The organism is Kitasatospora sp. NPDC057542 (assembly GCF_042801945.1).
GTDB lineage: Bacteria > Actinomycetota > Actinomycetes > Streptomycetales > Streptomycetaceae > Kitasatospora.
This window is the reverse complement of record NZ_JBHVFE010000006.1, coordinates 1-56401: the sequence shown is the minus strand read 5'-3', so window position 1 is coordinate 56401 and position 56401 is coordinate 1. Positions and strand designations below refer to the sequence as shown.

The 56401-nt window shown below is 72.0% G+C and carries 50 protein-coding genes, 1 pseudogene and 1 riboswitch (1 of these 52 cut by a window edge); of the genes and pseudogenes, 29 read left to right on the top strand and 22 right to left on the bottom strand.

Annotation, left to right across the window (positions count from 1 at the left end; all coding sequences use genetic code 11):
- Window positions 1-403: the final stretch of an aspartate aminotransferase family protein gene (locus ACFU7Y_RS01895; RefSeq protein ID WP_380766036.1), read on the top strand. Its footprint begins 998 nt before the window's first position; 403 of the gene's 1401 nt are visible here — the last part of the coding sequence; its start codon lies off the left edge, out of view; it ends in the stop codon at window positions 401-403.
- A gap of 71 nt (window positions 404-474) precedes the next feature.
- Here ACFU7Y_RS01895 and ACFU7Y_RS01890 read toward each other — a convergent pair whose 3' ends face one another.
- Window positions 475-747 carry a DUF6343 family protein gene (locus ACFU7Y_RS01890; protein ID WP_224278922.1) on the bottom strand — a complete coding sequence of 91 codons (273 nt, stop codon included), beginning with the start codon at window positions 745-747 and terminating at the stop codon, window positions 475-477.
- Window positions 748-822: 75 nt separating this feature from the next.
- Between ACFU7Y_RS01890 and ACFU7Y_RS01885 the strand changes: the two genes are divergently transcribed.
- A complete protein-coding gene (locus ACFU7Y_RS01885) occupies window positions 823-1074 on the top strand; it encodes an I78 family peptidase inhibitor (RefSeq protein WP_224278924.1) in 252 nt (83 codons plus the stop codon).
- Between the two features lie 68 nt (window positions 1075-1142).
- On the opposite strand, the gene ACFU7Y_RS01880 is transcribed toward ACFU7Y_RS01885, so the two are convergent.
- Together ACFU7Y_RS01880 and fabG are read right to left on the bottom strand one after the other, a co-directional pair.
- Window positions 1143-1805 carry a phosphatase PAP2 family protein gene (locus ACFU7Y_RS01880; RefSeq protein ID WP_308020185.1) on the bottom strand — a complete coding sequence of 221 codons (663 nt, stop codon included), beginning with the start codon at window positions 1803-1805 and terminating at the stop codon, window positions 1143-1145.
- A 378-nt stretch (window positions 1806-2183) separates the two neighbouring features.
- Complete coding sequence (fabG, locus tag ACFU7Y_RS01875) at window positions 2184-2951, bottom strand: 3-oxoacyl-ACP reductase FabG (protein WP_380766033.1); 768 nt, start codon at window positions 2949-2951, stop codon at window positions 2184-2186.
- Window positions 2952-3325: 374 nt separating this feature from the next.
- Between fabG and ACFU7Y_RS01870 the strand changes: the two genes are divergently transcribed.
- Window positions 3326-4222: a MarR family winged helix-turn-helix transcriptional regulator gene (locus tag ACFU7Y_RS01870; RefSeq protein ID WP_224278928.1), complete on the top strand. Its 897-nt coding sequence runs from the start codon at window positions 3326-3328 to the stop codon at window positions 4220-4222.
- A gap of 179 nt (window positions 4223-4401) precedes the next feature.
- On the opposite strand, the gene ACFU7Y_RS01865 is transcribed toward ACFU7Y_RS01870, so the two are convergent.
- A complete protein-coding gene (locus tag ACFU7Y_RS01865) occupies window positions 4402-5265 on the bottom strand; it encodes an aldo/keto reductase (RefSeq protein ID WP_380766031.1) in 864 nt (287 codons plus the stop codon).
- A 563-nt stretch (window positions 5266-5828) separates the two neighbouring features.
- Between ACFU7Y_RS01865 and ACFU7Y_RS01860 the strand changes: the two genes are divergently transcribed.
- From ACFU7Y_RS01860 to ACFU7Y_RS01805, 12 genes are all read left to right on the top strand, one after another.
- Window positions 5829-7604, top strand: coding sequence for an ABC transporter transmembrane domain-containing protein (locus ACFU7Y_RS01860; protein WP_380766029.1), 1776 nt, complete (start codon window positions 5829-5831; stop codon window positions 7602-7604).
- Between the two features lie 43 nt (window positions 7605-7647).
- Window positions 7648-9420 carry an ABC transporter ATP-binding protein gene (locus ACFU7Y_RS01855; RefSeq protein ID WP_380766026.1) on the top strand — a complete coding sequence of 591 codons (1773 nt, stop codon included), beginning with the start codon at window positions 7648-7650 and terminating at the stop codon, window positions 9418-9420.
- A 165-nt stretch (window positions 9421-9585) separates the two neighbouring features.
- On the top strand, window positions 9586-9831 hold the full coding sequence (locus ACFU7Y_RS01850) for a LapA family protein (RefSeq protein WP_224278936.1): 246 nt from the start codon (window positions 9586-9588) through the stop codon (window positions 9829-9831).
- Window positions 9832-9875: 44 nt separating this feature from the next.
- Entirely contained in the window at window positions 9876-10604 is a 729-nt protein-coding gene (locus tag ACFU7Y_RS01845; RefSeq protein ID WP_224278952.1) for an amino acid ABC transporter ATP-binding protein, read from the top strand.
- Between the two features lie 159 nt (window positions 10605-10763).
- Window positions 10764-11645 (top strand): glutamate ABC transporter substrate-binding protein, encoded by an 882-nt coding sequence (locus tag ACFU7Y_RS01840; RefSeq protein ID WP_224278938.1) that lies wholly within the window; start codon window positions 10764-10766, stop codon window positions 11643-11645.
- 12 nt (window positions 11646-11657) lie between these two features.
- Window positions 11658-12302: an amino acid ABC transporter permease gene (locus ACFU7Y_RS01835; protein WP_380766024.1), complete on the top strand. Its 645-nt coding sequence runs from the start codon at window positions 11658-11660 to the stop codon at window positions 12300-12302.
- Window positions 12299-13168 carry an amino acid ABC transporter permease gene (locus ACFU7Y_RS01830; RefSeq protein WP_224278942.1) on the top strand — a complete coding sequence of 290 codons (870 nt, stop codon included), beginning with the start codon at window positions 12299-12301 and terminating at the stop codon, window positions 13166-13168. Before ACFU7Y_RS01835 ends, ACFU7Y_RS01830 begins: the two co-directional genes overlap by 4 nt.
- Before the next feature lie 175 nt (window positions 13169-13343).
- Entirely contained in the window at window positions 13344-14249 is a 906-nt protein-coding gene (locus tag ACFU7Y_RS01825; RefSeq protein WP_224278944.1) for a LysR family transcriptional regulator, read from the top strand.
- Window positions 14250-14375: 126 nt separating this feature from the next.
- Window positions 14376-14957, top strand: a complete 582-nt coding sequence (locus ACFU7Y_RS01820; protein ID WP_224278946.1) for a cysteine dioxygenase family protein — start codon at window positions 14376-14378, stop codon at window positions 14955-14957.
- 58 nt (window positions 14958-15015) lie between these two features.
- On the top strand, window positions 15016-16152 hold the full coding sequence (locus ACFU7Y_RS01815; RefSeq protein WP_224278954.1) for a YeiH family protein: 1137 nt from the start codon (window positions 15016-15018) through the stop codon (window positions 16150-16152).
- A gap of 102 nt (window positions 16153-16254) precedes the next feature.
- Complete coding sequence (locus tag ACFU7Y_RS01810) at window positions 16255-16965, top strand: spermidine synthase (RefSeq protein WP_224278948.1); 711 nt, start codon at window positions 16255-16257, stop codon at window positions 16963-16965.
- A gap of 175 nt (window positions 16966-17140) precedes the next feature.
- Window positions 17141-18172, top strand: coding sequence for a TetR/AcrR family transcriptional regulator C-terminal domain-containing protein (locus ACFU7Y_RS01805; protein ID WP_380766020.1), 1032 nt, complete (start codon window positions 17141-17143; stop codon window positions 18170-18172).
- Between the two features lie 116 nt (window positions 18173-18288).
- On the opposite strand, the gene ACFU7Y_RS01800 is transcribed toward ACFU7Y_RS01805, so the two are convergent.
- The 3 genes from ACFU7Y_RS01800 to ACFU7Y_RS01790 all read right to left on the bottom strand — a co-directional run bounded on the left by ACFU7Y_RS01800 (window position 18289) and on the right by ACFU7Y_RS01790 (window position 21783).
- Complete coding sequence (locus ACFU7Y_RS01800) at window positions 18289-20127, bottom strand: hypothetical protein (protein WP_380766018.1); 1839 nt, start codon at window positions 20125-20127, stop codon at window positions 18289-18291.
- 207 nt (window positions 20128-20334) lie between these two features.
- A complete protein-coding gene (locus ACFU7Y_RS01795; protein ID WP_224278276.1) occupies window positions 20335-21177 on the bottom strand; it encodes a TetR/AcrR family transcriptional regulator in 843 nt (280 codons plus the stop codon).
- Window positions 21178-21273: 96 nt separating this feature from the next.
- The gene (locus ACFU7Y_RS01790) at window positions 21274-21783 is read right to left on the bottom strand and encodes an NUDIX hydrolase (RefSeq protein WP_224278278.1); all 510 of its coding nucleotides are present in this window, start codon (window positions 21781-21783) and stop codon (window positions 21274-21276) included.
- A 111-nt stretch (window positions 21784-21894) separates the two neighbouring features.
- Here ACFU7Y_RS01790 and ACFU7Y_RS01785 point away from each other — a divergent pair, with 111 nt between their 5' ends.
- Window positions 21895-23115, top strand: coding sequence for a serine hydrolase domain-containing protein (locus ACFU7Y_RS01785; RefSeq protein WP_380766016.1), 1221 nt, complete (start codon window positions 21895-21897; stop codon window positions 23113-23115).
- 97 nt (window positions 23116-23212) lie between these two features.
- Here ACFU7Y_RS01785 and ACFU7Y_RS01780 read toward each other — a convergent pair whose 3' ends face one another.
- The 3 genes from ACFU7Y_RS01780 to ACFU7Y_RS01770 all read right to left on the bottom strand — a co-directional run bounded on the left by ACFU7Y_RS01780 (window position 23213) and on the right by ACFU7Y_RS01770 (window position 26802).
- Window positions 23213-23536 (bottom strand): nuclear transport factor 2 family protein, encoded by a 324-nt coding sequence (locus ACFU7Y_RS01780; protein ID WP_224278282.1) that lies wholly within the window; start codon window positions 23534-23536, stop codon window positions 23213-23215.
- Window positions 23537-23822: 286 nt separating this feature from the next.
- Window positions 23823-25346 carry an aldehyde dehydrogenase family protein gene (locus tag ACFU7Y_RS01775; RefSeq protein WP_380766014.1) on the bottom strand — a complete coding sequence of 508 codons (1524 nt, stop codon included), beginning with the start codon at window positions 25344-25346 and terminating at the stop codon, window positions 23823-23825.
- Between the two features lie 508 nt (window positions 25347-25854).
- Window positions 25855-26802, bottom strand: a complete 948-nt coding sequence (locus ACFU7Y_RS01770) for a terpene cyclase (RefSeq protein ID WP_380766012.1) — start codon at window positions 26800-26802, stop codon at window positions 25855-25857.
- A 310-nt stretch (window positions 26803-27112) separates the two neighbouring features.
- Between ACFU7Y_RS01770 and ACFU7Y_RS01765 the strand changes: the two genes are divergently transcribed.
- The gene (locus ACFU7Y_RS01765) at window positions 27113-30124 is read left to right on the top strand and encodes an ATP-binding protein (protein ID WP_380766011.1); all 3012 of its coding nucleotides are present in this window, start codon (window positions 27113-27115) and stop codon (window positions 30122-30124) included.
- 261 nt (window positions 30125-30385) lie between these two features.
- Window positions 30386-31453 (top strand): aldose epimerase family protein, encoded by a 1068-nt coding sequence (locus ACFU7Y_RS01760; protein WP_380766009.1) that lies wholly within the window; start codon window positions 30386-30388, stop codon window positions 31451-31453.
- A 36-nt stretch (window positions 31454-31489) separates the two neighbouring features.
- On the opposite strand, the gene ACFU7Y_RS01755 is transcribed toward ACFU7Y_RS01760, so the two are convergent.
- Entirely contained in the window at window positions 31490-31993 is a 504-nt protein-coding gene (locus tag ACFU7Y_RS01755; RefSeq protein ID WP_224278290.1) for a GNAT family N-acetyltransferase, read from the bottom strand.
- Window positions 31994-32303: 310 nt separating this feature from the next.
- On the opposite strand from ACFU7Y_RS01755, the gene ACFU7Y_RS01750 reads away from it, so the two are divergent.
- The 5 genes from ACFU7Y_RS01750 to ACFU7Y_RS01730 all read left to right on the top strand — a co-directional run bounded on the left by ACFU7Y_RS01750 (window position 32304) and on the right by ACFU7Y_RS01730 (window position 38553).
- Window positions 32304-33581 carry an extracellular solute-binding protein gene (locus ACFU7Y_RS01750; protein WP_380766006.1) on the top strand — a complete coding sequence of 426 codons (1278 nt, stop codon included), beginning with the start codon at window positions 32304-32306 and terminating at the stop codon, window positions 33579-33581.
- A gap of 208 nt (window positions 33582-33789) precedes the next feature.
- A complete protein-coding gene (locus ACFU7Y_RS01745) occupies window positions 33790-34791 on the top strand; it encodes a carbohydrate ABC transporter permease (protein ID WP_224278293.1) in 1002 nt (333 codons plus the stop codon).
- Window positions 34792-34831: 40 nt separating this feature from the next.
- On the top strand, window positions 34832-35737 hold the full coding sequence (locus ACFU7Y_RS01740) for a sugar ABC transporter permease (protein WP_380766004.1): 906 nt from the start codon (window positions 34832-34834) through the stop codon (window positions 35735-35737).
- A 73-nt stretch (window positions 35738-35810) separates the two neighbouring features.
- The gene (locus tag ACFU7Y_RS01735) at window positions 35811-37508 is read left to right on the top strand and encodes an alpha-amylase family glycosyl hydrolase (protein ID WP_224278297.1); all 1698 of its coding nucleotides are present in this window, start codon (window positions 35811-35813) and stop codon (window positions 37506-37508) included.
- Window positions 37509-37533: 25 nt separating this feature from the next.
- Window positions 37534-38553: a LacI family DNA-binding transcriptional regulator gene (locus ACFU7Y_RS01730; RefSeq protein WP_224278299.1), complete on the top strand. Its 1020-nt coding sequence runs from the start codon at window positions 37534-37536 to the stop codon at window positions 38551-38553.
- 100 nt (window positions 38554-38653) lie between these two features.
- On the opposite strand, the gene ACFU7Y_RS01725 is transcribed toward ACFU7Y_RS01730, so the two are convergent.
- From ACFU7Y_RS01725 to ACFU7Y_RS01715, 3 genes are all read right to left on the bottom strand, one after another.
- Entirely contained in the window at window positions 38654-38854 is a 201-nt protein-coding gene (locus ACFU7Y_RS01725; protein WP_360338684.1) for a hypothetical protein, read from the bottom strand.
- Between the two features lie 277 nt (window positions 38855-39131).
- Window positions 39132-40409 (bottom strand): transglycosylase family protein, encoded by a 1278-nt coding sequence (locus ACFU7Y_RS01720; protein WP_380766003.1) that lies wholly within the window; start codon window positions 40407-40409, stop codon window positions 39132-39134.
- A riboswitch (cyclic di-AMP (ydaO/yuaA leader) is annotated at window positions 40396-40597 on the bottom strand. Its footprint overlaps the gene before it by 14 nt.
- Window positions 40598-41018: 421 nt before the next feature.
- Entirely contained in the window at window positions 41019-41978 is a 960-nt protein-coding gene (locus tag ACFU7Y_RS01715; RefSeq protein ID WP_380766002.1) for a hypothetical protein, read from the bottom strand.
- A gap of 560 nt (window positions 41979-42538) precedes the next feature.
- On the opposite strand from ACFU7Y_RS01715, the gene ACFU7Y_RS01710 reads away from it, so the two are divergent.
- Complete coding sequence (locus tag ACFU7Y_RS01710) at window positions 42539-42802, top strand: DUF397 domain-containing protein (protein WP_097235176.1); 264 nt, start codon at window positions 42539-42541, stop codon at window positions 42800-42802.
- 439 nt (window positions 42803-43241) lie between these two features.
- Here the strand turns inward: ACFU7Y_RS01710 and ACFU7Y_RS01705 are convergent.
- A pseudogene (locus ACFU7Y_RS01705) lies at window positions 43242-43706 on the bottom strand (ATP-binding protein); the annotation flags it as partial.
- Between the two features lie 418 nt (window positions 43707-44124).
- On the opposite strand from ACFU7Y_RS01705, the gene ACFU7Y_RS01700 reads away from it, so the two are divergent.
- The gene (locus ACFU7Y_RS01700) at window positions 44125-44991 is read left to right on the top strand and encodes a helix-turn-helix transcriptional regulator (RefSeq protein WP_224280835.1); all 867 of its coding nucleotides are present in this window, start codon (window positions 44125-44127) and stop codon (window positions 44989-44991) included.
- Between the two features lie 79 nt (window positions 44992-45070).
- On the opposite strand, the gene ACFU7Y_RS01695 is transcribed toward ACFU7Y_RS01700, so the two are convergent.
- Together ACFU7Y_RS01695 and ACFU7Y_RS01690 are read right to left on the bottom strand one after the other, a co-directional pair.
- Entirely contained in the window at window positions 45071-45676 is a 606-nt protein-coding gene (locus tag ACFU7Y_RS01695; RefSeq protein ID WP_224280834.1) for a TetR/AcrR family transcriptional regulator, read from the bottom strand.
- A 227-nt stretch (window positions 45677-45903) separates the two neighbouring features.
- On the bottom strand, window positions 45904-47418 hold the full coding sequence (locus ACFU7Y_RS01690) for an MFS transporter (RefSeq protein WP_380766001.1): 1515 nt from the start codon (window positions 47416-47418) through the stop codon (window positions 45904-45906).
- Window positions 47419-47505: 87 nt separating this feature from the next.
- Here ACFU7Y_RS01690 and ACFU7Y_RS01685 point away from each other — a divergent pair, with 87 nt between their 5' ends.
- Window positions 47506-47940 carry a MarR family winged helix-turn-helix transcriptional regulator gene (locus tag ACFU7Y_RS01685; protein WP_380765999.1) on the top strand — a complete coding sequence of 145 codons (435 nt, stop codon included), beginning with the start codon at window positions 47506-47508 and terminating at the stop codon, window positions 47938-47940.
- Window positions 47941-47981: 41 nt separating this feature from the next.
- Here ACFU7Y_RS01685 and ACFU7Y_RS01680 read toward each other — a convergent pair whose 3' ends face one another.
- From ACFU7Y_RS01680 to ACFU7Y_RS01660, 5 genes are all read right to left on the bottom strand, one after another.
- A complete protein-coding gene (locus ACFU7Y_RS01680; protein WP_380765996.1) occupies window positions 47982-48929 on the bottom strand; it encodes a M56 family metallopeptidase in 948 nt (315 codons plus the stop codon).
- A 175-nt stretch (window positions 48930-49104) separates the two neighbouring features.
- The gene (locus ACFU7Y_RS01675; RefSeq protein ID WP_224280830.1) at window positions 49105-49659 is read right to left on the bottom strand and encodes a DUF5134 domain-containing protein; all 555 of its coding nucleotides are present in this window, start codon (window positions 49657-49659) and stop codon (window positions 49105-49107) included.
- A gap of 298 nt (window positions 49660-49957) precedes the next feature.
- A complete protein-coding gene (locus ACFU7Y_RS01670; RefSeq protein WP_308020219.1) occupies window positions 49958-50716 on the bottom strand; it encodes an amino acid ABC transporter ATP-binding protein in 759 nt (252 codons plus the stop codon).
- Window positions 50713-51588: an amino acid ABC transporter permease gene (locus ACFU7Y_RS01665; protein WP_380766039.1), complete on the bottom strand. Its 876-nt coding sequence runs from the start codon at window positions 51586-51588 to the stop codon at window positions 50713-50715. The genes ACFU7Y_RS01670 and ACFU7Y_RS01665 overlap by 4 nt, the downstream gene beginning before the upstream one ends.
- Window positions 51589-51662: 74 nt before the next feature.
- Window positions 51663-52550 carry an ABC transporter substrate-binding protein gene (locus ACFU7Y_RS01660; RefSeq protein WP_224280829.1) on the bottom strand — a complete coding sequence of 296 codons (888 nt, stop codon included), beginning with the start codon at window positions 52548-52550 and terminating at the stop codon, window positions 51663-51665.
- Between the two features lie 528 nt (window positions 52551-53078).
- Between ACFU7Y_RS01660 and ACFU7Y_RS01655 the strand changes: the two genes are divergently transcribed.
- From ACFU7Y_RS01655 to ACFU7Y_RS01645, 3 genes are read left to right on the top strand one after another with little or no spacing between them, the layout of a single operon-like run.
- On the top strand, window positions 53079-54479 hold the full coding sequence (locus ACFU7Y_RS01655) for a DUF6421 family protein (RefSeq protein ID WP_224280828.1): 1401 nt from the start codon (window positions 53079-53081) through the stop codon (window positions 54477-54479).
- On the top strand, window positions 54476-55234 hold the full coding sequence (locus tag ACFU7Y_RS01650; RefSeq protein WP_224280827.1) for an SDR family NAD(P)-dependent oxidoreductase: 759 nt from the start codon (window positions 54476-54478) through the stop codon (window positions 55232-55234). Before ACFU7Y_RS01655 ends, ACFU7Y_RS01650 begins: the two co-directional genes overlap by 4 nt.
- On the top strand, window positions 55231-56307 hold the full coding sequence (locus ACFU7Y_RS01645) for a low specificity L-threonine aldolase (RefSeq protein WP_224280837.1): 1077 nt from the start codon (window positions 55231-55233) through the stop codon (window positions 56305-56307). The genes ACFU7Y_RS01650 and ACFU7Y_RS01645 overlap by 4 nt, the downstream gene beginning before the upstream one ends.
- The last annotated feature ends 94 nt before the right edge of the window (window positions 56308-56401 follow it).

Below are 56401 nucleotides of genomic sequence, written 5' to 3'. Positions count from 1 at the left end.
CCGCAAGGTGGGCGACCACTTCCGCGAGCGGCTGGCCGCACTGGTGGACAAGTACGAGCTGCTCGCCGAGGTGCGCGGCCGCGGACTGATGATCGGGATCGAGTTCGGCCGGCCCAAGTCGCTCAAGCTGCGCACCGGTTGGACCGCGCTCCAGGCGGCGCGCAAGGGGCTCTTCGCGCAGATGGTGGTGGTGCCGCTGCTGCAACGGCACCGCATCCTGACCCAGGTGTCCGGGGACCACCTGGAAGTGATCAAGCTGATCCCGCCACTGATCATCACCGAGCGCGATGTGGACCGGTTCGTGAACGCCTTCACCGACATCATGGACGAGGCCCACCGGGGGAGCGGACTGATGTGGGACTTCGGGCGGACGCTGGTCAAGCAGGCGGTCGGCGGCCGCTGATGCCCGGGAGGCCGGTGGCACGGAGTGGGAGGTCGACCGGGCCGACTTCCCACTCCATGGGAGACACCGCGTCAGAGCTCGGTCCGGCGACGCCGGATGACCACCATGAGATCGACGGCGGCGAACAGGGTGAGCAGGCCGCAGGCCACGGCGAAGCCGGTGAGGGTGCCCCGGCTGGGTGCGCCGTAGGCGGGCGAGGCGGCCGCCCAGACGGCGAAGCCCACCGTCGCCAGCGCGAACAGCGGTGTGAAGACGAGTGAGAGCAGGTAGCGGAGCTTGAGGTCGCTGCGGGCGGTGGCCGGCTCGGTGCCGCTGCGCCATCGTCGCGGGGTGGTGGTGCGCATGCCGTTCACCTCCGGACCGCGTGGGTCGGGCTACGATTCCAGCGTACGTCCGGGGAGGCGAGCCGGGGAGGCGCGATGTCGGGTTCGGACGCGGTGGGGGCGGGGTCCGGTGGGGCGGGCTCGGACTCGGGCACGGGCGCACAGGGCCAGGACGGCGAGGGGTACGCGGGGCTGCGGATCGAGCGGGCCCGGGAACTGGCCCGGCGGCACGGCTGGGCGTCGGTCCGGGTGCTGGAGCCGGGGGACCTGATGACCATGGAGTACCGGCAGGGGCGGCTCAACCTCGCGGTGCGCAACGGTGTGGTCGAGCGCAGCTGGGAGGGGTAGGTCCAGCGCGCCCGCGGCGCGGACTCGGCTCGCCCGGTCCAGCTCGTCGGAACCGGTGCGGCTCGGGTTCAGCAGGGCAGGTGCCGGCGGGCGAACCGTCGGCGCAGCCGCTGTTCGGCGGTGGCGACCAGCGGTTCCAGCAGCGGCAGGGAGAGCAGGACGAGCAGCCCGGCGGCCCAGCCGGCCAGGACGTCGGTGACCCAGTGGGTGCCCAGGTAGACCGTGGTCAGGCCGATCGAGCAGGCGGTGGCGGCAGCGATCAGCGCGCCGGTGCGCCGCCAGCGGACGGCGAGGTAGGCGAGCACGCCCCAGGTGACCACCGCGTTGGCGGTGTGGCCGGAGGGGAAGATGGTGCCGCCGGAGAAGAGCTCGGGCGAGCCGACGTACTGGGCGTAGTGCGGGCCGAGCCGGCCGGTGACGATCTTGACCGCCCCGACGGTGACGTTGAGCAACAACAGCGCGATGCCCATGACCAGCAGCGGACGCAGCCGGCCGAGGCGGTGGGCCCGCCAGCCGAGCCAGGCGAAGGCGGCGATCGCCGAGGGGCCGCGCTGCCCGGCGACCACCCAGGTGTCGAGCAGCGGCTCCAGCCGGGGCCACCGCTCGTAGGGGCGCAGCAGGCGGACCGACCAGTCGAGGTCGACCAGTGCGGTGTTGAGCAGGACCCCGGCCAGCACCAGCAGGTAGCCGGCGAGGGTGACGGCGAGCAGGGCGGCCCGCCGTCGGCTCATCGGTGGCCAGCCGGGCTCGCGGTGGTCGGACGCGACCGAGGCGAGGGGGCGCCCGGGGGCGAGGGGGCGTTCCCGGAGACCGGTTTCGGTGCTCCGGCGATCCGGCTCCTGGCGCGGAAGGGGAGCGGGGGTACTTCTGGATTGCACGGGGTGACCTTACCCAGCCGGACAGGGCTATTCCGGTGGTAATTGTCATTTACCCGGGAAATCGACAATTGGGCCGACCCGGGATGGTCCGGGGGGTGATTTCCGCTATTCCGGCATCGAAAGTCAGTGTGGTCGTCGAATGATTCTGCAAAAGCCCCGGTAAAGGGATCGGAGCGGGAGGCCGGTGTGCCCGGCTTCCCACTCCGTGGTAACCCTGTGTAGGTTCCGTGCTCAGTCGAGGGGGCCGCCCGCGACGTAGATCACCTGGCCGGAGACGAAGCCGGCACCCTCGCTCGCGAGGAAGGAGATGGTGTGGGCGACGTCCTCAGGCTGCCCGACCCGCTGGACCGGGATCTGAGAGGCTGCGGCCCGCTTGAAGTCTTCGAAGTCCATGCCGACCCGGGCGGCGGTGGCGGCTGTCATGTCCGTGGCGATGAAGCCGGGGGCGACGGCGTTGGCCGTGATGCCGAACTTGCCCAGCTCGATGGCCAAAGTCTTGGTGAAGCCCTGGAGACCGGCCTTGGCGGCCGAGTAGTTGGCCTGGCCGCGGTTGCCCTGGGCCGAGGACGAGGACAGGTTGACGATGCGGCCGAAACCGGCGTCGACCATGTGCTTCTGCACTGCGCGGGTCATCAGGAAGGCGCCGCGGAGGTGAACGTTCATGACCGTGTCCCAGTCGGACTCGGACATCTTGAAGATCAGGTTGTCGCGGAGTACGCCCGCGTTGTTCACCAGGACGACCGGGGCGCCGAGCTCGGCGGCCACGCGGTCGACGGCGGCCTGGACCTGCTGGGCGTCCGAGACGTCGGCGCCGACGGCCAGCGACTTGCCGCCGGCGGCGGTGATCCGGTCGACGGTCTCCTTGCCGGCCGCCTCGTCCAGGTCCAGGACGGCGACCGCGTAGCCGTCGGCGGCCAGTCGGACGGCGGTGGCGGCGCCCAGGCCGCGGGCGCCGCCGGTGACGACGGCGACCCGGGGGGCGGTGCTCTGCTCGGTCATGCTCGCTCTCGTCTCTCTCGGGGGTTGCCCTCCGGGGAGAGCCCCCGGAGAGGGTGGCCACACCCTACCGGCGGGTAGGGAGGGCGGCCAGGGTGGAGAGACGCAGGTGACGGTGGGTAAGGACCGACCGGTCGGCTTTCTGCTGAGAACGGGTTACTGCAAGGCCTTCGCAGCGCATAAATATGCCAATGTTGCCGAACCTGCGTCTACTATCCGCCCCTGCCTGCCAGCAACGGCCCGCCGTTTGTATAGTGTCCGCCAGCAGCCACCGGCTGCACGGCTGGAGCGCCCTCCCTCATAGCTGGACGCCCACTCGCCGTTACTGCCCCACCCGGGTGTCCCACACACGCCGGGTGTGACATCGGGACGGATACATGGTGCTGGGGGAGATCCCGACAACCCGCGTGTCTGCGCGACTGCAGCAGTCGCCCGGACACCTCATTCGCGTGGCACAGCAGGTTCACACCCGCTTGTGGTCCGAACACGTCGGAGCCGATCTCACGGCTCCGCAGTTTGCCGTGCTGCTGGTCCTGGCCCTGGAGCCGGGTGCGGACCAGCGGACGGTCGGCGAGCGGGCCTCGCTCGACAAGGCCACGATGGCCGAGATGGTCGCGCGGCTGGTCCGCCGCGGCCTGGTGCTGCGCAGGCGCGACCCGGCCGACGGCCGGCGAAAGCTGTTGGCCCTCTCGCAGAGCGGTGCCCAGGCGGTGCGCGAGGCCACCGGTGGTGTGGTCCGTGTGCAGCGCGTCCTGTTCGAGCCGCTCTCGGCGGAGGAACAGGTCGAGATCGTCCGGGTGATGGCCAAGATAGCCAGGCTGGAGCCCGCGGCGGTCGCCGTCATCGCCGACGCGCGGCCGATACTGGACGCCCAGCGGGCGATCGGCTACCTGATCAGGGTGAGCCAGCAGGTGCACACCAAGCTCTGGTCGGAGCACGTGGGGGCCGAGCTGACGGCTCCGCAGTACGCGGTGCTGGACGCACTGGAGCTGGAACCGGGCGCCGACCAGCGTACGGTCGGCGAGCTGGCCTCGCTGGACAAGGCCACGATGGCCGAGATGGTCAGCCGGCTGGTGCGCCGCGGTCTGGTGCAGCGCCGGCGCGACCCCTCGGACGGACGGCGCAACCTGCTCTCGCTCTCACCGGCGGGACAGGACCTGCTGCACCGCTCGGCCGCTGGGGTGGCCGAGGTCCAGCGGCTGCTGCTGGCCCCGCTGGAGGAGGGCGAGCACGAGGCCGCGCTCGCGCTCATCGCGAAGGCGGGCAGGCTCTAGGTCAAGATTTCGCCGCAGTAGCCAAAACGATTCGCCAAAACGCTGAGGGTCCATGGACGTGGGCTTTGGCGGATCGGGGTATGCCGAAGGCCGCCCGCTCCCATGGGGTGCGGGCGGTCTTCGTGTGACCGGCCGTCAGGCGGTTCGGTGGCTCGGGGGCCGGGCCCCCGGGCCGGGCGTCAGTTCCAGTCGAAGTCCTGCGGGTCCGGGCCGATCCGCTTGCCGGTGGCCACGGCGGCGATCGCCGCGAGGTCCTCGGCGTCCAGCTCGAAGCCGGTGACGTCCAGGTTCTCGCGGATCCGGGACGGGGTGACCGACTTCGGGATGGCGATCACACCACTCTGGAGGTGCCAGCGCAGCACCACCTGGGCGACCGTGCGGCCGTGCTTCTCGGCGATCTTCACCAGTGCGGGCTCGGCGAGCAGTTCCTTGCCCTGGCCCAGCGGGCTCCACGCCTCGGTGGCGATGCCGTGCTCGGCGTGGAAGGCGCGCAGCTCCGTCTGGGGGAAGTACGGGTGCAGCTCGACCTGGTTCAGGGCCGGAGCGACGGAGGCCTCGTCCAGCAGGCGGGTCAGCTGCTCGGTGCCGAAGTTGGAGACGCCGATGGACCTGACCCGGCCGTCCGCCTTCAGCTGCTCGAAGGCCTTCCAGATGTTCAGGAAGCTGCCGTGCATCGGGCGCGGCCAGTGGATCAGGTACAGGTCGAGGTGGTCGAGGCCGAGCTTGGCCAGCGAGGCGTCGAACTCGCGAAGCACCGCGTCGCGGCCCTGCTCGCCGGACCAGTCGCGGGTGCCCGAGTTCCACAGCTTGGTGGTGATGTAGAGGTCCTCACGGGCCACGCCGCCCGCCAGCGCCTCGGTGATCGCCGCGCCGGTGCCGGCCTCGTTCTCGTAGATGGCCGCGGTGTCGATGGAGCGGTAGCCCGCCTCGATCGCGGTGCGGACGGCCGGGGTGGCCTCGGCGTCCGGGACCTGCCACACGCCGAAGCCGAGCTGCGGGATCTGTGCGCCGTCGTTGAGGGGGACGGTGGGGATGGTGCTCACGGGAAGGGGTGCCCTCCTGATTGTCCTGTGGTTCCAGTGGGGCAACTGGTGTCCGGGTGTGATTGTTCCCGCCGAACGGGCGAATCTTGGGTGAAGCTTTGTGGGGGTTTGCCCGGGGTGGCGGCCGGCTGACGGTGGGGCGGGACCGCCCTGCCGGCGGACGTACGGGGGCGCGGGGAGCGTGCGGGCCCGGCGTGCAGGGGGGCGTGTAGGGCCAGTGCGCTCGACGGCGGTGAAAAACCTGTTGCGCGGATCACAGGGAGGTTGGCAGGCTCGCGGCCATGACCTCCTGACTTTCGGGGCCCTTCGTGCCCATCCCGTCTCCGTCCGGTGCCTCCTCCGGACGCATCGTCGACGTCGCGCCGCCGCCGTGCTGCCGCGCCGCGCGTCCTCCGCCCGCCGGTTCGGGCCGTCCTGCCGTTCGGCCGTCGTTCGTCCGCTGCCCGTGCCGTGCGTGCGTCACCGAGGCGTCTCGTGCGCCCCGCTCCCGTACTCCCGCGCCTCCCCCCGTACCCCTGTGCCCCCGTGCCTCCGCACCTGCGCACCGCCCGTATCGGAGTGTCATGCTGCTCACCCCCCTGCCGCTGGCCGACCCCGGCAGTCCCGATCTCTCCTCACCCCTGGCCTTCCTGCGCTGGCTGCAGCGCAGCCAGCGGCGCGGGCAGCTGCTCGCCACCTGCTGGACGCTGATCGAGATGGGGTGCCAGGCCGCCCTGCCGATACCGCTCGGGTACGGCGTGCAGGCCGCCGTGGACGGCGACGCCGGCGGGATCTGGCGGGCCGGCGGGTTCCTGCTCCTGCTGGGCGCGGGCGCCGCGCTCGGCACCGTTCTGACACATCGTCAGGCAGTCTGGAACTGGATTCACGCGGCCACCCACGTACGGCAGTTGGTGGCCCGGCAGGCCTCGCACCTCGGGGCCGGCCTGTCGCGTCGGATCGCCACCGGCGAGGTCGTCGCGGTCGGCAGCGGGGACGTCGAGCGGATCGGCTGGTACGTCGAGCTGATCGCCCGGGTCCGGTCCGCGGTGGTCGTCTGGCTGGCCGTCAGCGCGGTGGTGTTCACGGTCGATCCGGTGCTCGGGATCGGCGTACTGCTCGGCGTCCCGGTGCTGGCGGCCTCCGTCTGGCCGCTGATCGGGCCCTTCGAGCGGCGCTACGAGCAGCAGCGCGCCCTCGGCGGCAAGGCCACCGAGCTGGCCGCCGACACGGTCGCGGGGCTGCGGGTGCTGCGCGGCATCGGCGGCGAGGAGCTGTTCCTGGAGCGGTACCGGGCGGCTTCCCAGGAGGTCCGGGCGGCGGCCGTCCGTTCGGCCCGGATCTGGTCGCTGATGCAGGCGCAGCAGGTGTTGCTGCCCGGTCTGTTCGTGGTCGGCGTCACCTGGTACGGCGCCCGGCTGGTGGCCTCCGGCGAGCTCGCCGTCGGCACCCTGATCGCGGTGTACGGCGCGACGGCCTTCCTGGCCGCTCCGCTGCGCATCCTGGGCGAGGCGGCGCACGCCTGGAGCGTGGCCCGGGTCTCCGCCGGGCGGGCCGTTCGGGTGCTCTCGCTCAGCCGCACCGGCGGCACCGCCGAGGCCTCGCTGGCCCGGCCGGACAAGGCCGACCTGCACGACCCGGCGAGCGGGCTGACCGCGCGGGCCGGCGAGCTGACCGCGGTGGTCTGTGGAGACGCGGACTTCGCCGGCGCGCTGGCCGAGCGGCTCGGCGGTCACGTCCCGACGGCCGAGGGCGAACGGGCACAGGCCTCGGTGCGGCTCGGCGGCACCGAGCTGGACGCGGTGCCGCTGTCCGAGGCCAGGGCGGCGGTGCTGGTCCACGACAAGGAGCCGGTGCTGCTCTCCGGCACGCTGGCCGAGTTGTTCGACATCCCGTCCTCGGGGCGGGTCCCGGCTCCCGCGGCCCTGGCGGCGGCCCGGTCCGACGACGTGCTGGAGGCCCTGGTGGAGGGCTCGCCGGAGTGCGGGGGAGACCCGATGCGTGCCCGGATCACCGAGCGCGGACGCTCGCTCTCCGGCGGGCAGCGCCAACGGCTCGCCCTGGCCCGCGCACTGCTGGCCGACCCGCCGGTGCTGGTGCTGGACGAGCCCACCAGCGCGGTGGACGCCCACACCGAGTCGAGGATCGCGTCCGGGCTGCGGGACACCCGGGCGGGGCGCACCACGGTGGTGTTCGCGACCAGTCCGCTGCTGCTCGATCAGGCGGACCGGGTGGTGCTGCTGCAGGAGGGCCGGGTCGTCGCGGCCGGGCGGCACCGCGAGCTGATGCGGACCGAGCCGGCCTACCGGGCCGTGGTCACCCGCGACGAGGAAGCGGCCCGTCCGGTGGGTGAGGCCGTATGAGGACCGCCGTCAACTTCCCTGCCACGCACGCGAGGAGTACGTCATGAAGCCCCCCGTCCAGGAGGAACAGGGGCCGGCCGCCACCCTGCCGGTCGGCTCCCCGGCCGCCGTGCGCGGGTACCTGCTGCTGCTCGCGCGGCGGCACCGCGCCGGGTTCTCCGCGGTGGTGACGCTGCACTCGGTGGCCACGGTGGCCGGGCTGGTCGGGCCCTGGGTGCTGGGGCGTCTGGTCGAGTCGCTGGCCACCGGCACCGCCGGGTCCACCGTCGCGGTGGTGGTCGCCTGGTACCTGCTGGCGCTGGTGGCGCAGGCGGCGTTCACCGGCTGGTCGCGGATGCGCGGTGCGGTGCTCGGCGAGCGGGTGCTGGCGGACCTGCGGGAGGACTTCCTGGTCCGCTCGGTGGCCCTGCCGACAGGTGTGCTGGAGCGGGCCGGCACCGGGGACCTGGTCTCCCGGGGCACCACCGACATCGACCGGCTGGACAAGTCGGTACGCGAGGCGGTGCCCGAACTCGCGGTCGCCGTGGTGTCGTTGCTTCTGGTGGTCGGCGCGCTGCTGGTCACCTCGCCGCCGCTCGCGCTGACCTCGTTGGTCGGGCTGCCGCTGCTGCTGGTCAGCTCCCGCTGGTACTTCCGGCGGGCGCCGCAGTCCTACCGCAGCGAGTCGGCCGGGTACGCGGCGGTGAGCAACGTGCTGGCCGAGACGGTGGACGCGGGGCGGACGGTCGAGGCGCTGCGGCTGGGCGACCAGAGGGTCCGGCTGACCGACCGCAAGCTGAGCGAGTGGCTGGCCTGGGAGCGGTACACCCTGTGGCTGCGCTCGGTCTGGTTCCCGACCATCGACGCGGTCTACACCTCGGCGGTGCTCGCCACGATGGTGCTCGGCGGGCTGTTCACCCTCCAGGGCTGGATCACCGTGGGCCAGTTGACCACCGGCGTGCTCTACGCGCAGATGCTGACCGGCCCGGTGGACCTGATCCTGCGCTGGTACGACGAGCTCCAGATCGGCCAGGCCTCGCTGGCCCGGCTGGTCGGCGTGCGCGAGGTGCCCGAGCACGAGGGGGACGAGTCCGCCCGGCCGGACGGCCGTCGGGTCGAGGCGAAGGACGTCCGGTTCGGCTACCACGAGGGAGCCGACGTCCTGCACGGGATCAGCCTGGACGTCGCCCCGGGCAGCCGGGTCGCGCTGGTCGGGCCGTCCGGCGCGGGCAAGTCCACCCTCGGCCGGCTGCTGGCCGGGATCTACGCCCCCGGCCGCGGTAGCGTGACCCTCGGCGGGGCGGCGCTGGCGCGGATGCCGGCCGAGCGGGTGCGCGCGGAGGTCGCCCTGGTGAACCAGGAGCACCACGTCTTCGTCGGCACCCTGCGGGACAACCTGCGGCTGGCCGCGCCCGACGCTGACGACACCGAGCTGCGGGCCGCGCTGGACGCGGTGGACGCCGGGTCCTGGGTGGACGCCCTGCCGGAGGGCCTGGACACCGAGGTCGGCTCCGGTGGCACCTCGCTGACCCCGCCGCAGGCCCAGCAACTGGCGTTGGCCCGGCTGGTGCTGGCCGATCCGCACACCCTGGTGCTGGACGAGGCCACCTCCCTGCTGGACCCCAGGGCCGCCCGCCACCTGGAGCGCTCGCTCTCCCGGGTGCTGGAGGGCCGGACGGTCATCGCCATCGCCCACCGGCTGCACACCGCGCACGACGCGGACGTGATCGCCGTGGTCGAGGGCGGGCGGATCAGCGAGTACGGCAGCCACCCGGACCTGGTCGCGGCGGGCGGTCCGTACGCGGCGCTCTGGCGGTCCTGGCGGGACGAGCGGTAGCGGCCGTGGCCTCGGCCGCTCCCGCGGCCGTCCGGACCGATGGTCCGGAATTGGGTCGGAGCGTTTCAAACCCGTACGGGGCCGCGTTGCCCCGTACGGGTTACTCCCTGGCCCGGAAGGGCGCGTAACCGGGCAAATCAGCCGTCCGGCCCGCAGACTGCTCCGGTGACCAAGACTTCAGGCGGCTCGTCCCGTTCTTCGCGCGGTGAGATCGGCGGGATTCCCACGCGCTACATCGGGATCGCCGTCATCGTCATCCTCGCCGTGTGGTTCCTGTTCGCCAACCTCGACAAGGTGAAGATCCAGTTCTGGGTCTTCACCGTCACCGCGCCGCTCTGGATCGCGCTGCTGGCCACGCTGATCGCGGGCAGCGTGCTGGGCTGGCTGCTGAAGGGACGGCGCAACAGGTGACCACAGCCCCCGGGTCGGCCCCGATCGCCTCGTCCTTCACCCCGCTGATCGAGATGCGCGGGGTCAACAAGTACTTCGGGGACCTGCACGTGTTGCAGGACATCGAGCTGACGGTCGGGCGCGGCGAGGTCGTCGTGATCATCGGCCCGTCCGGTTCGGGCAAGTCCACGCTCTGCCGGGCGATCAACCGGCTGGAGCCGATCGAGGACGGCACCATCCTGATCGACGGCCAACCGTTGCCCGAGGAGGGCAAGGGCCTGGCCAGGCTGCGTGCCGAGGTCGGCATGGTGTTCCAGTCCTTCAACCTGTTCGCGCACAAGACCGTGCTGCAGAACGTCTCGCTCGCGCAGGTCAAGGTCCGCGGCCGGCCCAAGGCGGAGGCGGACACCAAGTCCCGCGCGCTGCTGGAGCGGGTGGGCCTCGCCGGACAGGCCGGCAAGTACCCGGCGCAGCTCTCCGGCGGGCAGCAGCAGCGGGTCGCGATCGCCCGGGCGCTGGCGATGGATCCCAAGGCCTTGCTGTTCGACGAGCCCACCTCGGCGCTCGACCCCGAGATGATCAACGAGGTGCTGGACGTCATGCGCCAGCTCGCGAGCGAGGGCATGACGATGGTCGTGGTCACCCACGAAATGGGCTTCGCCCGGGCCTCCGCGAACCGGGTGGTGTTCATGGCCGACGGCCGGATCGTCGAGGACCGTGCCCCGGAGGCCTTCTTCAGCGCTCCTGAGAGCGATCGCGCCCGGGACTTCCTGTCCAAGATCCTGAAGCACTGAGGCGGCGCCGTGAACCGTGAGACGACGCCCGAGGCGAGGCCCGCGACGACGTCCGTGACGAGGTCTGAGGCGACGTCCGTGACGCCGCCCGGGACGCCGCCCGTGGCGAGGCTTGAGACGAGGCCTGCGGCGAGGCCCGTCGCGCGGGCGGGGAAGCGCGTGCTCGCCGCCGCCCTGCTGTTCACCGCTCTGGTCGCGGGCTGCGGCAAGCCCGGCACCCCGCCGCCCAAGGGCCCGCAGCCCAGCGCCCTGCCCAGCTACCAGGTGCAGGACGCCTCCGCGATCACCGGCTCGCCGACCCTGGACGCCGCCCGCAGCCGGGGCCACCTGGTGGTCGGCGCCAAGGAGGACCAGCCGTACCTGGGCCAGAGGAACCCGGCCACCGGCGAGTACTCCGGCTTCGACATCGAGATCGCCAAGATGGTCGGCGCCTCGCTGGGCTTCCCGCCGGACCGGATCGAGTTCAAGACCATCGCCTCGGCCAACCGCGAGACCGCTCTGCAGAACGGCCAGGTGGACTACTACGTCGGCACGTACACCATCAACGACAACCGGAAGAAGCTGGTCGGCTTCGCCGGCCCGTACTTCATCGCCGGGCAGTCGCTGCTGGTGCGCAGGAACAACGACACCATCCACGGTCCGGAGGACCTGGACGGCAAGAAGGTCTGTTCGGCGGCCGGCTCCACGTCGTACCAGCGCATCCAGTCGAAGTACCCGAAGGCCAAGCTGATCGGCTACGACACCTACTCGGCCTGCGTGGACAACCTGATCGCCAACCAGGTCGACGCGGTGACCACGGACAACGCGATCCTGCTCGGCTACGCGGCCAAGGTGCCGGAGGAGCTCAAGGTGGTCGGCCCGCTGTTCTCGACCGAACCGTACGGGATCGGGGTGCCGAAGAACGACACCGTGCTGCGCGCCGCGATCAACGACGGGCTGGAGCACCACATGCAGAACGGCGACTGGAAGAGGGCCTTCGAGGCGACCCTCGGCCTCTCCGGGGAGCCGGCGCCGAACCCGCCGCAGATCGACCGGTACTGAGAGGGCCGCGCCGTGAAAACGCTGACCGACAACTGGTCGACCTACTGGGAGGGGTTCCTCGGCACGTTCTCGCTGTTCGCGGTGAGCGCCGTGCTGTCGCTGGTGCTGGGCGTGTTGATCGCGAGTTTCCGGGTCTCACCGGTCAGGCCGTTGCGGGTGTTCGGGACCGCGTGGGTGACGGTGCTGCGCAACACGCCGCTGACCCTGCTGTTCTTCATCGTGGTGCTGGGCCTGCCCCGGTTCGACATCACCCTGCCCTTCTTCACCTTCGCGGTGCTCGCGCTCGGCTGCTACACCTCGGCCTTCGTCTGCGAGTCGATGCGCTCGGGCATCAACACGGTGTCGCCCGGGCAGGGCGAGGCGGCCCGCAGCCTCGGCATGAGCTTCGGGCAGACGATGGGCCTGGTGGTGCTGCCGCAGGCGTACCGCTCGGTGGTGGCGCCGCTCGGCAGCGTGATGATCGCGCTGGCGAAGAACACGGCGATCGCCGGTTCGTTCAGCGTCACCGAACTGCTGGGCACCTACCGGACCATCAACGAGCTGGGCTACAGCATCGTCTGGACCTTCGTCTGGATCGCCGTCGGCTACCTGATCATCACCCTGGCCATCAGCGCCGTCTTCAACCTGCTGGAACGACGAGTGGCGGTGTCCCGATGACCGTTGAATCCTCGGCACTGTACGACATCCCCGGCCCGAAGGCGATCGCCCGCCACCGGTTGTACGGCGGGATCGTGCTGCTGCTGATCGCGGCGGCGGTCGGCTGGGTCGTCTACATGCTGTTCCACACCCAGCAGTTCACGTACGAGAAGTGGATGGCCTTCGAGTACCGGGGCGTGCAGGAGTTGCTGCTGCGCGGGCTCGGGAACACCCTGAAGGCCTTCGGCTGGACGGTGCTGTTCGTGCTGCCCTTCGGCGCGCTGTTCGCGGCCGGGCGGCTGTCCGACCACCGGGTGGTGCGCTGGTCGGCCACGCTGGTGGTGGAGTTCTTCCGGGCCATGCCGGTGCTGGTGATGATCTTCTTCGTGTTCGTCGCCCTCAAGGTACAACCGCTGTGGGCGCTGGTGACCGGGCTGGTGCTCTACAACGGGTCGGTGCTGGCCGAGGTGTTCCGGGCCGGCGTGCTCGCGGTGCCGAAGGGGCAGCGGGAGGCGGCGTACGCACTGGGCATGCGCAAGACCCAGGTGATGACGTACGTGCTGGTGCCGCAGGCCAACCGGGCGATGCTGCCGGCCATCATCAGCCAGCTGGTGGTCGCGCTCAAGGACACCTCGCTGGGCTTCCTGATCACCTACGAGGAGTTCCTGCACGCGGGCAAGCTGATCGCCACCAACCTCGACTACGACCTGCCGTTCATCCCGGTGGTGATGGTGATCGCGCCGATCTACATCGGCATGTGTCTGCTGCTCTCGTGGCTCGCCCGCTTCGTGGAGCGGCGCAGCCGGCGCAGCCCCAGCGCGCGTGGCGGGGCGCCGGTCGTCACGGCCGGGGTGTCGATGGGACTGCCGCCGTCGGCACAGCAGTGAGAGGGCTGGTTCGAGGCTGAACCATAGGTACGGGTGGGGTCGGGGTCGATACCTCCAAATTCCTCTTATGATTCTCGGGCATCGAGGCGAGGCCGCAGCAGGGCTGATGCGCCCCTGCGATGACGTCGATGCGGGACCGAGGACGGACGAGCGGGTGGGAGGGATCATGGAGCCGGTGTTCGATTCGCGGCACATCAGGACGTTCCGCGAGGTCGTCCGGGCAGGCTCCTACTCGGCCGCCGCCCGCGAACTCGGCTACACCCAGCCCGCCATCACCCAGCAGATGAAGGCGCTCGAACGCACCGTCGGCGTCCCGCTCTTCACCCGGGAGGGGCGCGGACTGCGGCTCACCGAGGCCGGCGAGGCGCTCTCCCGGCACGCCGAGCTGATCCTCGGCAGCATGTCCGCCGCCCAGAAGCAGCTCGCCGCGCTCGCCCGGCTGCGCGCCGGGCGGGTGCGGGTCTGCGCCTTCCCCAGCGCCAACGCCACCCTGATACCCGAGACGATGGCCCGGCTGCTGGCCGAGCACCCCGGCGTGCGGGTCGAGCTGCTGGAGGCCGAGCCGCCGGACTCCGTCCAGCGGCTGCTGCGCGGGGAGTGCGACATCGCGCTGGCCTTCCGCTACCCGGGCGGGGCCACCGAGGTGCCGGAGGGCCTGGACGAGATCCCGCTGATGGAGGACCTGCTCACGGTACTGCTGCCGGTCGGGCACCCGCTCGGGCGCCGGCACGCCGTACGGCTGGCCGACCTCGGCGGCGAACGCTGGATCGCCGGCTGTCCGCGCTGCCGGGCCAACCTGCTGCACGTCTGCGCGGAGGAGGGCTTCGCGCCGGACATCGTGTTCTCCACGGACGACAACCTCGCGGTGCAGTCGCTCGTCGCCGCCGGGGTCGGGATCGCGCTGATGCCGGCGCTGGTGCTCTCCTTCATGTGCCACCGCAAGGTCACCGGGCGGTCCGTCGAACCGCACCTGCGGCGGCAGGTGAGCGCGTACGTACTGCGCGAGCACCGCCGGATCCCGGCCACCGGGCTGGTGCTGGACCACCTGCGGCAGGCAGCGGCGAGCCGGGTGGGGTGTTGACCGCCGATCGCCGGCCGGGGGTTGCCCGGTTGGGGATCGCCGGCTACTGACATATAAGCGTTGATGGGGAGGTTGCTTATAAACCCTCCTTGGACGTGATGGGTCGGTAGGCTCGAACCTGCTGGTATGAGACCCTCAGCCACGGTCGGCAGCGACCGGCTCACCGAGCGGATGACCGCGCTGATCAGTGAGATCCGCGCCGTCGTGGACCGCGGACTCCCGCCTGAGCTCACCGCCTACCTGGTCGGCGAGCGCCTCGCCCCGCACCTGCACGCCGGCCAGGACGGGCCCGACGCGCTGCTCACCCCCGCCCAGTGCGAGGGCGACCCGCAGCGCTACCGCCAGCACGTGCTGCACGCCGAGGAGGACGGCAGCTTCTCCGTCGTCGCCCTGGTCTGGCTGCCCGGACAGCAGACCCCGATCCACGACCACGTCTCCTGGTGCGTGGCCGGCGTCCACCAGGGGCAGGAGAGCGAGACCCGCTACCGGCTGGTCTCCGACGGCCAGACCGCCCGGCTGGTCGAGACCGAGCACGTGGCCGGCCCGGCCGGCACGGTGGCCGCCTTCGCCCCGCCCGGCGACATCCACCTGGTGCGCAACTCCTGTAGCAGCACGGCGATCTCCATCCACGTTTACGGCGCGGACGTCTCGCGGCTCGGCACCAGCATCCGGCGGGTCTACCGGCTGCCCGCCGACCAGCAGCGGTGAGCGCGGCGTGGCACTGACCCTCCGGCACCGCGTCGCCGGTACCCGCTCGCTGCCCCCGATGCGCGGGGACGCCCCCGGGCTGCTGCTCGCGGCCCTCGGGGTGGCCGCCGCCCTGGGCGTCCACGCGCTGGTGCCGGCCGTGCCCGAGCTCACCGCCGCCGTCGTGCTCGGCATGGTGGCGGCCCACCTGCCCGGGCTGCGCCCGGTAGTCCGCGGGATCGCCCGGCCGGGGCTGTCCACGGCCGGGAAGCGGCTGATGCGGCTCGGGATCGTGCTGCTCGGGCTCAAGCTCAGCCTGGACGACGTGCTCGGCCTCGGCTGGGCCACCGTCGCCATGGTGCTCGCCGTGGTCGCGGCCACCTTCGCGGGCACGCTCTGGATGGGCCGGCGGCTCGGCCTTCCCGGGGACCAGCCGCTGCTGGTCGCCACCGGGTACTCGATCTGCGGGGCCTCGGCGATCGGTGCGGTCAGCCAGGCGGCGGGCAGCGAGGAGGAGGACGTCGCCGCCTCGGTGGCGCTGGTCACCCTGTGCGGGACGCTGGCGATCGCCGTGCTGCCGTTGCTCCAGCACCCGCTCGGTCTCGGCGAGCTGGAGTTCGGGCGCTGGGTCGGGGCGAGTGTGCACGACGTCGGACAGGTGGTCGCCACCGCGCAGACCGGCGGGGCCGGGGCGCTGCGGGAGGCGGTGCTGGTCAAGCTGATGCGCGTGGTGCTGCTGGCGCCGCTGGTCGCGGGGGTGGCCGTCGTGGTGCGGCGGAACCTGCGGGCGGCGCGGGTGGCGGTCCCGGTGGAGGCTGCCGTGGCGGCTCCGGTGACGGGCGGGGCGGGTCAGGTGGCGTCGGAAGCGAACTCGGACTCGGGTTCGGACTCGCGCTCGAACTCGGGATTGAGGCCGGGTGAGAAGTCGAGTGAGAAGTCGGTGGAGACCGGCAGTCGTCCGCCGATCGTGCCGCTGTTCGTGGCGGGGTTCCTCGCGATGATCGTCCTGCGGACCACCGGGGTGCTGCCGGAGCGCGTGCTCGGCCTGGCTGCGGACACCCAGGAACTGCTGCTGGCCGCCGCGTTGTTCGGTCTCGGCAGTGCGGTGCACCTGCCGACCATGGCTCGTACCGGCGGGCGGATCGCCCTGCTCGGGCTCGGATCCTGGGTGGTCGTCGCGGGCGTCTCGTACGCGGGGGTGCTGGTCACGACGTGACGGACCCGGGGACGGACTCGGCTATTGTCGGGCGGGTGTCCACCCCGCCCGTACCGTGGTGGCCCCGCAGCCGAGTTCGCCCGAGTCCGCCATGGAGGACGGATGACCACCGCACTGCCCGAACGTGACGGCCACGAGGCCGTCGTCACGCTCGACCGACGGGAGGGCCCGTACGGCGAGGTGGTGCTCCGGCAACGCGGTCGGGACTTCGAGATCATCGCCAACGGCTGCTTCCTGATGGACACCGCCGACGGGCGCTCGGAGCGGCTGCTGATCCAGGCGGCGCTGGACGAGCTGGACCGTACGGGCGGGCCTGCAGAGCGGCCGTCGGTGCTGATCGGGGGCCTCGGGGTCGGCTTCTCGCTGGCGTATGCGTCGGCCGAGCCGCGCTGGGGCCGGATCGCCGTCGTCGAGCGGGAGGCCGCGATCATCGACTGGCACCGGACCGGCCCGCTCGGCGCCTTCTCGGGCGGTGCACTGGACGACGATCGGGTCGAGGTGCTCCACACCGACCTGCTGGAGTACCTCGCGGCGGCGGACGGCGAGCGCTACGACGCGCTGTGCCTGGACATCGACAACGGGCCGGACTGGACCGTCACCGAATCCAACGACGGGCTGTACGGCGCGGACGGGCTCGCGGTGCTGTGGCACCGGCTGCGATCGGGCGGGGTGCTGGCCGTGTGGAGCGCGCAGCCTTCGCCGGCCTTCGAGGAGGCGCTGCGGGCGGCAGGGTTCTCGGACGTGGCGACGCACGAGGTCCAGGTGGCCCGGGGGGTGCCGGACGTGGTGCACCTGGCCCGGCGGGCGGGCTGAGGGCGGACGCGGACCGGGCCGGGGTCGGGCGCGGGTCGGGTTCAGCCGGGTTCGGGCCGGGTGGGTGGGGCCGGAGTGCGCGTGGACCTGGCGGTGGTGGCCGGCGGTTACTGCTGCGTGCGTCAACTTCGATCGGTAGTAGGGCAGTTGGGCGGCAGGTCGGCGGTGGGGTTGGGTGGCTGAGAGTGGGAGTCCCTCGGAGCGGATCGCGGCCGAGCTCCGACGGCGCATCGCGGCAGGGGAGTTGGCGCCGGGGGCGCGGGTGCCGTCCACCCGGCGGATCACCCAGGAGTGGGGCGTCGCGATGGCCACGGCGACCAAGGCGCTGAACCGCCTGCGGGAGGAAGGGCTCGTCCGGGCCGTCCCGGGGGTGGGCACGGTGGTGGCAGGGAAGCCGGCCGCGGCGGCCGCCCGGCCCCGCGAACTCCGGCGGGCGCAGCAGCAGGTGTCCGAACCGGCGGCGCGGCGGGAAGCGCGGCCGGTGGCGCAGCCGGCCGGGGGGCGGCGGGTGCGGGTGGGCGGCGAGCGTGACCTCACCCGCGAGCGCATCGTGGCGACGGCCGTCCGGGTGGCCGACGAGGAGGGGCTGGCGGCGCTGTCGATGCGCCGAGTCGCGACCGAACTCGGTGTCGCGACGATGTCGCTCTACCGTCATGTGCCCGGCAAGGACGAGCTGTTGCGGTTCATGATGGACGTGGTGTTCCGCGAGCAGCCGCTGCCCGAGCCGCCGGCGTCGGACTGGCGGGAGGGACTGGAGACGATCGCGCGGCTGCAGTGGCGGATCTACCGGCGGCATCCGTGGCTGGCCTCCACGATGTCCTTCACCCGGCCGGTGCCGGCGCCGGACGCGGCGCTGCACACCGAGCGGTCGATGGCCGTCCTGGTGGGGCGGGGACTGAGCTGGGAGGAGATGGCCCAGACGTCCGTCGCCCTGGCTGCGTTCGTGTGCGGGCTGGCCGTTCACTTCGAGCGGGAGGCGCAGGCCGAGCAGGACAGCGGGCTGTCCGCGGACGAGTGGATGGAGCGGGTGGGCGACGAGGACCACGAGCGGCTGATGGCGGATCCGGAGCGGTTCCCGATGTTCGACGCGCTGAACCGGGGGCCGGAGATCGACCTGAGCCTGGAGGCGCTGTTCGAGTTCGGGATGGCGCGGATGCTGGACGGGGTCGGTCTGGTGATCGAGCGGCGGGGCGGCGCGGACGGGTGACGGCGAACAGATGACAGGTAGCAGATTTCAGATTTCAGCGAACGAAATCTGAAATCTGTTACCTGTCATTTGTCATCTGTTCGCCGCGCCGCCGCCGCAGTCGCCCCCCGCCCGGCTCAGCCGAACGGGCGGCTCTCCGGCGCGGCATCCGCCTCGTCCGCCGGCTCCGGTTCGGCGGTCGGCAGCTCCGGGATGCCCTCCATGCTGAAGGGGTTGAAGTCCGGCGGCGGGACCATCACCGGCGTGCCCTTGCCCGGAGCCGGCTCCTCCGCGTCCCCGCCCTGCTCCGAACCCTGCTCCGTCGCTTCAGCGGCGACGGGCGGAGCCTGGGCCGGGATGACGGGCGGGATCGAGGGCGGCGGGGGGACGGCAGGGCCCTGGGCCGGGAGAGTGGTGCCGAACGGATCGGCCTTCTGCTCGGCCGCGACCGTGGTGCCGAACGGGTCGGCGACCGGAGCGGCCCCGGCGGGCGGGGCCGCGGGCGCGTCACCAGGCACGTCCGGGATGCCCTCCATGGTGAAGGGGTTGAAGTCCGGCGGCGGGACCATCACCGGGGTGCCCTTCGGACCGTCCTCGGCACCGGGCGCCGCGTCGTTCCCGCCGGCGGCGGGGACCTCCGCGACCGGCGCGAAGGGGTTGAAGTCCGCGGGAGGCACCCGTACCGGCGTGCCGCGCAGGTGCACCGGCACCTCCTCCGGCTCCTCCTCGACGGCGGAAGCAGGAGCCTGTGCCGCAGTCGGTGCCTGAGACGGGACCGGCGCCGGCACGGCAGCCGCGGCGTTCGGGGCCGGTACTCCGTCCCAGCCGAACTGGATGCTCTTCAGCAGCTCCGCGAACGCCTCCGTGTACAGCTCCCAGTCCTCCGGCCGCGCCGTGGACAGCTGCGCGCACAGCACCGTCCCGCCGTCCGGCAGCGGTACGAAGGCCTGGACGGCCGAGGTGACCACCCAGCGCCGCTGCCCGTCGGCCGCCAGCGGTCCGGGCACCGGGACGGTGCGGCCCTCGACGAGGACGGCGGCCGGTCCGGCCGGCAGCAGGACGGTCCACACCTCGGCGTGCCGCCGGACGGTGGCCAGCTCGGTGGCGAGCGGGGTGATCGGCAACGGGTGCCGGGCGAGCGAGACGACCAGGGCGGCGTCCGAGGCGCGGTCGTCCAGCTCCAGGGCGCAGACGCCGGCGTACACGACGCCGGCGTCGCGGATCAGGTCGGCCAGGGTGGCGGAGATCACCGCGAAGTCGCGCCGCGGCTCCGGGCCGGTGGCGCTGAACAGCTCCTCGGCGACCTCGGCCAGGTGCCGGGCGAGTTCGTCGGCGGCCGCCACGGTGGCCGGGGCGGCACCGCCGTCCCGGCCCTGGTCGTCGGGCACCGGGGGCACCGCACGGGCGGAGACGCCGGGCGGACCGCCCGGGGAGGTCAGCGAGTGGAAACCGGGCGGTACGACCAGCCGGACCTCGGTGCCCGCACCGGTGGGCAGTTCGACCGGCTGCCGGGTCTGCTGCCCGGCCGCCAGTGCGGCCAGCGCGGGGGCGAACGGCGGGCGCAGCTTGGCGTCGGCGAACTCGCCGGTGACCGGCAGCTGGAACAGCGCGGCCGAGGTGGTGCCCCGGTCGGCGATGGCTCCGCGCACCGCGCCGCCGCCGTACCGGGTCTGGAGCGCGGCGACCACCCGGTCGGTGAGCCGCGCGCCGGTGCCCGGACGGGCGGTGCCCGCGGTGGTCACCGTGCCGAGCCGGTCGAGGGTGGTGTGCACCGGGCCGTTGGGGGCCAGCGGCAGGCCGAACAGTGCCTCGGCGGCGGGGTGTTCGACCGTCCGCAGGGCGCTCAGCGAGGCCGCCGGGTGGCGCGAGGTGTGCTCGTCGAAGAGGGCGTCGGTGAGGGTGCCGAGGGTCGCGCAGACCTGCTCCGCTGCGGCGAAGGGATTGGCCTCCACGCTGAACTGGACGTCCTGGGTCAACTGGTGAGCCCCCCGCTCTGCTCCGTCTACCGTCGGTGGTTCGGGTGGGACCGGGCCCGCCGCGGCGGCGCGCTGTCAGATCCCTGCTCATTCCTATCAGAGCCCACCGTCCTGACCGAACCGCAGGATGACCGGATGATCACTCGGGCGACCGCCGCCCGATGGCTTCGAGGACCGCTCCGACGGCCGCCGGGGCGACCGCGCCGGTCACTCGGCGGCGTCCTCGGCGGCCTGCGCGGATCCGTCGTCAGGGGTGCCGGCGGCGAGCGCGGTGACCGCCTCGACGATCCCCGGCACGGCGAACAGCCCCGCGAGGTCCCGCACCAGGCGTCCGGTCGGGCCGTCCGGGTGCTCGTCGGCGAAGAAGGAGGCCAGTTCGGCGGCGAGGGCCGGCTCGCGGGCGGCGATGAGGGTGAGCGCCGCGACGAACTCCTGCACCAGGTGCAGCTGGAGCTCCTCCAGCGGCACCGAGCGCTCGGCCAGCCACTCCAGCGAGGTGATCTCGGCGTTGGCGATCCAGGCCCGGACGGTCAGCCGCAGCCCGACGCTCGGCGCGGGGATGGCCAGGTGGGTCAGGATCTGCTCCTGCGCGGCCCGGCGCACCTCGTCGATCACCGCCGAGGTGCCCGCGCTGGCCGCCACCGAGCCGCCGCGCAGCAGCGCGGCGAAGCCCGGCCCGTGGCTCTGCACGAAGTCCAGGTAGCGGCCCATCACCCGGTACAGCCGCTCCGACAGGGGCCCCTCCATGGGCTCCTCGAACCGGGCCGACAGCTCCTGCCCGGCCCGCCGCAGCGACTCCTCGTACAGCGCCTGCTTGCCGGGGAAATAGTGGTACACCAGCGGCCGGGAGGCACCCGCGGCGGCGGCGATGTCGTCGATCGACACCTCCTCCGGCGGCCGTCGGCTGAACAGCTCCAGCGCCACCGCGATCAGCTGCTCCCGCCGCTCGTCCACGCTCAGTCGCCGCCGCGGCCGCTCGCCCGCCGCCCGGGCGGATGCGGAGGTCCGTGCTGCGCGGTCGGCCGTCGGTGACGGCGTACGGGAGGCCATGCGCGCCACCCTAGTTCGTCGACGGCCCTCCGGTGGAGCCAGGGGGCCTGCCCTCCCGCCCGCACTCCGCCCCCGGATCCCGAGGTCGTGGCGGCGCTATGCGGATCGGAGGTCCAGGTAACGGCGGTAGGCCTCGACGCCGTCGGGCACGAAGGAGTCGTGGGCGAGGCGGTCGGCGAGTTCGGTGGGGGTGAGCCAGGCGTGCCAGGCGACCTCGGACTCCTGGGGGGAGACCGGGCCGTCCCACTCGGCCTCGTACGTGTCGCACCACCAGGAGAGCCGGTCCTGTTCGAAGAGGAACTTGAACAGGGGGCGCGGGGTGATGCCGCTTACGCCGAGTTCCTCCTCGGCCTCGCGGACGGCGGCCTCGGCGTAGGTCTCGCCGGAGCCGACCACGCCGCCGACGAACATGTCGTACGCGCCGGGGGCGAACAGCTTGGTGTCGGTGCGGCGGTGGACGAAGATCCGCCCGGCCGGGTCGCGGACCAGGATGAAGACGCAGCGGTGGGTGAGCCCGCGCCGGTACACCTCGCCGCGCAGGGCGGTCCCGATCACGCGGTCGTGCTCGTCGACGATGTCCAGCAGTTCCTCGGCAGGGTTGGTCATGGGGGACAGGTTAGGGTTTCCGGGCTCGGTTCGAACGGATTCGATCGAAGAAGATCGAGAACGAGCGCGAGTGGCACGAGAAGTAGCGGAACTGGTCGAGGACGGCGCGCGGTGGTGGAGATCTGGGGCGAGACGGCCGAGGGGTTCGAGCCCGTACGGGCGGCTTTCGCGCGGAACTTCGCCGACTACGGCGAGCTCGGCGCGGCCTTCGCCCTGTACGTGCGCGGCCGCAAGGTGGTCGACCTGTGGGGCGGCGACGCCCGGCCGGAGGTCGGCGGCCGGCCGGCGCCCGCGGTGCCGTGGACGGCGGACACCGCGCAGGTGCTGCGCTCGGTCACCAAGGGCCTGACCGCGACCACCGCCCTGCTGCTGGCCGAGCGCGGCCTGCTCGACCTGGACGCACCGGCGGCCTCGTACTGGCCGGAGTTCGCGGCGGCCGGCAAGGGCCGGGTACCGGTGCGCTGGCTGCTCTCGCACCAGGCCGGGGTGCCCGCGCTGGACGCGCCGCTGAGGCTGGAGGACGTGCTCACCTGGGAGCGCGCGGCCGCCGCCGTCGCCGCGCAGACACCCGCCTGGGAACCCGGCACCGCGCACGGCTACCACCCCTACACCTTCGGCTGGCTGGTCGGCGAGGTGGTGCGGCGGGTGAGCGGCCGGACGATCGGCCAGTACTTCGCCGAGGAGGTCGCCCGGCCGCTCGGGCTGGACCTGTGGATCGGGTTGCCGGCCGGTGCCGCGCCCCGGGTCGGCAAGCTGGTCGACCTGCCCGCCCCGGAGGCGGCCCGGACCGGCCCGAGCGGGCTGCGGCTGCGGCCCAAGCAGGCCGTCCGGGACGCCTACCAGGACCCGGCCTCGCTGACCGCCCGCTCCTTCGCCTCGGTGCGCCCCGGGGTGGACCTCAACGACCCGGCGGTGCAGGCCGCCGAGATCCCCGGCGCCGGCGGCATCGGCACCGCCCGGTCGCTGGCCCGGTTCTACGCGGCGCTGATCGGTGCGGCCGACCGCCCGGACGGCTCCGGTGCGCTGCTGCCGCCGCTGCTCGGCCCCGAGATGCTGGCGCGCGCGGTCGAGCCGGTGGTCAGCGGGCCGGACCGGGTGCTGATCGTCAACTCCACCTTCGGCCTGGGCTTCTGGCGGCACGGCCCGACCGCGCCGATGGCCTCCCCGGCGAGCTTCGGCCACCCGGGCCGGGGCGGTTCGCTGGGCTTCGCCGACCCCGACCTGGGGCTGGGCTTCGGCTACGTCACCAACGGCATGCAGCCGGGCGTCACCGGGGACGTCCGCTCGCGGAACCTGATCCGCGCGGTGCGGGGGTGCCTGGGGCTGTCCTGAGTCCGGGGCCGCCGTGCCCGGCCGGGCCGCTGCGGCCGTCTCGCCGAGCCAGTGCGGCTCGCCGAGCCCGGCCGTCCGGTTACGCCCGGCCGTCCGGTTACGCCTGGCCGGTCTCGAAGCGGCTGACCTTCCCACCGTCCACGGTGAAGCGCCAGGCGGTGCGCATCTCGCCCCAGGTGTCGTTGGTGAAGTTGGCGACCAGCGCGCGGCCGCCGTCGGATTCGGTCTGGACGTCCATCCGGCCGTGGGCGGTGAAGATCTCGCTGTCGATCCAGTCCGTCAGGTTCCGGTCGGAGCCGTCGTCGGACATGGTCGCGCCGTCGGTGAGCAGTCCGACGAAGGCCTCGCGGTCGCCCGCGTTGATCGCGGTGACGACGGCGCGGACGACGGGGTCGCTGAGCTTGGCGGTGGCGATGGTCACGGGGGACTCCCGGGGAGGGTGAGGGGTTCGGGAGTCCTGTCTACGGCGTTCGCGCGGGCCGTCCGGGCATGTCGGCGGCGCGTCGGGAAAATGCCGGGGATTCATGTGCTTGGATCCCCGGAAGCGATGATTCGCCCCGGAGCCCGCCACGGGGAGTGGCGATGGAGCGGGAGGCCGCAGTGGGCCTCCCGCTCCGCTTCCGTCGAGGGGCCGGTGACTTCCGGCGGCCTCGGTGACCTCCGGCAGCCTCGGTGACCTCCGGAGGCGTCGGTGGCCTCCGAAGGGCCTAGAAGAAGCCGACCGCGTCGGGGGAGTAGCTGACCAGCAGGTTCTTGGTCTGCTGGTAGTGCTCCAGCAGCGCCTTGTGGTTCTCCCGCCCGATGCCGGAGTTCTTGTAGCCGCCGAAGGCCGCGTGGGCCGGGTAGGCGTGGTAGCAGTTCGTCCAGACCCGGCCCGCCTGGATGGCGCGTCCGGCCCGGTGGGCGGTGTTGAGGCTGCGGGTCCAGACGCCCGCGCCGAGCCCGTACTGGGTGTCGTTGGCGAGGGCGACGGCCTGGTCGAAGCCGTCGAAGCGGGTGACCGAGACGACCGGTCCGAAGATCTCCTCCTGGAAGACCCGCATCGAGTTGTCGCCCTCGAAGACCGTCGGTGCCACGTAGTACCCGCCGGCGAGCGCGCCGCCGAGGTCGGCCCGCTCGCCGCCCACCAGCACCTTGGCGCCCTCGGCCTGGCCGATCTCGAAGTAGGACAGGATCTTCTTCAGCTGCTCGACGCTGGCCTGGGCGCCGACCTGGGTCTCGGTGTCCAGTGGGTCGCCCTGGCGCATCGCCCGCACCCGGTCCAGGCCGTCGGCGAGCAGCCGTTCGTAGATCGCGGAGTCGATCAGCGCGCGGCTGGGGCAGGTGCAGACCTCGCCCTGGTTGAGGGCGAACATCGCGAAGCCCTCGACGGCCTTGTCGTAGAAGGCGTCCGAGGCGGCCGCGACGTCCGCGAAGAACAGGTTGGGGCTCTTGCCGCCCAGCTCCAGCGTGACCGGGATCAGGTTGTCGGCCGCCGAGCGGGCGATCAGCCGGCCGGTGGTGGTCTCTCCGGTGAAGGCGAGCTTGCGGACCCGGTTGCTGGCGGCGAGCGGGGCGCCGGCCTCCTCGCCGAAGCCGGTGACGATGTTGACCACGCCGGGCGGCAGCAGGTCCGCGGTCAGCTCGGCGAGCAGCAGCACCGAGGCCGGGGTCTGCTCGGCGGGCTTGAGCACCACCGCGTTGCCGGCCGCGAGCGCCGGGGCGAGCTTCCAGATCGCCATCAGGATCGGGAAGTTCCACGGGATGATCTGGCCGACCACGCCCAGCGGCTCGTGGAAGTGGTACGCGACGGTGTCCTCGTCGAGCTGGGAGAGGCTGCCCTCCTGGGCGCGCAGCGCACCGGCGAAGTAGCGCAGGTGGTCGACGGCGAGCGGGAGGTCGGCGGCCAGCGTCTCGCGCACCGGTTTGCCGTTCTCCCAGCTCTCCGCGACGGCCAGCTGCTCCAGGTTGGCCTCCATCCGGTCGGCGATCCGCAGCAGGACCTGCGCCCGCTCGGCGGCCGGGGTGCGGCCCCAGGAGAGGGCGGCGGCGTGGGCCGCGTTCAGGGCGGCCTCGACGTCCTCGGCGGTGCCGCGGGCGACCTCGGTGAACACCTCGCCGGTGACCGGGGTCGGGTTGCCGAAGTACTCGCCGCGCACGGGCGGCGTCCATCCGCCGCCGATCCAGTGCTCGTACCGGGAGCGGTAGGCGACGATGCTGCCGGGGGTGCCGGGGGGCTGGTAGACCGTCATGCTCGGTCTCTCCTCGCTGTGTCGGGCGCCGCCCGGCACGGCTCGGGCTACGGGCGGCGCGCCGGAGCGCCCGTTCAGGGGCGGTCCGGCGGAGGGTTCGGACACGCAATCGGGCCGGCGCCCCACCGGGGCGCCCGCCGTCGAGCACGATAGCCGTCGGGCGCCCGGCGCGGCTACGGTCCGTACGCCGGACCCGTACGGAGGGTGCGCCTTCCGGTCGTTCTCGCGGTGCTCCGCAGTGTCAGGGATCGGGTCACTTCCGGGCTTCCGGGTGCCACGGATCGGCGCACCGCGGGGCACCCGGAAGTGATCCGACCCGGAGCACGGGGGCTGTCCGGATCGGATCACCGCGGGGTACGCGTCGCGGTCGCGCCCCGGCGACGTGCTGCCGCGCGCCGACGTACGCCGGCCGGCCCGCTCCCGCGGGGTGCCGCCGCACGCTGCCGCGTGACCAGGGGCGACACTCCCGGGGGCGCACGCCCGTCGGACGGCTCCGGGCACGCGCCGGTCAGACCGGTTGGTACCGGCCCGTACGGGCCTCCCAGCTGAGGTAGCCGGCCAGCCAGGTGAGCAGCCCGTCCGCGTACCTCTGGGCGATCGTGCGTTCGATCCGGGAGAGGCCCAACTCGCGGTGGACGCCCGGCAGTCGGTCGCGCAGCTCGGCACAGCGGTCGACCATCAGCTGGGCCTCGGTGATGACCGCCGCGCAGGCCTCCTCGGCCGAGCAGCGCCGCTCCCGCTGGACGATCATGACCAGGTTGTTCACGTCCCCGCGCGGCGCCTCCAGCGGGTAGGAGCGGACGTCGTTGCTGAGCGACGGTATGTCGGCTGCCAGCTGTCGCAGTTGACGCAGCACCGGGTGGTGCAGGACGGCGGCCGGGACCTCGAACTGGCCCAGGCGTTCGACCATGTCGAAGATGGTCTCCATCGCCGCGGTGCCCCGTCGGAGCTCCAGGTAGCCGTCCCGGTCCGGCGGCCGGGTGGAGATCCGGCCGGCCGCCTCGGCCGGGTGGCTGGCCAGGTAGTACTCCCAGTTGTAGGCCGCGCGGGCCTGCCAGCGGGCCGGCATGCCCTGCACGCTGCGGTTCCACAGGTCGGCGAAGGCGGTCTCGACCGCGGAGTCCTGGTCGGGGCGGGCGCCGTGCAGGACGGCGATCAGCCGTTCGCAGATCGGGGCCACCTCGGCGGGGCGGCGGCCGAGCGGGCCGTCGAACTGGTCGTCGAAGAGGAAGTAGAAGCCCATCAGGTCGGCGGCCAGGGCGAGTTCGTCCGGACCGGCGTCCGGATAGCCGAGCGCGGCGAGGTCCACCACCTCCCAGTGCGCGTAGCCGGGGTGGTCGGCGTCGGGCAGGAGGGGGTGGCGGATCAGCCATTCTCTGTGCAGTGCGGTGGCGTGCCGGCCGTGCGAACTTCGGCGGTGCGGGAACGGAATCTGAAGTGAGGTGTCGTCAGACATCGGACTCCCGGTGCAGCGGATGGTGGGGGCGCTTTTTGTTCGAGCACTGATGGTGGGGGGAGTTGACGCGGCGAGACGCGGACGGTGAGGGTGGAATTCGCAAGATCATCTGCGCCTCGAAGGCCGTAGGGTATCTGATGTAATGATTGGATGTTAGGGATATAGGGCAATTGCCTCTGGCAAGTCGCCCGAACCCTCACCGTCCGCCCCAGCCTGCACGAATGCCCCACGGGGAGGTCCGCTCGGCGCTAACCTCGGCTCCACGCAGTGATGGAGCTGTGACGCGAGTGGGCGAGGCGGAGGCGCGACGGTGACCGAGCAGGAGAACGTACTTCGGGCGGGCGCTGGTTCCGCCCGCGACGGTGACGGTACCGCGCCCCGGGTCCGGCTGCGCGACCGAGATGCCGAACTGCGCTCGGTGGAGGCCGCCGTGGACCGGCTCTGCCGCGGATTCGCCGCCGGCGGTACCGAGATCGGTGACCTGCTCGCCTTCTCCGGCCGTCCCGGCATCGGCAAGACCAGCCTGCTGCACGAGGTCCGGCGAATCGCCAAGCTCCGCGACGGCGCCACCGTGCTGTTCGCCCGAGGCGGCGAACGGCAGTTCAAGGAGCCCTACCACGTACTTCGCCAGCTGCTCCAGCCCGTGCTCAGCGACCTGCAGCCGGATGTGTTCAGCCAGGTCATGGGTACCTGGGAGGAGGTCGTCGGACCGGCCATGGGCCTCAAGCAGCCCAAGGCCGGCGCCCGCCGCCTCGACCCGCAGGGCGTGCGCGACGGCCTCGACTACGTCCTCACCCAGCTCGCGCCGCGCCGCGCGCCGATGGTGATGATCGTCGACGACCTGCACTGGGCGGATGGGGAGTCACTCTCCTGGCTGACCAAGTTCGCCGTCCGATCGAGTGAACTTCCCGTCCTGCTCGTCTTCGCCTTCCGAGAGGACGAGAACGACTGGCCCAGCGGGACCCAGGACTTCCGCCGGGACGTCCTCGCGCTCAAGGGCCGCAAGCACGAGCTCAACCGGCTCACCCTCAGCTCCGTCACCGACATGATCCGGGCCGAGCTCGGAGACAAGGCCGAGGACGCCTTCTGCTACGAGTTCTGGAACGTCGTCAACGGCAACCCGTTCGAGGCCAACGCCCTGCTCGACCAGGTCCGCGACCAGGAACTCGAACCGGTCGAGGAGAACTCCCGGCAGCTGCGCGAACTCGCCGTCGACGCCACCGGGATGACCCTCAAGAGCTGGCTGGACCGGCTCGGCGCGAGCACCCTGCGCTTCGCCTGGGCCTGCGCGATGCTGGGAACCGACATCCGGGTCGACCTCGCCACCCGGATCTCCACCCAGAGCACCGAGGGCGCCCGCGAGTCCATCAAGCAGCTGCGCAAGCAGCGCGTGCTGACCCAGACCCCCAACGGGAACCTGGAGTTCGTCCACCCGCTGATCGCCAGCTCCATCTACAACACCATGCCGGACGCCACCCGCCTCGGCATGCACGGCATCGCCGCCGCCGAGATCGAGAACGCCGGACTCGGTCTGCTCGCCGCCTCCCGCCACCTGGTCGAGACCCACTCCGGCGAGGGCGACGACCGGATCGTCAAGAAGCTGCGCCGCGCCGCCGTCGAACACCAGCTGATCGGCGCCCCCGAGGCCGCCCAGCGCTGCCTGCACCGCGCGCTCAACGAGCCGCCCGCCGACGAGATCAAGGCCGAGGTGCTGTACGAACTCGGCTGCTCCGCACTGCTCACCGACCCCGTCGCCACCGTCAACCAGCTCAAGCTGGCCCTCGACCCCGACGAGGTGCCGCTGCGCCCCGCCCTGCGCGTGGACGCCACCTTCCGGCTCTCCGAGGTGCTCGCCCACGCCGGTGAGCTGGGCCAGGCCGCCGTGGTCTGCCAGAAGGAGGCCCAGAAGACCACCGACCCGGCCGGACGCCAGCGGCTCCAGGCCGCCTCGTTCATGTGGCACGCCTTCCGCAAGTCCGAGGAGGACGGCCCGGGCCGCTCCGTCCGGCTCGGCGAGATGTGCCGGAGCCTGAGCGGGCGGGAGGCGGCCGACCGGGCCGTGCTCGCGATGCGCGCCTGGGACCTCACCCTGCGGGGCGCCCCCTCCACCGACGCGCTCGCGCTCGCCGACGAGGTCCTCGACGGTGGTCGGCTGCCCAAGGGCCTCGGCTGGACCGACACCACCTGGGGCTTCGAACTGCCCTCGATGCTCGGCCTGACGTACATCTACAACGACCGCATCGCCCAGGCCGAGCGGCTGGCCGCGGACGCCATCATCCAGTTCGAGATCGCCGGTTGGAGCGGAGCCCACCGGGGCTTCGCCTACTTCCTGATGGGCCTGGCCCGGTTCCGCCGCGGGCTGCTCGCCGAGGCCGAGGACTTCCTGCGCCGGGCGTACCGCATCTCCGAGCGAATCGGCGAGAAGCTGCCGCTGGCCTGGGACGCCATCGGCGTGCTGGTCGACACCCTGATCGCCCGCGGCCGGGTCGAGGAGGCCTGGAACCTGGCCAACGACTTCGGCTTCCACCCGCCGTACCACGCGACGGCCATGGTGCTGCCGGACGCGGCCTCGCTGTACGGCAAGCTGCTGGTCGCCAAGGACCGGTACGCGGGCGCGGCCGCCGCGCTCACCGAGGCGGGCGCCCAGTTGGAGGTCCGCGGCTGGCACAACACGGTCTGGGCGCCCTGGGCCGGCCACCTCGCCATCGCGATCGCGGACGACGAGCCCGAGCGCGCCCGCGACTACGCCCAGAAGGCGGTCTCGGACGCACGTACGTTCGGCACCGCCTCGGCGATCGGCAGCGCGCTGCGCCTGCAGGCCCGGATCGAGGACGGCCAGGCGGCGGTCGAGCTGCTGGAGGACGCCGTGGCGTACCTCGGGCAGTCTCCGGCCGGCTACGAGCACGCCGTCGCGCTGGTCGACCTCGGCGCCGCGCTGCGCCGGGTCGGGCGGCTGGAGGACGCCCAGGAGTACCTGTACCAGGGCATCGAGCTGGCTCAGCACTGCTCCGCGGAGGGGCTGGTCGACCGGGCCCGGCGGGAGCTCGCCAACTACGGCCTGCGGCCCAACCGGCTGGGGCTGCGGGACTTCCGGGACACCCTGGAGACGCTCAGCAGCGCGGAGTGGGAGGTCGCCAAGCGGGCCGTGCAGGGCGTGCCGCCGCAGCGGATCGCCGACGAGCTCGGGGTGCCGATCGGCCTGGTCAACCGTCGGCTGGCGGCGGTCTACCGCAAGGCGGGCAGCGGGCCGGACGGCCTGGCCTCGGCGCTCGGGCTGCAGCAGCAGCGGGACGCGGGCCGGCTGGAGGACCTGGACGACTAGGCGCGGCCGGGGCCGATGCCGGGCGCAGCGTCAGGCGCCCGGTGGTCGGGTCCGGCACCCGGGGGTCGGGTCGGGCGCCTGGCGGTGCAGGGCGTCCGGCGGTGGGCGGCGGCGCGTAGGGCGGCGTGTGGGATCGTGGAAGCGCCCCTGCGGCCGCCCCCGTCGCTAGGCTGACGGACACGGGGCTGCCGCGGCGACCCCTCGACGGACCCGGAACCGGGCGCCCGCGGTGCGACGCGGCCGCCAGTGAGGAGCAGGCCAATGGCGAGCGAGGCCACCAGCGTGCGGCAGGAACCCCTGGATCCCTCGGGCGCCGGCGCCGCGATCGAGCGCTGGACGCTCACGGCAGGCCCGTACGAGGCGAGCGTGCTCACCCTCGGCGCGACCCTGCACACCCTGAGCGCGCCGGACCGCTCCGGCCGCTCCGCCCAATTGCTGCTGGCCACCGACCGGTTGCCCGAGATCCTCGGCCCGGCCCGGCACTACGGCACGGTGGTGGGCCGGTATGCCAACCGGATCGACCGCTCGTCGGTGTCCATCGACGGCGAGGAGTACCAGCTCGCCCCGACCGGCGGTGGCATGACCCTCCACGGCGGTCCGGACGGCTTCGCGCACCGGATGTGGGCGGCCGAGCCGGTCGCGGGCGGGGTGCGGCTGGCGCTGCACAGCCCGCACGGGGACCAGGGCTTCCCGGGCGCGCTGGACGTCACCGTCACGTACACCCTGGACGCCTCCGGCGAGCTGGTGATCGCCTACCGGGCCGTCACCAACAGGCCGACCGTCGTCAACCTGACCAACCACGCATACTTCAACCTTTCGGGCGAAGGCAGCGGCGACGTCCTCGGTCACCTGCTGACGCTGGACGCCGACGAGTACACCCCGGCCGACGAGCGGCAGATCCCGTACGGCCGGACCGAGCCGGTGGCCGACACGCCGTTCGACTTCAGGGTGGCCACGCCGATCGGCAAGTCGGTGCACGACGAGCACCCCCAGCTGACCGGGCCCGGCGGCTACGACCACAACTGGGTGCTGCGCGCCCGGTCGGCGGACGGCAGCCCGGCGCGGGCCGCGCTGCTGGAGGACCCGGTCAGCGGCCGCACCCTGGAGGTGCTGACCACCGAGCCGGGCATCCAGGTCTACACCGCGAACAAGTTCCAGGGCGCGGTCACCGGCGCGAGCGGCGTCCCGTACGGACCGTTCGCCGGGATCGCGCTGGAGACCCAGCACTTCCCGGACTCCCCGCACCACCCGGCGTTCCCCAGCACGGAGCTGCGGCCGGGGGAGGAGTTCCGCTCGACGACCGTGCTCCGGCTGGGGGCCGATCGCTAGGACCGGTCGGTGGGGCGGCTGGTAGCAGGGGCGGGCCTACGGCCGCAGGTCCCGGCGCATGCAGAGCCGTGGCCAGCGGTCCAGGCCGTGCTCGGCCTCCTTTCGGCGGATCTCGCGCAGGCCCGGGGTGAGTTCCTCCCCGGCCAGCGGGCGGAAGCCGCAGCGGGCGTAGTAGGGGGCGTTCCAGGGGACCTCGGCGAAGGTGGTGAGGGTGAGCGCGGGGGCGTCGGTGCTCTCGGCGAGGTGTTCGATCAGCGCCCGGCCGACGCCGCGGCGGGCGTGGTCGGGGTGGACGGAGACCTGCTCGATGTGCAGCGCGCCGTCCACCGGCTCGGCCAGCAGGTAGGCGGCGACGGTTCCGTCGGAGGCCTCGGCGACCAGGGCCACGCCCTGCTCCAGGTAGTGCGCCAGTTCCTCCGGCGCCGGGGGTTCGTCCTCGGCGATCTCCTGCATGCCGATCGCGGTGAAGGGTGCGCCGGCGGCCCGCTCCAGCTCGGCGAGGAGTGGAAGTTCGTCCCTGGTGACGGATCTGATTCGCATGCGGCCAGTCTGCTGCAGTCCGATTTCGGCCATGCACGGTGGTTTCGTCGGCCAGCTCGCGGAGGGGCGAATCGGATGAACCGGGGCAATCTGCGCCACCGCCAGCTACCGTGCGGCAACGTCCAGGACACGCGGGCGTAACGATCGCCGTTTCTTGCAGAAACTTGCTGCAAGGACTTTCCGTCGATCTTGCGCCGCTGTTAACTTCCTTCCCGAGCCCGACGGCAGCAACGGTGCGGTCGGCACGAGGCAGACATTATGCGCCTGTCTCCGAACATCTCGGGCACCCCCACCCTCCCAAGGAGTTCTCATGCGGCGTGGCATCGCGGCCTCTGCCCTCGTTGTGGCCCTCGCGGTCTCGATGGCTGCCTGTGGCAGCAGCGGCTCCAGCTCCGACGGCAAGGCCGACGGGCCGGTCACCCTCACGTACTGGGACACGTCGAACGCCACCAACGAGGCGCCGAACTACCAGGAGCTCGTCAAGAAGTTCGAGGCTGCGAACCCGAACATCAAGGTCGACTTCGTCAACGTGCCGTTCGACCAGGCGCAGAACAAGCTCCAGACGGCCATGGGGGCCAAGGGCGCTCCGGATGTCTTCCGCTCCGAGGTCGGCTGGACCGCCGCCTTCGCCAAGGCCGGTTACCTGGAGCCGCTGGACGGCACCCCGGCCGCCGCCGACACCTCCGCCTTCCAGTCGAGCCTGATCCAGCAGGCCAAGTACGAGGGCAAGCTGTACGGCGTGCCGCTGGTGACCGACACCCTCGGCCTGCTCTACAACAAGGAGCTGTTCACCAAGGCCGGCATCACCGAGGCGCCGAAGACCTGGGACGATCTGAAGGCCGACGCCGCCGCCGTCAAGGAGAAGGCCGGCGTGGACGGCTTCTGGCTGAAGGCCGCGGACGGCTACTACGCGATGCCGTTCCTGTTCGGCGAGGGCACCGACACCGTCGACGCCGCCGGCAAGAAGATCACCGTCTCCTCGCCGGAGGCCGTCAAGGCCATCGAGACGTACAAGACGATGTTCACCTCGCCCGGCACCGCCAAGGCCGACGTCACCACCGACGCCTACGCGCACATGATGGACGCCTTCAACAGCGGCAAGGTCGCGGCGATCATCCAGGGCCCCTGGGAGATCACCAACATCTACAAGGGCTCGGCCTTCGCCGACAAGAACAACCTCGGCATCGCGGCCGTCCCCGGCGGCTCCGCGGGCAAGGCCGGTGCCCCCACTGGTGGCCACAACATCTCCGTCTACGCCGGTGCCGACAAGGCCCACAAGGCCGCCGCCGAGAAGTTCGCCGCCTTCATGACCTCGGCCGAGAGCCAGGCGTTCATCGCGCAGAAGAACTCCACCCTGCCCACCCGCTCCGACGCCTTCACCGCCGACGTCAAGGCCGACCCGGGAATCGCCGGCTTCCAGGCCGTGCTGAGCAGCGCCAAGCCGCGCCCCGAACTGCCCGAGTACAGCTCGCTGTTCGCCTCGCTCGGTACCAACCTGGGCAAGGCCGTCCAGGGCACGAGCACCCAGGACGCGCTGAACACCGTCTCCACCGACTACGCCAAGCTCCTGCCGGGCTTCGCCAAGTAGTCCCTGTGCCCGGCCCGCCGGCTGACGGATGGCAGTTGACGAGCGGCGGCGAACAGATGGCAGCGAACGGATAACAGAGAACAGATTTCATCATCTGTCAGTCGTCAGTTGTTCGCGGTCTGCTGTTCATTGCCGGCCGTCACCTGTCGTCCCCCGGTGGGCCGGGCCGTCGGCTCCCCCGAGAATTCCCCCCGAGAAGGTGCAAACGATGTCAGTCGCCGTGCAGGGCGCCACCGGCAAGGGCAGCCGGGAGCGCGAGCAGCGTCCGGGCCTGCTGGAACGCGTCAAGCGCTCCTACGCCAAGCACTGGTACGCCTACGCGATGATCGCCCCGGTCGTACTGGTGCTCGGTGTGCTGGTGCTCTACCCGCTCGCCGAGGGCATCTGGCTCACCCTCACCGACGCCAACAGCCTCAACGTGGCCCGCAAGATCGGCGTCAACGAGATCCCGGCGAGCTACAAGTTCGTCGGCTTCCACAACTACGCCGACATCCTGTGGGGCCCCGGCTCGTACGACCGCTTCTGGTCGCACTTCGTCTGGACCATCGCCTGGACGGCGATCTGCGTCTTCCTGCACTACACCCTCGGCCTCGGCCTCGCGCTGCTGCTCAACCAGAAACTGCGCGGCCGCGCCGCCTACCGGTTGCTGCTCATCCTGCCCTGGGCCGTACCGACCTTCGTCACCGTCTTCTCCTGGCGCCTGATGCTCGCCGACGGCGGCGTCGTCAACGGCATCCTCTCCTTCCTGCACCTGCCCGAGCCGGGCTGGCTCACCGATCCGTGGGCGCAGAAGACGGCCGCGATCATGGTGAACACCTGGGCCGGCGTGCCGTTCATGATGATCTCGCTGCTCGGCGGCCTCCAGTCGATCCCGGCCGAGCTGTACGAGGCCGCCGAGATGGACGGTGCCACCGCCTGGCAGCGCTTCCGGTTCGTCACCCTGCCCGGGCTGCGCTCCGTCTCCTCCACGGTCGTGCTGCTCGGCGTGATCTGGACGTTCAACCAGTTCAACGTCATCTTCCTGCTGTTCGGCACCGGCGCCCCCGACGCCCAGCTGCTGGTCACCTGGGCGTACCGGCTCGGCTTCGGCCAGATTCCCCGGGACTACGCGCAGTCCGCCGCCTACGGCGTGATCCTGCTGTCCATCCTGATCGTCTTCACCGCCTTCTACCGGCGCTGGCTCGCCCGCAACGAGCAGGCCAACGGCTGAGGCCCCGGACCCAGTTGACCCACGAAGGCAGGTAACCCCGATGAGCACCACCACCGAACGCCCGGCCCCGGCGGCGACCGCGGCCCCGGCCGCCCGGCCCGCCAAGGTCCGCCGCCGCGGCGAGCGCAGCCCGCTGGCCCGGGCGCTGTCCCACAGCACCCTGATCCTGGCCGGCCTGATCGCGCTGTTCCCGGTCGCGTGGATCCTGTTCGTCTCGCTCGGCCCGGACAAGACCGACTACCTCCACCCCGGCGAGATCCTCGGCAAGCTGACGCTGTCGAACTACCAGCACGTGCTGTCCGACACCGACTTCTTCACCTGGTTCGGCAACGCCCTGCTGGTCTCCGGCATCACCACCGTGTTCGGCGTGCTGCTCGCCGCCACCACCGGCTACGCCGTCTCCCGGATGAAGTTCCCCGGGCACAAACCGCTGATGTGGTCGCTGCTGGTCACCCAGATGTTCCCGATCGCGGTGCTGATCGTGCCGATGTACACGATGCTCTCCGAGCTCGGCCTGCTGGACAGCTACACCGGTCTGATCCTGGTCTACTCGACCACCACCGTGCCGTACTGCGCCTGGCTGCTGAAGGGCTACTTCGACACCATCCCGGTGGAGATCGACGAGGCCGGCCGGGTCGACGGGCTCAGCCCGTTCGGCACCTTCTGGCGGCTGGTGCTGCCGCTCGCCCGCCCGGGCCTGGCGGTGGCGGCCTTCTACTCCTTCCTCACCTACTGGGCCGAGGTGCCGTTCGCCTCCACCTTCATGCTCAGCTCCGACAAGTACACGTTGGCCGTGGGCCTCCAGACCTTCGTCAGCGAGCACGACGCCCAGTGGAACCTGATGGCCGCGACCGCGGTGCTGATCGCGATCCCGTCCGCGGCCTTCTTCTACCTGGTGCAGCGCCACCTGGTCACCGGCCTGACCGCCGGTGCCTCCAAGTCGTAACGCGCCGCCACGTCGTCACGCGCCTCCACGTCCCAGCGCCTTCCGCTCCTCTAGTCCCCAAGGGATACCGTCCATGACCCAGAACCTGGCCGACACCTCCCGGCCTGCCGCCGACACCGCTCACGAGGCGAACGTCAGCGCGTCCAGAGGCTGGTGGCGGGACGCGGTCATCTACCAGGTGTACCCGCGCAGTTTCGCCGACTCCAACGGCGACGGCATGGGTGACCTGCCCGGCATCCGCAGCCGTCTGCCCTACCTGCGCGACCTCGGCGTGGACGCGGTCTGGCTCTCGCCGTTCTACGCCTCGCCGCAGGCGGACGCCGGCTACGACGTCGCCGACTACCGCGCCGTGGACCCGATGTTCGGCACCCTGCTGGACGCCGACGCCCTCATCCGGGACGCCCACGACCTGGGCCTGCGGATCATCGTCGACCTCGTCCCCAACCACTCCTCGGACCAGCACGAGTGGTTCCAGCGCGCCCTGCGCGAGGGCCCCGGCTCCCCGCTGCGCGACCGCTACCACTTCCGCCCCGGCAAGGGCGAGCAGGGCGAACTGCCGCCCAACGACTGGGAGTCCATCTTCGGCGGCCCGGCCTGGACCCGCGCCGAGAACCCGGACGGCACCCCCGGCGACTGGTACCTGCACCTGTTCGCCCCGGAGCAGCCCGACTTCAACTGGGAGAACCCGGCGGTCGCCGACGAGTTCCGCTCGATCCTGCGGTTCTGGCTGGACATGGGCGTGGACGGCTTCCGCATCGACGTCGCCCACGGCCTGGTCAAGGCCCCCGGCCTGCCCGACCTCGGCGGCGCCGACCAGCTCAAGCTGCTCGGCAACGACGTCATGCCGTTCTTCGACCAGGACGGCGTGCACGAGATCTACCGCAGCTGGCGCAAGATCCTCGACGAGTACCCGGGGCAGCGGATCGGCGTCGCCGAGGCCTGGACCCCGACCGTCCAGCGCACCGCCAACTACGTCCGTCCCGACGAGCTGCACCAGGCCTTCAACTTCCAGTACCTGGGCACCGATTGGGACGCCACCGCGCTGCGCGAGGTGATCGACCTCTCACTCGACTCGATGCGCCCGGTCGACGCCCCCACCACCTGGGTGCTGTCCAACCACGACGTCACCCGGCACGCCACCCGGTTCGCCAACGAGCCCGGCCTCGGCACCCAGATCCGCACTCCCGGCGACCGCGAACTCGGCCTGCGCCGCGCCCGCGCCGCCACCCTGCTGATGCTCGCGCTGCCCGGCTCGGCGTACGTCTACCAGGGCGAGGAGCTCGGCCTGCCGGACGTCACCGACCTGCCCGACGAGGTCCGCCAGGACCCGTCCTTCTTCCGCCAGGCCGGCCAGGACGGCTACCGCGACGGCTGCCGCGTCCCGATCCCGTGGTCCGGCACCGAGGCCCCGTACGGCTTCGGACCGGTGGCCGGCGGGCCGTCCTGGCTGCCGCAGCCGACCGAGTGGGCCGAGCTGAGCGTCGAGGCGCAGACCGGCGACCCGACGTCCACCCTGGAGCTCTACCGCAGCGCGCTGGCCGTCCGCCGGGCGCAGTCCGACCTCGGCGCCGGCACTGGCGTCGAGTGGCTGGAGAGCCCCGAGGGCACCCTGGCTTTCCGTCGCGGCGCCTTCGTCTGCACCGTGAACACCACCGGCGAGCCGGTGCGGATCGCGGCCCCGGGCACGCTGTTGCTGGCCTCGGCGGACCTCGTGGTGGACGGTGGCGAGACGGTGCTGGCTCCGAACAGCACCGGCTGGTGGGCGGTCTGACGTGGTTGGAATAGGCTCTGGGACCGTGACTACGGCGCGACTCTCAGACATCGCGGCGCAGGCGGGGGTCAGTGAAGCCACCGTCTCCCGCGTGCTCAACGGCAAGGCGAACGTTTCCGCCGCCACCCGGCAGACCGTGCTGGCGGCGCTCGACGTGCTCGGGTACGAGCGGCCGACCCGCCTTCGCCAGCGCAGCGCCGGGCTGATCGGACTGATCACGCCGGAGCTGAGCAACCCGATCTTCCCCGCGCTGGCCCAGGTGATCGAGCAGGTGCTCAGCCGGCACGGCTACACCCCGGTGCTGTGCACCCAGACGCCGGGCGGGTCCACCGAGGACGAACTGGTGGAGATGCTGGTGGACCGGGGAGTGGCGGGCATCGTCTTCGTCTCCGGGTTGCACGCCGACAGCACCGCCGACCACGACCGCTACGCCCGGCTGGCCGGGCGCGGGGTGCCGTTCGTGCTGATCAACGGCTACAGCGAGAAGATCGACGCGCCGTTCATCTCGCCGGACGACCGGGCCGCGATGTGGATGGCCGTCCAGCACCTGGCCGAACTCGGGCACGAGCGGATCGGGCTGGCCGTCGGTCAGCGCCGGTACGTGCCGGTGCTGCGCAAGATCGAGGGCTTCACGGCGGCGATGTGCGAGGTGCTCGGACGCACCCGGGAGGAGGCCGAGAACCTCGTCCACCACACGCTGTTCAGCGTGGAGGGCGGGCACGCGGCGGCCGGCGCGCTGCTCGACAAGGGCTGCACGGCGATCGTCTGCGGGAGCGACATGATGGCGCTCGGGGCGATCCGGGCGGTGCGGCAGCGCGGGCTGTCGGTGCCGCAGGACGTGTCGGTGGTCGGCTTCGACGACTCGCCGCTGATCGCCTTCACCGAGCCGCCGTTGACCACGATCCGCCAGCCGGTCGAGGCGATGGCCACGGCGGCGGTGGACGCGCTGCTGGAGGAGGTCGGCGGAAACGCGGCCCAGCGCGGTGAGTTCATGTTCCAGCCGGAGCTGGTGATGCGCGGGTCCACCGGGGCCTGCGCGCGCTGAGCCCCGGCCGCCACGGTCGAACGAACGGGCCCCGGAGGGCGGTTGCTCTCCGGGGCCCGTTCGGCGTGCGCGCGGTCGGCCGTCGCGGGCCCTCAGGCGGTCAGCCCTCCTGGGTGGTGGGGCGGTCGACGGTCAGACGGTGTCCGTCGGCGGCCTCGCCGGTACGGGTCTCGGTGCGGCGGCCGCGGGCCAGGTAGTCGCGCAGGACCAGTTCGACGGCGTCCTGGGGGTTCTTGGTACCGGAGAGCATCATCGCGTCGATCGCGAGGTTCGCGTCGAGGGTGACGGTGACCTGGGCCATGTGACTCCTCCTCGGGTGCAGAGCAGCAGCATGCCCGTTGGGGCGGGGATCCACCACGGGATATGGCGGAACCGCCGGAGGGGGACCCCGAACCGTCGGCGGGAACGCCGGAACCCCCGGAGAGGAGCGACCAGACTCTCCCCGGGGGTGGTGGGTGGTCAGCGTGCGGATGACGACCGGCGGGTAACAGGTGACAGATGACAGATGTTGAAATCTGTTATCTGTTCTTCGTTATCCGTCGGCTGTCACCGGTTGCCCGCCCGCCGTTGCGCCGTCCTCAGACCCGGCCGGCGAAGTCCGGGGCCCAGTTGGCGATGCTCTGCTCACGGACGCCCGAGCTCGGGTTTGCGGCCTCGACGTACTTGCCGTTGCCGACGTAGATCGCGACGTGGTAGACGCCGGAGTCCTTGCCGTTGTTGGACCAGAAGAGCAGGTCGCCAGGCTGGAGGCTGTCCAGCGAGACGTGGGTGCTGGCGGCGGCCTGGTCGGCGGCGACGCGCGGGATGGAGATGCCCGCGGCGCGCAGTGCGGCTTGGGTCAGACCGGAGCAGTCCCAGCCGCCGTTGCCGGTGCCGCCGTAGACGTACGCCTGACCGACCTTCGACTCGGCGAAGGAGATCGCGGCGGCCATGCCGCTGGTGGCGGCGGGGGCCTGGGTCTGCGGAGCGGGCTTGGCGGCCGGCTTGGCGGCCGGGGCCTGCGCCTGGGTCTGGGTCTGCGCGGTCGGCCGGGCGTTCACCGCACCTCCGTTCGCGGACTGACCGGACTTCTGCGAGCGGTCGAACCAGGTGAAGTCCGAGCCGGCGGTGGAGGACCGGCCGGCCTGGCCGTTGCCGCCGAGGGACAGGTGCTGGCCCGGGTAGATGCTGTCCGGGCCCTCGGTCAGGGTGCCGCGGTTCAGCTCGTACAGCCGCTGCCAGCCGCCCTGCACGTTGTGCTGGTCGGCGATCGAGGACAGCCAGTCGCCCTCGACCACGGTGTAGTCCCCGCCCTGGACGGGCGCGGCGGGCGCGGCGGGCTTGGCGGCCGGGGTCTGGGGCTGCGCGGGCTTGGCGGCGGGCTTCGCGGCCGGAGCGGCCGGCTTGACGTTCTGCTGGACGGGCTTGGCGGCGGACGAACCGGCGGTGGAGCCCGCCGAGGTGTCGACCGAGGCGGCGGCGCCGCCCTTGGTGAGGCCGGCCTGGACGGAGCACACCGGCCAGGCGCCGGGGCCCTGCGAGGCGAGGACCTTCTCGGCGACGGCGATCTGCTGGTCCTTGGTGGCTAGGTCGGCGCGTGCCGCGTAGGTCGTGCCACCGAAGGCGGACCAGGTGCTGGAGGTGAACTGGAGGCCACCGTAGAAGCCGTTGCCGGTGTTGATGCTCCAGTTGCCGCCGCTCTCGCACTGGGCGACCTTGTCCCAGGTGGCGACGGAGGCGGCGGAGGCGGCGCCGGAGGTGAGGCAGGGGACGGTGAGGCCGACGCCCGCGACGCCGAGGGCGGCGATCACGCGGTGGGTGCGGCTGGACAGGCGAGTGCCGTTGGTGGGCAGCATGAAGACGCGGTCCTCTCCCACGCCTGCGAGGTGAGCTGTCGGATTCGGGCTGGAGTTGCCCGGCCGCGCGGTGGGCGCGGCTTCACCCCTAGCCCTGGACCGTTCCGGAGACCGGCCCGGGGCGACTTACCTGTGGGTCCCCCGCTCCTGCCGTGGTGCGTTTTCGCGCTGCCAGGACATCCGACGGCAGGACTCGGCGTTGCGGATGAACCGGGTTCGTGTGGTTACGAACGGGGAGCACGTTAATCAGACTTAAGTTCAAACTGCAAATGGCTGTGATGTACATCACGGTTTAGTCGAAACTGCCAAAATTGCAGCCAGTCATGATCGCAAATGATCATTTGTGCGCAACGCTATTGCGGGAATCCACAACTGGCTCCGCCTCAGGAAGGCCGTGACGGTGCGTCGAATTGCGGAGCGGCTTACTCGGACAGGTGGGGGAGCGGCCGCGATTCGCGCGCCTGGACGGGCGCCCCCTATTTCCTTTCAAATAGCACCAGAACGGACATTTCACTTCGTTGCCGTTCGGCTCCCGCACGGGACGCACGGGGCAAGAAGGGGAAAGCGAAGGGTCCGGAACGCAAGCCGTTCCGGACCCTTCGGTGCGCGCGAACCGGCGCGCGGTGTCGACTACTGCCCCGAGGCTCCCTCGGTGGCCGCGTGGGCGCCACGAGTGCCCTCCACGGCCCCCTCGGCCTCGGCGGCGGCCGCCGCCTCCGCCTCGGCCCGCGCCAGGTCCTCCGGGGACGGCGCGGGCAGTGCGGCCAGGTACGTAGAGGCGATCAGCTGGCCGACCGACGGGTACGCGCCCAGCGGCGCGGCCGACGGGCAGCCGGTCTCCTCGGCGGCGGTGGCGAGCAGCTCGGAGTCCGCCTCCGGGCCGATCACCAGCGGGGCCAGCGCCGGGCGCTGCGAGCCGGTGTCCTTGAGGTGGTTGACGGCCGCGGCCACCGAGCCGGGCACGTCGAGCGCGGCGGCGACGACCGGCACGGCCAGTCGGGCGGCCAGCAGCACACCGGTGATGCCGGCCGCGGCGGCCGCGTCCTCGCCGCCGACGGTGGTCAGCACCACGCCGTCCGCGGCGGTCGCGATGGCGAACAGCCGGGCGCGGTCGGCCCGGGCCAGCCCGGCCTCGGACAGTCGGACGTGCACGGCCTCGGCCAGCAGCGGGTGCGGGCCCAGCGGGTCGGTGACGGGCGCGCCGTACTCGGCGGCGATCGCGTGAAGCTCGGTCAGGAAGGTGTGTGGGCCGGGCACCAGCGGCACCAGGACGGGCGTCGGCAGCCCGGCCTCGGCGGCCAGGGTCAGCAGCTCGGCCACGGTGCGGTCCTCGCCGCCGGGGCCCTCGGTGCCGTCGCCGGCGAGGTAGCCGACCGCGGTCTGGACGCCGTTCTGCTCGGTGCGGACGATCGAGAGCAGCTCCTCGACGACCGAACGGGACTCGGGCCCGGCGGTCGCGGGCACGGCGAGCACCAGGGCCGGGGCGCCGGCCGGGATCTCGGGGCGCTCGGGACGACGGTGGCGCCCCCGCGCACGGGAGCCTGGGGTGCGGACGGGCAGTGGCGCGCCCGGGATGGCTGCGGTGCTCATGCCGGAGATCGTAGGACATCTGCCCGTCCGGCTTGCAGTCGGCTGCCGTTCGGGTTTCGCGTGGCCGCCGCGCGGACTCGGTGCGTCTCCGAAGCCGGTCCGGGCCTATTGCCTACAATCCGGACATTCCTCGCCCAGCCCGCTCGCAGTCGCCGGTGGTCGCACACGACGTAATCCGAGGGGGCGGGCGTTGCATCTGTGGCGCGTGAGATGTCTCACAGCATAGGGGTGGCCTGACGGAGGGTCACGGGGGTGCGACTCCCGGCATTCGAAGATCAACATTTAGCGGGGAAGTGCTCACGGCCGGTTATCGCGAGCTCGGCGATTCCATCGGCTATGTCCGTTTACGTACCGTCAGGAGAAGGGCCCGTGAAGAGTTCGGGGCTGCGGATAAAAAGCCCCGTGCACCTGCAATGTCCCGTGCTGATGCACGTGCACTGCGGCTATCATCGCGTCAAGTGAGGCGTTGTGCCGGGCCGGTACGGGGCCGGTCCGTTCGTTCGGCGGTGCCGGGGGGCGCCGCGCTGGACGACAACTCCGGAGCTCTTCGGGAGATTTCTATGCACGACTCGCAGGACACGCACGGCTCGTACGACACCTACAACGGGATGGCTGCCGCCGATCTCCAGGGGGTGGTCTGGCAGAAGAGCCGGCACAGCAACTCCCAGGGCAACTGCGTCGAGTTCGCGGCCCTGCCGGGCGGCGATGTGGCGATGCGCAACTCGCGGTTCCCGGACGGTCCGGCCCTCATCTACACCCGGGCCGAGATCGCCGCCCTGCTGCTCGGGGCGAAGGACGGGGAGTTCGACCACCTGGCGGTCTGACCGGCCGCCGTGCTCCACCATCGGGGGGCCGTCGTGGGTGCCGACACCACGACGGCCTTTGTCTTTGCCTCCTGAGGATGCCTCTCGTCCGGATGTCCTTGCGCCGGATGCTTCTCCTCCGGAGGCCCCTTCTTCTCCGGACGCCTCTTCTCCGGAGGCCTCCTCCGGTCCGGATCCGCCCGGCCGCACTGAGCCGCTCGCGGGTCCGGGGCGCCGGAAGGCCTCGGCGGCGCCTGGTGGAAGGGCCCGGGGTGTGGTCCTCCCGGGGCTTCCCTCGACCGGCCGTGCGCCGTGCGGCGCAGGGGCCGTGCTGGGCGCGGGGCCCGTCCTAGGCCGAGCGCCGATGCCGCCCGCCGACGTCGACGGGGCCGTCGAGCGGTGAGCGGCCGCCGAGTCCGAGGTGTCCGTCCAGCGGGGAGCCGCCGACCGTCTCCGCCTCGAACATCGCCCAGACCACCTTGCCGCTGCCCAGCGGGTGCCAGCCCCAGGAGCGGCTGAACGACTCCACCAGGTGCAGCCCGCGGCCCGACTCGGCGACGAAGTCGGCCTCCCGGGCGACCGGGCCGAGGCTGCTCGGATCGCTCACCGCGCAGACCACCTGGGGTGCGCGGTGCACGAGGCTTATTCGGATCGGAAGCCGGCCGTCCGCGGTCGGCTGTATGGGAAAGTCGTACTCGCCCAGGGCGCCGCCCGACGGGTCGGGCCGTGCGCCGATCGCATGCCGGAGCGCGTTGGTCACGAGTTCCGAGGCCACCAGCGCGACGTCGTCGAACAGCTCCGTCAGGCCCCAGCGCTGGAGCGTGGTCCGAGCGAAGTCGCGCGCGGTTCTGACGGCTTCGAAGCGAGGAGCGAGCGTACAGGTGACCACATGGGGGTCAACCGCCAAGGCCGTACCGGTGCTCATGAAGAGCTCCTCCCATAAGGGGGCGGACACGGCTGGACCCGCCGGGGTCATGCCGGTCACCTCCGACTCGCTCGGCCGCTCGGCCGCCCCCTCGACCAGGCGCGCGCGCACTCGAACGCCCGATGGCGCGGGGGACGCCGTCGGGTCGGTGCACGGAGTCGCGCGTGGGGTCGACGCGGAGCCCGCGGGATTGCCAGGGATGTGCAGGTGCACGTGCACCATGGTGGTGTGCGCTCACTGCAGATGCAAGAGTCGATTCACGTGCAGTCGCACTATTGGCATATGCAAGCGCCGGATGCACGTGCATCCTGGTGCATGGAGTGCAGAACTGATAGGAACATCCGTCAGTATCGGCACCGTGAGCGCTCAACTGATGGCAGACTGTGCGCTGTTTGCCCTAGGTGGAGGTTTCGACCGCATGACCACAGTTCAGCCGGGCGGCGGCTCGATGGTCCGCCGGATCCTCCTCGGCTCGCAGCTGCGCCGCCTGCGCGAGGCGCGCGGCATCACCCGCGAGGACGCGGGCTACGCGATCCGGGCTTCCGAGTCCAAGATCAGCCGCATGGAACTCGGCCGCGTCAGCTTCAAGGAGCGCGACGTCGCCGACCTGCTCAGCCTGTACGGCGTGGACGACGGGACGGAGCGGGAAGCCCTGCTCGGCCTGGTCCGCGAGGCCAACAAGTCCGGCTGGTGGCACAGCTTCAACGACGTGCTGCCGGGTTGGTTCCAGACCTACGTCGGCCTGGAGGAGGCCGCCCAGCTGATCCGCACCTACGAGGTGCAGTTCATCCCCGGGCTGCTCCAGTCCGAGGAGTACGCACGGGCGGTTTTCGGCCAAAGTCGGCCGGTCATCAGCGATGAGGAGGTCGAGCGGCGGGTCAGCCTCCGGCTGCGCCGCCAGAAGCTGCTGACCGAGGGCGCCAGCCCGCGCCTGTGGGCGGTCATCGACGAGGCCGCGCTACGCCGGCCGGTCGGCGGGCCCAAGGTGATGCGCGGTCAGGTGCAGTACCTGATCGATGTCGCCGAGCAGGCCAACGTGGTCATCCAGGTCATGCCGTTCCGGTTCGGCGCGCACGCGGGCGAGTCCGGGGCGTTCACGATCCTGCGCTTCCCGGAGCAGGACCTCGCGGACGTGGTCTACCTGGAGCAGCTCACCAGCGCGCTCTACCTGGACAAGCGCGACGACGTCGACGCCTACATCCAGGTCATGGAGCGGCTCTGCGTGGACAGCCTCACGCCGGAACGCACGATAGACCTGCTCGCCTCGATCCTGAAGGAACGCTGAGTCGCTGCCGCCCGGGGCCTGTGAGCTCCCTCCCTCGCGAGGCCCCCCGGCAGCCGGTCACCAGGCCGCCCACCCGCCGTCAGTCGCGGGCCGGCGGCCGTTCGCGTTCCGGCGGGGACGGCTGTGGCGGGTGGCCCAGTTCCCACGCCAGGTCGTAGCGACGGAAGAGGTCGGCCCGGATCGGCGCCAGCGGGATCTCGGCGCCCGGCAGCAGGACTCCGATGCAGCCGCCCATCAGCGCACTGCGCAGCACCGCGTGCTCGGCGACCGGGTCGGGTGCGCCCCAGTCCCGCAGCAGCCCCTGGAGGATGGCGCCGAGCTGCTGCTGTTCCGGGTCCTGGACGAAGGCGCCGGTGTCCGGGTCGATGATCAGTGCCAGGTGCGAGCGCATCACCCGGGGATGGTCCATCGCCAGCCCGAGCACGGTGTCGATCGCCCGGGCCAGCCGGGCGTCGGGGGAGGAGCCGGGTGCCAGTTCCGCCAGCGCGCCGGACAGCGACTGGTGCATCATCCGGTGCGTCGCGGACTGCATGAGCAGCCGCTTGCCGTCGAAGTAGTACGAGAGCAGGCCGCGGGCGAGCCCGGCCCGTTCGGCGATGTCCGTCAGTGTGGTGCCCGCGTAGCCGCGCTGGTCAACCAGCTCGACGGTGGCCCGCATGATGCGCCGGCGGGAGCGTTGCCGCATCTCCTCATTGACCGAATCCGCGCGAGGTGCCATCGTGTCTGCTCCGAACGTTCGTTGGCTCCGAGCCAATATACTTGCGGAGCCGACAGCCGCCCGAGGAACCGCGTCCCGGTGGGCGCTGCCCGGGCGGCCGCCACGAAGACGGCCGGCTCCACCAACACGGGGGTTTGGTGGAGCCGGCGCCATTGCCCGACGGCCCGGAGGCCGGCCGCGGGCGGGGCCCGAGGTCAGCGCTCGGTCAGGACTTCGGCCCGGGCTGCTGTCGATCCGGCTGGCGGATAATCATAATCGGGCACTGGAACGGGAGTTGTCCTGCGGCGTCGGTCCACCAGGGCGCCTGCCGCTGCGACCACCAGACCGACCAGGGCGACCACGGTGACGAACATCAGCGCCGGCCGGTAGCCGTCCAGCTGGGCCTGCGGACTGTCGCCACCCGCACTGCCGGCCGTGATCATCGCGGTCGCTCCGGCCAGCACCACCGCGGTGCCGACCTGGATGGCGGTGTTCACCAGGCCCGAGGCCAGGCCCTGCTCCTCGTCGGCCACGCCGTCGGTGGCGGCGATGTTCACCGAGGGGAAGGCGAACGCGAAACCCACGCCGAGCAGCAGCATCGAGGGGAGCACCAGGCCCGGGTACGAGCTGTGCTCGTCCAGCCGCAGGAACAGTGCGAAGGCGGCGACCAGCGAGACCAGGCCGATCGGCAGCAGCCGCCCGGTGCCGAAGCGGTCCACGATCGGGCCCATGAAGGGTGCCGAGAGCGCGATGAGGGCCGCGGCCGGGAGCAGTCCGAGGGCCATCTCCAGGGCGGACCAGCCGAGCAGGTGCTGGAGGTAGAGGGTGACCACGAACTGGAAGCCGCCGTACGCGCCGGTCATCGCGAAGGCGACCACGTTGGCCCGGGCGACCGAGCCGTTGCGGAAGATGCCGAGCCGGACCAGCGGGTGCGCGGTGCGGCTCTCCACCCGTAGGAAGGTGGCGGCCAGCGCGGCGACGACGAGCAGCGAGCCGAGGGTGCGCAGGCTCAGCCAGCCGGCGCCCTGGGCCTCGGTGACGGTGAAGACCAGCAGCAGCACGGTCGCGGTGCCGGTGATCGCGCCCAGCACGTCGTAGCCGCCCTTGGCGCGCTCCTCGACCGACCGGGGGAGCAGTCGGACGGCGAAGACCAGGGCGAGCAGTGCGACCGGGACGGGCATCAGGAAGGTCCAGCGCCAGCCGACCTCGGTGAGCAGGCCACTGAGCACCAGGCCGAGCGAGAAGCCGCTGGCAGCGCAGGTGGTGTAGATCGACAGCGCGCGGTTGCGGGCCGGGCCCTCCGCGAAGGTCGTGGTGATGATCGACAGGCCGGCCGGGGCGGTGAAGGCGGCGCTGACGCCCTTGAGGAACCGGGCCGCGATCAGCAGGCCGCCGTCGTCGACCAGGCCGCCGGCCAGCGAGGCGGCGGCGAAGACGCCCAGGGCCACCAGGAACACCCGGCGGCGGCCGAGCAGGTCTGCGGCGCGGCCACCGAGCAGCAGCAGGCCGCCGTAGCCGAGCACGTAGCCGGAGACCACCCACTGGAGGGTGGCGGTGGACAGGTGCAGGTCGGAGCCGATGGACGGGAGGGCGACGCCCACCATGGAGACGTCCAGGGCGTCCAGGAACATGGCGGCGCAGAGCACGATCAGGGTGCCCCAGAGGCGGGGATTCCAGTTCAGCCCGCTGGTTGACGGGGCGTCGGGTGGTGTGGCGGTCGCGGTGGTCATGGGGAGGACGGTACATGCACATGCATTCAATGCAAGTGAATTAGATGTGAACGCAATAATTGCCGATGCACGTGCTAGGGTGGCGGCGTGGCTGAACTCGACTCCCCGGCGGAGGCCGGTCTCGTCGCGCAGTGGCGCGAGCTGCTGGCTCGGCATGCCGCCGCGGCCTGCATGCTCGACCGCGAGCTGGGCGACCGGTACGGGCTGGGCATGAGCGAGTTCGAGGTGCTGGAGCGCCTCGTCGAGGAGTGCGGGGGCGGCGGCGGGCATGCGGTCCGGGTGAGCGATCTGGCCCACACCGTCCACCTGAGCCAGAGCGCGCTGTCCCGGCTGATCGCCCGCCTGGAGAAGGCCGGACTGGTCACCCGGGCGATGTGTGAGAGCGACCGGCGGGGCGTCCTGCTCACCCTCACCGAGGCCGGCCGGGAGCGCTACGAGCAGGCCAGGCCGCTCCACCGCGAGGTGCTGGAGCTGACCCTCGGTGACGGGCTCGGCCCGGCCTGCGGAGCGCCTGGGGACTGACGGTCGGTCGAAAACGCCCGCAGTGTGCTGCGGGGCCGGCCTCAGAGCAGCGAGTGCAGCCCCGGCGCGGCGGCCAGCAGGACGACCACGGCGGGCGCGGCGAGCGCCGCGACGGTCAGTCGCAGCCGGTGCGGGACGGAGAGCCGCGGACGGCCCGCGAGCAGCCGGTCCACCCGCTTTGGGGACTGCGCCAGACCGGGCGGGCAAGAGCCGAACACCCCGCGGTCCAGGTTGAGTTCGGCCAGCGCGAGGGCGGTGGTGTGCCGGCCGTGCCGGCGGGCGGCCCGGTCGTCGGCGGCCAGCTCGACCAGCTCCGCCACCTGGTCCCGGAAGGCGCTGAACACGCCGACGCCGGGGAAGCCGGAAGCGAGCGCCTGGGAGAACTGCTGGAGCCAGTGGTGCCGGGCCCGGACGTGGCCGCGCTCATGGCTCAGTACGGCCGCCAGCTCCCGGTCGGTCAGTTGCTGGAGGGCGCCGGTGGTGACCACCAGTCGGGAGTCCGGTCCGGGCAGCGACCATGCCTCCGGGCGGACGTTCTCCAGCACCACCAGCCGTTCCCGGCGGCTCCGGGCGGTCTCGATGGTGTCGGGCAACTCCGGTGCCCGGGTCGCCAGTTGGGCGTGCCGGCGATCACGCAGCGCCTTGGCCGTGCGGACCTCCCGAGTGAGCGCCAGCACCGTCTGCACCCCACCCGCGGCCAGCACCGCGGCGCACAGCCGGCCCCAGCCCTCGGCCTCCTGGAGGGCGTACGCCGCCTCCACACCGTGCGGTGCGCCCGCGAACACCAGCGCGCGCAGCTCCGGCAGGGCGGCGGAGGCCGCCAGCACCAGGCCCAGCGCGCAGCAGAGCAGTACGGCCACCACCAGGCACTGCCACACCAGCAGTGCCAGCACCGGTTCGCGCTCCGCCCAGCGGGCCCGGGCCAGCAGCCGGGGCGCGACGGTCGAGAGCAGCAGGCCGAGCAGCAGAAGGCCGATCAGGGCAGGCATCGATGGGCTCCCCGAGTACGCACGGAACGCGACAACGCGCTCCCTGCCAACCTATGCGCTGGCGACGCCCGGTGGAACGGCTTTTGACCGGCCAGTGACCAACGCCACGCCCGGGTGGGGGTCTTGGGGTGCCGGGCGTGGGCAGGTCGCACGGTCGCTGCACGGTCAACGGCTGTCACATGGTCAGGAGCATGGCGAACATGCCGATGCCCATGGTGAGTCGGCAGGCCTGCGGCAGCCCGGCGGTGCCGACCGCGAGGGCGCCCGCCGGAGTGCGCAGCAGCCGGCTGCCGGCCCAGAGGGTGTACCCGCCGAAGTAGAGGAGGAGCGCCCCGGTCAGCACCGGAAGGCCCAGGGCGGCGGACTGGTGGTGCTCGTGGCCGGAGGCGACCGTCATGGCGAGGGCCATGTACGTCATGGCGAGCGCGCCGACCGCGTGGTGCAGCCGGTGCGCCCGCCCGGCCGGGCCGTGGGCGGCGGCGAACAGGAGGGCAGCGGCGGGGAGGCCGAAGAGTCCGGCCCAGACGGCGGCCGGGACGGTGGTGCCGGTGACGGCCATCGCGGCCATGCCGAGCCCCATCAGGGCCTCGGCGGCGTCGGACTCGCGGGCGAGCGGCCGGTGCGCGCCGTCCGGGGCGCAGGGGGAGCGGCGCAGCCGTACCAGGCAGGAGGTGCCGGCGCCGGCGGCGAGGAGGGCGAGGAGCCAGTTGACCAGGGCGGGTCCGTGCAACGGCGGCCTCCCGGGGCGGTGGGGCGCCGGGGCGGCGGCGGACAGGCGACAACGGACAGTGGTCAGCGAACAGATGATGAAATCTGTCGGCTGTCATCTGTTATCCGTCAGCTGTCGTCTGTTCGCCACTCCCCGTGCGCGGCGACGGACGTCCGGTCCACGATCACCGCACTCGGCCGGGCGCGGCCAGGGCGCGTACAGGGGCGCATGGTGGTGCTCGTCGTTGCGAAAGCCCTGGTTGCGCACCTGGTCGCACGCCCCGGTCGCGCGTGGCCACCCACCGCGCCGGCGAGGGAGCTCAGCCCTGGAGCCGCCCCGAGGCGACCACCCGGCCGAGGAACTGCCGGGTGCGCTCCTCCTGCGGATCGCCGAACACCTGCTCGGGCGGTCCCTGTTCGAGCACCACGCCGCCGTCCAGGAAGCAGACCCGGTCGGCGACCTCGCGGGCGAAGCCCATCTCGTGGGTGGAGAGGACCATCGTCATCCCCTGCTCCTTGAGGTCCCGCACGACCGACAGCACCTCGCCGACCAGCACCGGGTCGAGCGCCGCGGTGATCTCGTCCAGGAGCAGCAGTCGCGGCCCGGTGGCCAGTGCGCGCACGATGGCGACCCGCTGCTGCTGCCCGCCGGAGAGCCGGTCCGGGTACTCCTTCGCCTTGGCCGCCAGCCCGAGCCGGTCGAGCAGTTCCAGCGCCCGCGCCTCCGCCTCGGCCCGGGCGACCCGGTGCACCCGGCGCGGTGCGAGCGTGACGTTCTCCAGCACCGTCAGGTGCGGGAACAGGTTGTACGACTGGAACACCACGCCGATCCGGCGCCGCACGGCGTCCTCGTCCGCGCGCGGATCGGTGATCTCCTCGCCGTCCAGGAAGATCGCCCCGTCGTCGATCCCCTCCAGCAGGTTGACGCAGCGCATCAGCGTGGACTTGCCGGAGCCGGACGCCCCGATCAGCGCCGTCACCGAGTGCTCGGCCACGGCGAGGTCCACGTCGCGCAGCACCACCTGGCCGCCGAAGGTCTTGCGCACCGACTCCAGCCGGAGCACCTCGTTCGACGTCACACCGCACCTCCCTGGAGCTGGCGGCGGTTCATCCGGGTGGTCAGCCAGTCGGCGAACCGGGTCAGCGGAATGGTCAGCACGATGAACACCAGCCCCGCCACCAGGTACGGCGTGAAGTTGAAGGACCGGGCCGCGATGATCTTCGCCGCGTACACCGCGTCGATCGCGCCGCCGATCGAGACCAGCCCGGTGTCCTTCTGGAGGCTCACCAGGTTGTTGAGCAGCGGCGGCACCACCCGGCGGACGGCCTGCGGCAGCACCACGTACCGCATCGCCTGCGCGTTGGTCAGCCCCAGCGACCGGGCCGCGGCCCGCTGGCTCGGGTGCACCGACTCGATGCCGGAGCGGAACACCTCGGACACGTACGCCGAGTACGTCAGCACCAGTGCCGCTCCGCCCAGCAACAGCGGATCGGTGGTCACCCCGGTCAGCCTCAGTGCCGGCACCCCGGTGATCATCACCAGCAGGCAGATGATCATCGGCAGCCCGAGGAAGAAGTCCACGTACGCGGTGGCGAGCAGCCGCACCGGCAGGAAGACCGGCCCGCGCAGTGTCCGCAGCACCGCCAGCAGCAGCCCGAACAGCAGGATCAGCGCCCCGCAGCCGAGCATCAGCTCCAGGTTCAGCCGCAGCCCCTTCAGCACCTCGGGCAGCGCCTGGCGGGCGTAGTCGAGGTTGAAGAAGGTCCGCCGAGTCACCTCCCAGCCGGGGGAGTTGACGACCAGCAGGTAGAGCACGATCGCCGTCGTCAGGGTCGACGCGGTGGCGATCAGCGCCGAGCGGCGGGCCCGGGCCCGCCGGTACGCCTCGTGCGCCAGCCGCCGCTCGGACGGGCGGTAGTCGTCCTCCGCGGCAGTCGCCCCGGTCCGCACCGCCGGTGCCTTGGCGAGCTCCGGCGCCGCGGTGTCCGTCGTCTCCCCGCTCGGCCCGGGGCCCAGGCCGGAACTCACTTCAGCACCGGTGCCGAGACGGCGTCGGAGAGCCACTGCTTCTCCAGCTTCGCCAGCGTGCCGTCGGTGCGCAGCGCGTCCACCGCCTGCGAGACGCAGCCGGTCAGCTTGGAGCCCTTGTCCAGCACCAGGCCGAACTGCTCGGCCTTCGCGCCCGTCTCGAACTGGCCGACCACCTGGGCCTCCGGGACCTCGGCGCCGGTGATGAAGAAGGCGGTCGGCAGGTCCACCACCAGGGCCTCGATCTGGCCGTTCTTCAGCGCGGCCTTGGCCAGGTCGTTGGAGTCGAAGACGGCCGGCTGGGCGCTCGGCTTGATGGTGTCGGTGATGGTCTCCAGGCTCGTGGTGCCGACCTGCGCGCCGAGCTTGGTGTCCTTGAGGTCGGCGATGCTCCTGGCACCCGCCGCCTTGGAGTTCTTCAGTGCGATGACGGTCTGGCGCACGTCGTAGTAGCCGGAGGAGAAGTCCACCGCCTGCTTGCGTTCGTCGCTGACGGACACCTGGTTGATGTCGAAGTCGAAGTCCTTGGCGCCCGGCGAGGTCGCCTTGTTGAACGGCGCGAGCACCCAGCTGACCTTCTCCTTCGGGTAGCCGAGCTTCTCCGCGACCGCGTAGGCCACGGCGGACTCGAAGCCCTTGCCGTTCTCCGGCTTGTCCTCGGAGAACCACGGGTCGTACGCGGGCTTGTCGGTGCCGACGGTCAGCGTTCCGGCGGTACGCGTGGCCAGTGCCCCCGGCGCGCAGCCCGCGGCCGACCCGGCCGAGCCCGAGGCACCGGAGGCGGCGTCGGACTTCGAGTCCTGCGGCGCGCAGGCGGTCAGCACGGCCGCGGCGGCGACCAGCGCGGCGATGGGCAGGACGGCGGACGGCTTGCGGAGGGTCATGACGGGGCTCCAGGGAAGGACCGGGCGGGACGGGAACAACGAGGGGCACGGGAGGGCGCGACGGACGGCCCGCATCCCGGCGGGTCACTTCCCCCCGGTGGCGGCGCCGGAACACACGCGGCATGGTCGGCGTACGGGCCCGCGTCCGCGGCGCCCCCCCGAGCCGGACCGGCAGCGGCCTGGTCGGCGGCAACCGGTCAACAACAGCGGCGACAGCGGCAGCAGAGGCCGCGCGCGCGACAGCTACGGCAGGCGTGCCGACGGGAGGGCACCCGGAACGGGCTGTCGTGGCGTTCGGCCACCGTGATCACCGCCGGGAGCATGCGGGGAGGTTCGCATCACAACGGCGCATCTGTCCAGAACATCCAGATCACTGTCCACATTCCGGACAACCCGTCTCCCGCCGAAGGTTTCGGCACGGGAGCGGGGGTAGGCCGGAGTTTTGCCGGTCCGGGCCCCCTTGAACGGAAGAACCTTTCGTACTTATGGTGTCCCCGTCGAAATAACTCCTGTCGAAGTGAGTCCACGATGCAGAATCTTTCGCCAAGGCTCGCTGTGGCGGCCGACGCCCCGGTCTCGACCCTCGCCGGCCACCCGGCCTGGCAGCGCCTGAAGGAGGCCGTCGAGACGCTGCGCCCGCTCCAGTCCAAGGACGGCTCCATCGACCTGGCCGCCGTCCAGCGGCACACGGTCGACCCGCTGGTCGCCACCGTCCGGGCCGCCGTCCAGGAGCTCGCTCCGAACTTCCCGCACGACGCCGCCTACCTGGCCGCCGTCGACGCGGACCTCGCCAAGTGGGCCGACACCGGCTACCGCGAGCCCGACTTCCTGGACTCGCTGCTCGCCTTCCAGCCCGCCGACCAGCGCGAGGACGGGCTGGAGCACCTGGTCGTGTTCCCGATGTACACCCAGAACGGGAACCCGAACCGCAACCTGGAAGCCGTCCTGCTGCGCGTCGTGTGGCCCGACTGGCTGGCGGAGCTGGAGCGCACCCGCTTCGACAACCCGATGTTCGTGCCGATCACCTTCACGGACTTCACCGCCGGCTACGACACCAACTCCGCCGTGCTCTTCCCCGAGACGGTCTCCGTGCGCAAGGCGCCGGAACGTTTCACCTGGGGCGGCATCTTCTGCGACCGCGAGGCGGCCCGTTTCCGCGCCGTCTCCACCAGCGCCGTCCAGCAGCTCGACCTGGAGATCCCGGCCGACGCCGAAAGCCTGCTCGAGGACCAGCAGCGCGCGCAGGAGACCTTCGTCCTGTGGGACCTGATCCACGACCGCACCCACAGCCACGGCGACCTGCCGTTCGACCCCTTCATGATCAAGCAGCGCAGCCCGTTCTGGATGTACGGCCTGGAGGAGCTCCGCTGCGACCTCACCACCTTCAAGGAGGCGGTGCAGCTGGAGACCGAGGGCAACCCGCACGCCCGCGACGTCCAGTACGCGGTTCTCTTCGACCGCCTGTTCCGCTTCCCGGTCTCCGGCGACCGGGTGCGCAACTACGACGGCATGGGCGGCCAGCTGCTCTTTGCCTACCTGCACAAGCACGACGCGCTGCGCTGGCGCGACAACCGCCTCACCATCGACTGGGAGCGCGCCCCGCAGGTCACCAACGCGCTCTGCGCCGAGATCGAGACCCTGTACCGCGACGGCATCGACCGGCCGAAGTCGGCCCACTGGATCGCCGCCTACGAGCTGGTCTCCCGCTACCTCACCCCGCACCCGGCCTCCACCTGGGCGAAGGGCCCCGAGGCCCTGCCGCTCGACATCACCGACGGCAAGGCCCTCAACAAGGCCCTGTGCGACGCCGTGCTCCCGGACGAGTTCCCGCTGAGCATGTTCTACGAGGCCCTCAACAAGAAGCTGAGCGGCGTCATCGCCGCCACCGCCGGCATCACCGGCGCAGGTATCCAGGGAGCCGCCGCGTGACCACCTCCACCAACGCCCCGCTGGCCGGCAAGGTCATCGCCGTCGCCGGAGCCAGCGGCCCGGCCGGCCGCGCCGTGCTGCGCCGCCTCACCGCCGACGGCGCCACCGTGATCGGCGCCGACATCGACGCCCAGCGGCTGGAGTCCGCCCTGGACGCCACCCGGGTGGCCGTCCGCGGAGCCAAGGTCAGCGGCCAGGTGATCGACCTGCTCGACCCGCAGGAGGTCCACGACTGGGCCGACCACCTGGAGTCCGAGCACGGCCACGTCGACGGCCTGTTCCACCTGGTCGGTGGCTGGCGCGGCAGCAAGACCTTCTTCGACACCAGGCTGGACGACTGGGACTTCCTGCACGACACCGTCGTGCGCACCCTCCAGCACACCTCGCTGGCCTTCCAGCCCGCGCTGGTCCGCAGCAGCGCCGGCCGCTACGCGATGATCTCCGCCGCGGCCGCGCACAAGCCCACTGCCGGCGGCGCCGCCTACGCGGCGGCCAAGGCCGCCACCGAGGCGTGGACCCTCGCCATGGCCGACTCCTTCAAGAAGGAGACCACCGCCCCGGACGGCGAGCCCACCGCGGCGGCTGCGATCCTGGTCATCAAGGCGCTGGTCAGTCCCGAAATGCGGGCCGAGAAGCCGGAGGCGAAGTTCACCGGCTTCACCGACACGGCCGACCTCGCCGGACACCTGGCGGGCCTCTGGGACCGCCCCGCAGCAGAACTGAACGGACAGCACCTGTGGCTGACAGCCCGATGACCGACTCCACCCGTACGGACGCGGTACGGCGGCACGACCCCGCCGTCCGCGGCTTCGCCAGCGACAACTACGCCGGCGTGCACCCGGAGGTCCTCGCCGCGATAGCCGTCGCCAACGGCGGTCACCAGATCGCCTATGGCGAGGACGACTACACGGCCCACCTCCAGGACGTCTTCCGCCGCCACTTCGGTGAGAAGGCCGAGGCCTACCCCGTCTTCAACGGCACCGGCGCCAACGTGGTCGCCCTCCAGTCGCTGCTGCCGCGCTGGGGCGCGGTGGTCTGCGCCGAGACGGCCCACATCCACGTGGACGAGGGCGGCGCGCCGGAGAAGATGGGCGGCATCAAGCTGCTCACCGTCCCCACCCCGGACGGCAAGCTCACACCCGAACTGCTCGACCAGCAGGCCTGGGGTTTCGGTGACGAGCACCGCGCGCAGCCGCTCGCGGTCTCCATCACCCAGAGCACCGAGCTCGGCACCCTCTACACCGCCGACGAGATCCGCGCGATCACCGAGCACGCCCACCAGCTGGGCATGCTCGTCCACGTGGACGGCTCCCGCCTGGCCAACGCCGCCGCCTCGCTCGGCCAGCCGCTGCGCGCCTTCACCACCGACGTGGGCGTCGACGTGCTCTCCTTCGGCGGGACGAAGAACGGGCTGCTGTTCGGCGAGGTCGTGGTGGTGCTCAACCCGGAGCGGGTGCGCAACATCAAGTACCTGCGCAAGACCTCGATGCAGCTCGCCTCGAAGATGCGCTTCGTCTCGGTCCAGTTCGAGGCGCTGCTCTCCGGTGACCTCTACCTGCGCAACGCCGGCCACGCCAACGCGATGGCCAGCCGCCTGGAGGCCGCGGTCCGGAAGATCGACGGCGTCGAGGTGGTCCGCCCGGTTCAGGCGAACGCGGTGTTCGCGATCCTCCCGCGCGAGGTGAGCGAGCGGCTCCAGAAGCGCTACCGCTTCTACTTCTGGAATGAGCACACCGGCGAGGTCCGCTGGATGTGTGCCTTCGACACCACGGAGGCCGACATCGACGCCTTCGCGGCGGCCATCGCCGAGGAGATGGGCCGCGCCTGACGGTGCTCGAACAACGGATCGTCCCGCCCTGCGACCGCAGGGCGGGACGATTTGCATGTGGCGGGCCCCTCCCCGTACAGTTCCGGAGTCGCCG

Coding starts and splice junctions, on each gene's coding strand:
- ACFU7Y_RS01790 (WP_224278278.1), bottom strand. CDS start 21,783: ATGACCAACCCTGCCGAGGAACTGCTGGACATCGTCGACGAGCACGAC.
- ACFU7Y_RS01700 (WP_224280835.1), top strand. CDS start 44,125: ATGACCACAGTTCAGCCGGGCGGCGGCTCGATGGTCCGCCGGATCCTC.
- ACFU7Y_RS01890 (WP_224278922.1), bottom strand. CDS start 747: ATGCGCACCACCACCCCGCGACGATGGCGCAGCGGCACCGAGCCGGCC.
- ACFU7Y_RS01860 (WP_380766029.1), top strand. CDS start 5,829: ATGCTGCTCACCCCCCTGCCGCTGGCCGACCCCGGCAGTCCCGATCTC.
- ACFU7Y_RS01735 (WP_224278297.1), top strand. CDS start 35,811: ATGACCCAGAACCTGGCCGACACCTCCCGGCCTGCCGCCGACACCGCT.
- ACFU7Y_RS01690 (WP_380766001.1), bottom strand. CDS start 47,418: ATGACCACCGCGACCGCCACACCACCCGACGCCCCGTCAACCAGCGGG.
- ACFU7Y_RS01750 (WP_380766006.1), top strand. CDS start 32,304: ATGCGGCGTGGCATCGCGGCCTCTGCCCTCGTTGTGGCCCTCGCGGTC.
- ACFU7Y_RS01770 (WP_380766012.1), bottom strand. CDS start 26,802: ATGTCTGACGACACCTCACTTCAGATTCCGTTCCCGCACCGCCGAAGT.
- ACFU7Y_RS01820 (WP_224278946.1), top strand. CDS start 14,376: ATGAGACCCTCAGCCACGGTCGGCAGCGACCGGCTCACCGAGCGGATG.
- ACFU7Y_RS01810 (WP_224278948.1), top strand. CDS start 16,255: ATGACCACCGCACTGCCCGAACGTGACGGCCACGAGGCCGTCGTCACG.
- ACFU7Y_RS01655 (WP_224280828.1), top strand. CDS start 53,079: ATGCAGAATCTTTCGCCAAGGCTCGCTGTGGCGGCCGACGCCCCGGTC.
- ACFU7Y_RS01660 (WP_224280829.1), bottom strand. CDS start 52,550: ATGACCCTCCGCAAGCCGTCCGCCGTCCTGCCCATCGCCGCGCTGGTC.
- ACFU7Y_RS01740 (WP_380766004.1), top strand. CDS start 34,832: ATGAGCACCACCACCGAACGCCCGGCCCCGGCGGCGACCGCGGCCCCG.
- ACFU7Y_RS01680 (WP_380765996.1), bottom strand. CDS start 48,929: ATGCCTGCCCTGATCGGCCTTCTGCTGCTCGGCCTGCTGCTCTCGACC.
- ACFU7Y_RS01795 (WP_224278276.1), bottom strand. CDS start 21,177: ATGGCCTCCCGTACGCCGTCACCGACGGCCGACCGCGCAGCACGGACC.
- ACFU7Y_RS01880 (WP_308020185.1), bottom strand. CDS start 1,805: ATGAGCCGACGGCGGGCCGCCCTGCTCGCCGTCACCCTCGCCGGCTAC.
- ACFU7Y_RS01870 (WP_224278928.1), top strand. CDS start 3,326: ATGGTGCTGGGGGAGATCCCGACAACCCGCGTGTCTGCGCGACTGCAG.
- fabG (WP_380766033.1), bottom strand. CDS start 2,951: ATGACCGAGCAGAGCACCGCCCCCCGGGTCGCCGTCGTCACCGGCGGC.
- ACFU7Y_RS01855 (WP_380766026.1), top strand. CDS start 7,648: ATGAAGCCCCCCGTCCAGGAGGAACAGGGGCCGGCCGCCACCCTGCCG.
- ACFU7Y_RS01885 (WP_224278924.1), top strand. CDS start 823: ATGTCGGGTTCGGACGCGGTGGGGGCGGGGTCCGGTGGGGCGGGCTCG.
- ACFU7Y_RS01755 (WP_224278290.1), bottom strand. CDS start 31,993: ATGCGAATCAGATCCGTCACCAGGGACGAACTTCCACTCCTCGCCGAG.
- ACFU7Y_RS01775 (WP_380766014.1), bottom strand. CDS start 25,346: ATGACGGTCTACCAGCCCCCCGGCACCCCCGGCAGCATCGTCGCCTAC.
- ACFU7Y_RS01815 (WP_224278954.1), top strand. CDS start 15,016: ATGCGCGGGGACGCCCCCGGGCTGCTGCTCGCGGCCCTCGGGGTGGCC.
- ACFU7Y_RS01645 (WP_224280837.1), top strand. CDS start 55,231: ATGACCGACTCCACCCGTACGGACGCGGTACGGCGGCACGACCCCGCC.
- ACFU7Y_RS01710 (WP_097235176.1), top strand. CDS start 42,539: ATGCACGACTCGCAGGACACGCACGGCTCGTACGACACCTACAACGGG.
- ACFU7Y_RS01745 (WP_224278293.1), top strand. CDS start 33,790: ATGTCAGTCGCCGTGCAGGGCGCCACCGGCAAGGGCAGCCGGGAGCGC.
- ACFU7Y_RS01760 (WP_380766009.1), top strand. CDS start 30,386: ATGGCGAGCGAGGCCACCAGCGTGCGGCAGGAACCCCTGGATCCCTCG.
- ACFU7Y_RS01715 (WP_380766002.1), bottom strand. CDS start 41,978: ATGAGCACCGCAGCCATCCCGGGCGCGCCACTGCCCGTCCGCACCCCA.
- ACFU7Y_RS01695 (WP_224280834.1), bottom strand. CDS start 45,676: ATGCGGCAACGCTCCCGCCGGCGCATCATGCGGGCCACCGTCGAGCTG.
- ACFU7Y_RS01830 (WP_224278942.1), top strand. CDS start 12,299: ATGACCGTTGAATCCTCGGCACTGTACGACATCCCCGGCCCGAAGGCG.
- ACFU7Y_RS01725 (WP_360338684.1), bottom strand. CDS start 38,854: ATGGCCCAGGTCACCGTCACCCTCGACGCGAACCTCGCGATCGACGCG.